The 44,579-nt window shown below is 70.6% G+C and carries 42 protein-coding genes and 1 pseudogene; 20 read left to right on the top strand and 23 right to left on the bottom strand.

Annotated elements, in window-relative coordinates; all coding sequences use genetic code 11:
• Positions 1-116 precede the first annotated feature (116 nt).
• The 4 genes from ACFW16_RS29790 to ACFW16_RS29775 are packed head-to-tail and all read right to left on the bottom strand — an operon-like array spanning position 117 to position 1,540.
• Positions 117-380, bottom strand: a complete 264-nt coding sequence (locus ACFW16_RS29790) for a flagellar biosynthetic protein FliQ (RefSeq protein WP_380312061.1) — start codon at positions 378-380, stop codon at positions 117-119.
• Positions 381-392: 12 nt separating this feature from the next.
• A complete protein-coding gene (locus tag ACFW16_RS29785) occupies positions 393-716 on the bottom strand; it encodes a flagellar hook-basal body complex protein FliE (RefSeq protein ID WP_380312059.1) in 324 nt (107 codons plus the stop codon).
• A 4-nt stretch (positions 717-720) separates the two neighbouring features.
• On the bottom strand, positions 721-1,134 hold the full coding sequence (gene flgC, locus ACFW16_RS29780) for a flagellar basal body rod protein FlgC (RefSeq protein WP_380312057.1): 414 nt from the start codon (positions 1,132-1,134) through the stop codon (positions 721-723).
• Between the two features lie 13 nt (positions 1,135-1,147).
• Positions 1,148-1,540, bottom strand: coding sequence for a flagellar biosynthesis protein FlgG (locus ACFW16_RS29775; protein ID WP_380312055.1), 393 nt, complete (start codon positions 1,538-1,540; stop codon positions 1,148-1,150).
• Between the two features lie 140 nt (positions 1,541-1,680).
• On the opposite strand from ACFW16_RS29775, the gene ACFW16_RS29770 reads away from it, so the two are divergent.
• Entirely contained in the window at positions 1,681-3,075 is a 1,395-nt protein-coding gene (locus ACFW16_RS29770; protein ID WP_380312053.1) for a FliI/YscN family ATPase, read from the top strand.
• Here the strand turns inward: ACFW16_RS29770 and ACFW16_RS29765 are convergent.
• Both ACFW16_RS29765 and ACFW16_RS29760 read right to left on the bottom strand, forming a co-directional pair.
• Positions 3,021-4,103 (bottom strand): C45 family autoproteolytic acyltransferase/hydolase, encoded by a 1,083-nt coding sequence (locus tag ACFW16_RS29765; RefSeq protein WP_380312052.1) that lies wholly within the window; start codon positions 4,101-4,103, stop codon positions 3,021-3,023. The genes ACFW16_RS29770 and ACFW16_RS29765 overlap by 55 nt on opposite strands.
• A gap of 65 nt (positions 4,104-4,168) precedes the next feature.
• Positions 4,169-4,585: a hypothetical protein gene (locus tag ACFW16_RS29760; RefSeq protein WP_380312050.1), complete on the bottom strand. Its 417-nt coding sequence runs from the start codon at positions 4,583-4,585 to the stop codon at positions 4,169-4,171.
• Positions 4,586-4,795: 210 nt separating this feature from the next.
• Here ACFW16_RS29760 and ACFW16_RS29755 point away from each other — a divergent pair.
• The 6 genes and pseudogenes from ACFW16_RS29755 to ACFW16_RS29730 form a co-directional block, all read left to right on the top strand.
• Positions 4,796-7,588 (top strand): annotated as a pseudogene (locus ACFW16_RS29755) (AAA family ATPase); the annotation flags it as partial.
• A 251-nt stretch (positions 7,589-7,839) separates the two neighbouring features.
• Positions 7,840-9,318 (top strand): glucose-6-phosphate dehydrogenase, encoded by a 1,479-nt coding sequence (gene zwf, locus ACFW16_RS29750; protein WP_380312048.1) that lies wholly within the window; start codon positions 7,840-7,842, stop codon positions 9,316-9,318.
• Positions 9,318-10,016, top strand: a complete 699-nt coding sequence (gene pgl, locus ACFW16_RS29745) for a 6-phosphogluconolactonase (protein ID WP_380312046.1) — start codon at positions 9,318-9,320, stop codon at positions 10,014-10,016. Before zwf ends, pgl begins: the two co-directional genes overlap by 1 nt.
• A 130-nt stretch (positions 10,017-10,146) precedes the next feature.
• Positions 10,147-11,958: a phosphogluconate dehydratase gene (gene edd, locus ACFW16_RS29740; protein WP_380312044.1), complete on the top strand. Its 1,812-nt coding sequence runs from the start codon at positions 10,147-10,149 to the stop codon at positions 11,956-11,958.
• Positions 11,959-11,982: 24 nt separating this feature from the next.
• Positions 11,983-12,318, top strand: coding sequence for an AbrB/MazE/SpoVT family DNA-binding domain-containing protein (locus ACFW16_RS29735; RefSeq protein ID WP_380312043.1), 336 nt, complete (start codon positions 11,983-11,985; stop codon positions 12,316-12,318).
• A complete protein-coding gene (locus ACFW16_RS29730) occupies positions 12,315-12,731 on the top strand; it encodes a type II toxin-antitoxin system VapC family toxin (protein ID WP_380312041.1) in 417 nt (138 codons plus the stop codon). Before ACFW16_RS29735 ends, ACFW16_RS29730 begins: the two co-directional genes overlap by 4 nt.
• 3 nt (positions 12,732-12,734) lie before the next feature.
• Here ACFW16_RS29730 and ACFW16_RS29725 read toward each other — a convergent pair whose 3' ends face one another.
• From ACFW16_RS29725 to ACFW16_RS29715, 3 genes are all read right to left on the bottom strand, one after another.
• Positions 12,735-13,814, bottom strand: coding sequence for a YeiH family protein (locus ACFW16_RS29725; protein ID WP_380312039.1), 1,080 nt, complete (start codon positions 13,812-13,814; stop codon positions 12,735-12,737).
• 230 nt (positions 13,815-14,044) lie between these two features.
• On the bottom strand, positions 14,045-15,637 hold the full coding sequence (locus ACFW16_RS29720) for a peptide chain release factor 3 (protein WP_380312037.1): 1,593 nt from the start codon (positions 15,635-15,637) through the stop codon (positions 14,045-14,047).
• A 139-nt stretch (positions 15,638-15,776) separates the two neighbouring features.
• Positions 15,777-17,843: a M3 family metallopeptidase gene (locus ACFW16_RS29715; protein ID WP_380312035.1), complete on the bottom strand. Its 2,067-nt coding sequence runs from the start codon at positions 17,841-17,843 to the stop codon at positions 15,777-15,779.
• A gap of 179 nt (positions 17,844-18,022) precedes the next feature.
• Between ACFW16_RS29715 and pstS the strand changes: the two genes are divergently transcribed.
• Both pstS and ACFW16_RS29705 read left to right on the top strand, forming a co-directional pair.
• Positions 18,023-19,117, top strand: a complete 1,095-nt coding sequence (pstS, locus tag ACFW16_RS29710) for a phosphate ABC transporter substrate-binding protein PstS (RefSeq protein WP_380312032.1) — start codon at positions 18,023-18,025, stop codon at positions 19,115-19,117.
• An 89-nt stretch (positions 19,118-19,206) separates the two neighbouring features.
• Positions 19,207-20,904 (top strand): Na/Pi cotransporter family protein, encoded by a 1,698-nt coding sequence (locus ACFW16_RS29705; RefSeq protein WP_380312030.1) that lies wholly within the window; start codon positions 19,207-19,209, stop codon positions 20,902-20,904.
• Positions 20,905-20,917: 13 nt separating this feature from the next.
• On the opposite strand, the gene ACFW16_RS29700 is transcribed toward ACFW16_RS29705, so the two are convergent.
• From ACFW16_RS29700 to ACFW16_RS29685, 4 genes are all read right to left on the bottom strand, one after another.
• Positions 20,918-21,259, bottom strand: coding sequence for a DUF1491 family protein (locus tag ACFW16_RS29700; RefSeq protein ID WP_380312028.1), 342 nt, complete (start codon positions 21,257-21,259; stop codon positions 20,918-20,920).
• Positions 21,260-21,449: 190 nt separating this feature from the next.
• Positions 21,450-22,670 carry an SGNH/GDSL hydrolase family protein gene (locus ACFW16_RS29695; RefSeq protein WP_380312025.1) on the bottom strand — a complete coding sequence of 407 codons (1,221 nt, stop codon included), beginning with the start codon at positions 22,668-22,670 and terminating at the stop codon, positions 21,450-21,452.
• A 168-nt stretch (positions 22,671-22,838) separates the two neighbouring features.
• A complete protein-coding gene (locus ACFW16_RS29690) occupies positions 22,839-23,138 on the bottom strand; it encodes a hypothetical protein (protein WP_380312023.1) in 300 nt (99 codons plus the stop codon).
• Between the two features lie 174 nt (positions 23,139-23,312).
• Positions 23,313-24,302 (bottom strand): zinc-dependent alcohol dehydrogenase family protein, encoded by a 990-nt coding sequence (locus tag ACFW16_RS29685; RefSeq protein ID WP_380312021.1) that lies wholly within the window; start codon positions 24,300-24,302, stop codon positions 23,313-23,315.
• 99 nt (positions 24,303-24,401) lie between these two features.
• On the opposite strand from ACFW16_RS29685, the gene ACFW16_RS29680 reads away from it, so the two are divergent.
• The gene (locus ACFW16_RS29680; protein WP_380312019.1) at positions 24,402-25,286 is read left to right on the top strand and encodes a LysR family transcriptional regulator; all 885 of its coding nucleotides are present in this window, start codon (positions 24,402-24,404) and stop codon (positions 25,284-25,286) included.
• A gap of 160 nt (positions 25,287-25,446) precedes the next feature.
• Here ACFW16_RS29680 and ACFW16_RS29675 read toward each other — a convergent pair whose 3' ends face one another.
• From ACFW16_RS29675 to manD, 5 genes are all read right to left on the bottom strand, one after another.
• Positions 25,447-26,580, bottom strand: coding sequence for a cytochrome P450 (locus ACFW16_RS29675; protein ID WP_380312017.1), 1,134 nt, complete (start codon positions 26,578-26,580; stop codon positions 25,447-25,449).
• A 93-nt stretch (positions 26,581-26,673) separates the two neighbouring features.
• A complete protein-coding gene (locus ACFW16_RS29670; RefSeq protein ID WP_380312014.1) occupies positions 26,674-27,963 on the bottom strand; it encodes an MFS transporter in 1,290 nt (429 codons plus the stop codon).
• A gap of 123 nt (positions 27,964-28,086) precedes the next feature.
• On the bottom strand, positions 28,087-29,124 hold the full coding sequence (locus ACFW16_RS29665; protein WP_380312012.1) for an L-idonate 5-dehydrogenase: 1,038 nt from the start codon (positions 29,122-29,124) through the stop codon (positions 28,087-28,089).
• 9 nt (positions 29,125-29,133) lie between these two features.
• On the bottom strand, positions 29,134-30,465 hold the full coding sequence (locus ACFW16_RS29660) for an MFS transporter (RefSeq protein ID WP_380312010.1): 1,332 nt from the start codon (positions 30,463-30,465) through the stop codon (positions 29,134-29,136).
• A 51-nt stretch (positions 30,466-30,516) separates the two neighbouring features.
• On the bottom strand, positions 30,517-31,725 hold the full coding sequence (manD, locus tag ACFW16_RS29655; protein ID WP_380312008.1) for a D-mannonate dehydratase ManD: 1,209 nt from the start codon (positions 31,723-31,725) through the stop codon (positions 30,517-30,519).
• A 175-nt stretch (positions 31,726-31,900) separates the two neighbouring features.
• Here manD and ACFW16_RS29650 point away from each other — a divergent pair, with 175 nt between their 5' ends.
• Complete coding sequence (locus tag ACFW16_RS29650; protein ID WP_380312007.1) at positions 31,901-32,626, top strand: GntR family transcriptional regulator; 726 nt, start codon at positions 31,901-31,903, stop codon at positions 32,624-32,626.
• 7 nt (positions 32,627-32,633) lie between these two features.
• Here ACFW16_RS29650 and ACFW16_RS29645 read toward each other — a convergent pair whose 3' ends face one another.
• On the bottom strand, positions 32,634-33,023 hold the full coding sequence (locus tag ACFW16_RS29645) for a hypothetical protein (RefSeq protein ID WP_380312005.1): 390 nt from the start codon (positions 33,021-33,023) through the stop codon (positions 32,634-32,636).
• A gap of 158 nt (positions 33,024-33,181) precedes the next feature.
• Here ACFW16_RS29645 and ACFW16_RS29640 point away from each other — a divergent pair, with 158 nt between their 5' ends.
• The gene (locus ACFW16_RS29640; protein WP_380312003.1) at positions 33,182-33,499 is read left to right on the top strand and encodes an antibiotic biosynthesis monooxygenase family protein; all 318 of its coding nucleotides are present in this window, start codon (positions 33,182-33,184) and stop codon (positions 33,497-33,499) included.
• A gap of 31 nt (positions 33,500-33,530) precedes the next feature.
• Complete coding sequence (locus tag ACFW16_RS29635) at positions 33,531-34,316, top strand: inositol monophosphatase family protein (RefSeq protein WP_380312001.1); 786 nt, start codon at positions 33,531-33,533, stop codon at positions 34,314-34,316.
• On the opposite strand, the gene ACFW16_RS29630 is transcribed toward ACFW16_RS29635, so the two are convergent.
• Positions 34,258-35,007: an HAD family hydrolase gene (locus ACFW16_RS29630; protein ID WP_380311998.1), complete on the bottom strand. Its 750-nt coding sequence runs from the start codon at positions 35,005-35,007 to the stop codon at positions 34,258-34,260. The genes ACFW16_RS29635 and ACFW16_RS29630 overlap by 59 nt on opposite strands.
• Positions 35,008-35,115: 108 nt before the next feature.
• On the opposite strand from ACFW16_RS29630, the gene ACFW16_RS29625 reads away from it, so the two are divergent.
• The 4 genes from ACFW16_RS29625 (at position 35,116) to rpmE (ending at position 37,272) form a co-directional block, all read left to right on the top strand.
• Positions 35,116-35,685: an AAA family ATPase gene (locus tag ACFW16_RS29625; RefSeq protein ID WP_380311995.1), complete on the top strand. Its 570-nt coding sequence runs from the start codon at positions 35,116-35,118 to the stop codon at positions 35,683-35,685.
• 45 nt (positions 35,686-35,730) lie between these two features.
• Positions 35,731-36,540: an SDR family NAD(P)-dependent oxidoreductase gene (locus tag ACFW16_RS29620; RefSeq protein WP_380311993.1), complete on the top strand. Its 810-nt coding sequence runs from the start codon at positions 35,731-35,733 to the stop codon at positions 36,538-36,540.
• Positions 36,537-36,968, top strand: a complete 432-nt coding sequence (locus tag ACFW16_RS29615; protein WP_380311991.1) for an HIT domain-containing protein — start codon at positions 36,537-36,539, stop codon at positions 36,966-36,968. Before ACFW16_RS29620 ends, ACFW16_RS29615 begins: the two co-directional genes overlap by 4 nt.
• A 76-nt stretch (positions 36,969-37,044) precedes the next feature.
• Complete coding sequence (rpmE, locus tag ACFW16_RS29610) at positions 37,045-37,272, top strand: 50S ribosomal protein L31 (RefSeq protein ID WP_380311989.1); 228 nt, start codon at positions 37,045-37,047, stop codon at positions 37,270-37,272.
• Between the two features lie 184 nt (positions 37,273-37,456).
• On the opposite strand, the gene ACFW16_RS29605 is transcribed toward rpmE, so the two are convergent.
• The 3 genes from ACFW16_RS29605 to ACFW16_RS29595 all read right to left on the bottom strand — a co-directional run bounded on the left by ACFW16_RS29605 (position 37,457) and on the right by ACFW16_RS29595 (position 40,135).
• Complete coding sequence (locus tag ACFW16_RS29605) at positions 37,457-38,497, bottom strand: C-terminal binding protein (RefSeq protein WP_380311987.1); 1,041 nt, start codon at positions 38,495-38,497, stop codon at positions 37,457-37,459.
• Positions 38,498-38,510: 13 nt separating this feature from the next.
• A complete protein-coding gene (locus ACFW16_RS29600) occupies positions 38,511-38,852 on the bottom strand; it encodes a hypothetical protein (protein ID WP_380311985.1) in 342 nt (113 codons plus the stop codon).
• Positions 38,853-38,944: 92 nt separating this feature from the next.
• Entirely contained in the window at positions 38,945-40,135 is a 1,191-nt protein-coding gene (locus ACFW16_RS29595; RefSeq protein WP_380311983.1) for a UbiH/UbiF family hydroxylase, read from the bottom strand.
• 119 nt (positions 40,136-40,254) lie between these two features.
• On the opposite strand from ACFW16_RS29595, the gene ettA reads away from it, so the two are divergent.
• The 3 genes from ettA to ACFW16_RS29580 all read left to right on the top strand — a co-directional run.
• Positions 40,255-41,928 (top strand): energy-dependent translational throttle protein EttA, encoded by a 1,674-nt coding sequence (gene ettA / locus ACFW16_RS29590; RefSeq protein ID WP_380311982.1) that lies wholly within the window; start codon positions 40,255-40,257, stop codon positions 41,926-41,928.
• Between the two features lie 412 nt (positions 41,929-42,340).
• Complete coding sequence (locus ACFW16_RS29585; protein ID WP_380311980.1) at positions 42,341-44,203, top strand: calcium-binding protein; 1,863 nt, start codon at positions 42,341-42,343, stop codon at positions 44,201-44,203.
• Positions 44,204-44,336: 133 nt separating this feature from the next.
• Positions 44,337-44,579 (top strand): hypothetical protein (locus ACFW16_RS29580; protein ID WP_380311977.1); only part of this gene is annotated, 243 nt, incomplete at its 3' end.

Below are 44,579 nucleotides of genomic sequence, written 5' to 3'. Positions count from 1 at the left end.
GTGAGTTCGGTGCCCTGCCCATTCGCGCGCGGACGCGCGCAGACCCCTCCCCCTCCCCCCCACCCGCAAGGGGAGGGGGGACTTCTTTTGACTGTGCCGGATTTCCTTCAGCCCCATCACAGCCGGACAATGATGTCGGTCATCCGCTCCATCAGCCCGGTCAGCAGTTGGAACATGAGCGGCAGGGCGACCATGACGGTGGCGATGATGGCGACGACCTTGGGCACGAAGGTCAGCGTCATCTCCTGCACCTGGGTCAGGGCCTGGAACAGGGCGATGCCGAGGCTGACCACCAGCGCCACCGCCAGCGCCGGGCCGGCCACCAGGATCGAGGTCCACAGCCCGTCGCGCAGCACCTGGATGATGTCGGTCTCGTTCATCGGGGCGCTGGGTCAGATGGCCATGCGCATGACTTCGTTGTACGCGGCGATCGCCCGGTCGCGGATGTTCACCACCGTGCGCAGCGTGGTCTCGGCCTCCAGCACCGCGTTCACCACCTGCTGCGCCGGGACATCGCCGCGCAGCCCGGCCAGCGACGCCCGCTCGGCGCCGCGCAGGCTGTCCATGGTCGAGGTCGCGGCGTCGCGCAGCACCTCGCCGAAGCTGGTCGCGGCCGGGCCGGCCGGGGCGCTGGTCGGCGCTGCGGCGGCGGGCAGGGGGGCGGCGGTGGCGCCGGCCGGGGCAACCGGCTGCAGCAGCAGGGGCGGCAGGGCCATGGCGTCAGCCGCGCAGCATGTCGACGGTGCGGGACAGCATCGCCCGCGCCTGCTCGATCACCGAGAGATTGGCCTCGTAGCTGCGCGAGGCCTCCCGCATGTCGGCCATCTCGATCACCGTGTTGACGTTGGGCCGCTTGACGTAGCCGGCGGTGTCCGCGGCCGGGTGGCCGGGGTCATAGGACAGCGGGAAGGCGCTCTGGTCGGTGCCGACGCGGCGGATCTCCACCACCTCCGCCCCGCTGGCGCGGTCGAGGGTCGAGGCGAAGGTCACGGTCTTGCGGCGATACGGGTCGCCGCCCGGCTGGGCCGCGGTGGTGTCGGCATTGGCGACGTTCTCGGCCACCACCCGCAGCCGCAGGCTCTGCGCCCGCAGGCCCGAGGCCCCGACCTTCATCGCCGCGCTCAGCGGATCCATGCCTCGGCTCCCGTCACGATTGTCCGGTGGCGATGCGGAAGAAGCCCATGCTGCGCTGGTACACGCCGGCGGCCAGGCCGTAGGCGTCCCGGATCTCGCCGGACAGCACCATCTGCTCCTCAAGATTGACCGAGTTGCCGTTCGGGTCGGCCGCCCAGGTCTCGACCGGCCGCGGCGCCAGCGGCCCGCCCGGCCGGGTGCCGGCCAGATGCGCCGGGCGGGTGGCGGCGAGGGCCAGGCGCGACTGCGCCCCGCTCAGCATCTCGGCGAAGGGCGGCAGGTCGCGGGCGCGATAGCCGGGCTGGTCGGCATTGGCGACGTTCTGCGCCACCGCCTTCTGCCGCTCGGCCAGCCAGGTCATCCGGCTGTCGGCCAGGCCGACCACCCCGATCGCCTTGATGTCCATGCCGCGATCCCCCGAATTTCCGGTAATTTTCGCTCGGACTTAAAAGGAATTGTGTCCGACAGGAATTCGAATAAAGGATTCAGCGGGCGGCTTCAACAAGGATTCAAGGCACTCATGCGATGACAGGACCGACTCGTGCGGTGGAATTGCTTCGGCAGGCGGCGGCCGAGATCGCGGCGCTGCCGGGGCCGGTGCTGCGCGGCCATGTCGCCGCCGCGGCCGGGATGACGATCGAGGCCGGCGGCCTCGGCCACCGCATCGCGCTCGGCGACCGCTGCACGGTGCTGGCCGGCGGCGGCGGGGCGCCGGCCCGCGGGATCCGCGGCGAGGTGATCGGCTTCCGCGACGGGCGGACGGTGCTGATGGCGCTGGACGACCCGGCCGGAATCGCCCCCGGCCAAGCGGTCGAGCTGCGCCAGGGCGATGCGCTGATCCGCCCGTCGGCCGCCTGGCTCGGCCGGGTGGTGAACGGCCTGGGCGAGCCGATCGACGGCTGCGGCCCGATCGCGGCGGGCGACGCGCCGCGGCCGCTGCGCGGCAGGCCGCCCCTGTCGACGATGCGGCGACGGCTCGGGCCGCTGGTTGAGACCGGAATCCGGACGATCGACGCCTTCACCCCTTTGTGCCGCGGCCAGCGCCTCGGCATCTTCGCCGCCGCCGGCGTCGGCAAGTCGACCCTGCTGTCGATGCTGGCGCGCGGCGCCGAGGCCGACGCCATCGTCATCGGGCTGGTCGGCGAGCGCGGCCGGGAGGTCAACGAGTTCATCGAGGACGGGCTGGGGCCCGAGGGGCTGGCGCGCTCGGTGGTCGTGGTCGCGACCTCCGACGAGAGCGCCCTCTTGCGCCGCGACGCCGCCCATCTGGCCATGGCGGTGGCCGAGGATCTGCGCGACCGCGGCCTGACCGTGCTGCTGCTGATGGATTCGCTGACCCGCTACGCCACGGCGCTGCGCGAGATCGGGCTGCTGGCCGGGGAGCCGCCGACCACGCGCGGCTATCCGCCCTCGGTCTTCGGCGAGCTGCCGCGCCTCCTGGAGCGCGCCGGCACCGGTGGCGGGGCACAGGGCGACATCACCGCGCTGTTCACCGTGCTGGTCGAGGGCGACGACCATGACGAGCCGGTCTCCGACACGGTGCGCGGCATCCTCGACGGCCATATCGTGCTGTCGCGCCGGATCGCCCAGGCCGGCCGCTTTCCGGCGATCGACGTGCTGCGCAGCCTGTCGCGCGCCGTCGACCGGGCGCTGGCGTCGCAGGCGCTGGCCGTCTCCGCCCGTGCCCGGCAGCTGCTGGCGGTGCATGAGGGGGTGGCGGAGATGATCCGCATCGGTGCCTACGCCGCCGGCTCCGACCCCGACGTCGACGCCGCGATCCGCGTGCTGCCGGCGCTGGAGCGCTTCCTGGCCCAGGACCGGCAGGAGCGCATGCCGGCCGCAGAGGGGCAGGAGCGGCTGGCTGCCGCCTTGGCGGAGGTTGGCGTTCAGCCCACCCGCAGCGTCGCCCAGTCGGTGGCGGAGGGGGCACCGCCCGTATAGTGCAGCATGGTCGAATCGCCGAACTCATAGATCACGGCGGTCAGCGTGCAGCCCTTGTCCGGTGACGCCGCCGGGTCGGGCAGGATCGAGACCGGCGAGGCCGGGTCGTCGCGCGAGGCCAGGGCGGCCTTCACCGCCGCCAGGTCGGCAGGGGCCGCGGGATCGGCCAGGCGACGCTCCAGCGCGGCGCAGCGCAGCACCGAATCCGTGCGCCAGTCGTCGCCGATGCCGCCCGACGCGAGGTCCTTGCTGGCCAGCGGATGGTTGGTGTGCCACAGCCGGTCGGCGCCGGGCCGGTGCTCGGACTTGGCCCCGGCCGAACATTCCAGCATGGCGACGCCGTGCCGGTCGCCGAGCACGTAGTTCTGGCCCGAGGCATGGTCGACCGCGGCCAGGAAGCGTGTCGCCGCCGCCCGGTCCGGCTGGGCCAGCGCGCCGCGGACGACGAAGGCGACCGGCAGCCCGGTGCGGCTGTGGCTCAGCTGGATCAGGGTGTTGACGCACAGGCCGAAGCCGCGGGCGGTCACGCCCATCAGCCCGATCATGCCGGCGCAGGTGAAGATGAAGGCCGGCCCGCCCTCCGCGTCGGTGACGCGCAGCATCGCCTGCAGCCCCTCGCGCCATTGCGGCAGGTCCAGCGTCTGCGCCACCCGGGCCGGCTGGCCGCCGCGCGGCGCCAGGGCCAGGCTGCTGCAATGGGCCGGCCATTCGGCGCCGCCATACCACCATTCCTCGTCCAGCAGCTGCAGGGCGAAGATGATCTCCTCCGGCTGGCCCGCGCCTTCGGCGATGCCCCGGATCTCGTCCTCCAGCTCCGGCGTCCAGCGGGCGATCGCCGGCCGGAAATCCGTCTCGGCCAGGAAGCGGCCGAGGAAGGCGCCGACCCCGCCGCCGGTCCGCGTCTCCACCCGGCGGCTCCAGCGTTCGACCATCTCGGCGATCTGCGGCTGCAGCGCCTCGCCATGCGCCCGGCCGCGCTCATGCGGCGTGCCGGCGATATCCACGATCGGCATGGCGTCCGTCCGCATCCGCCCCTCCTGTGCTTTTTAACTCTACGAAAGACGCAAGAGGGAAGCGCGGCTGGGGAGCGACGTCAAGAGGAGCGGCGGCGCAGGGCGAATCCGATCGTCGCCAGCTCGGCCATCGCGGTCCGTGCCTTGGCGTCGCGCTCGCGACGCTCCCGCTCGCGGCGGGCGGCGTCGACCGTCTCGAACTTCTCCGCCTCGCGGTGATGCAGCAGGATGCGCCGGCGCAGCGCCTCCAGCTCCGCCTGCAGCATGGCCCGTTCCGCCGCCCGGGCGGCCCGGCGGGCGCGCAGCCCGGCCAGATAGGCCGGCATCTGCCGCAGCCCGTGCGCGTCGGCGACCGCGAATTGCCGGCCGGTTTCGGCCACATCGTCCCGGTCCCGCCGCTCGAGCCCGGCCAGCCGCCGCTCGACCGCGACGGCGGCGCGCAGGACGTCGTCGAGGCGCTGCTTTTCGCGGCGGGCGAGGAGATGGGCGACTGGCATGGCGTTCGTTCCGACTTGACCAGGGGGATGCTGCCGGGGCGATGCTTAAATTCGCGTTTCGGCGGGGGCATCGGGCCTTGCGCCGGAACCGCCGCCGACGCCAGACGTTGGCGGGGAAAGGGGAGCAGCCCATCTTCCGACCCGGACGCACGCCCGGGCCGTCCCGCAACAGGCCGAAGGCCGACCCGGACCCGGAATGGAGACGTCACCATGCCCCAGAAGCTCTGCGACATCTGCCAGGAGCGGCCCGCCACCGTGCGCGTCACGGTGCTGCAGAACGGCCAGCGCCGGCAGCTCGATGTCTGCGATTACCACTACCAGCAGCTGGCGCGGCATCAGCGCTACGTCTCGCCGCTGGAGGCGCTGGTCCGCGGCTCCGGGCTGGAGGATTTCTTCGGCCAGACCGTGCCTGCCGGCGGGGTGCCGCGGCGTGGCCCGCCGGGGCCCGAGCGCGCGGCCCTGAACCTGCAGAGCCATTTCAGCGAGCAGTCGAAGGAGCTGCTGCAGCGCGCGGCGGAGCGGGCAGTGCAGTTCGGCAAGCGCGAGGTCGACACCGAGCACCTGCTCTACGAGCTGGCGGAGAGCGAGGTGGTCCAGGCGATCCTGCGGCGCTTCAAGATCTCGCCGGAGGAGCTGCGCGGCTACATCGACCAGAACGCCCTGCGCGGCACCGAGGAGGCGGGGCCGCGCACCGAGATCGGTGTCTCGCCGCGGATGAAAGCGGCGCTGGACCAGGCCTTCCTGATCTCGCGCCAGCTCGGCCACTCCTATGTCGGGCCGGAGCACATGCTGCTCGGCCTCGCCCAGGTGCCGGAGAGCTTCGCCGGCAACCTGCTGCGGAAATACGGGCTGACCCCGCAGGCGCTGCGGCAGCAGACGGTGCGCACCGTCGGCACGGGCGCGGAGGAAGGGCGGGTCGAAGGCCCGTCCAACACGCCGCAGCTCGACAAGTACAGCCGCGACCTGACCGCCCTGGCGCGCGAGGGCAAGCTCGACCCAGTGATCGGCCGGTCGAAGGAGGTCGAGACCACGATCGAGATCCTGGCCCGGCGCAAGAAGAACAACCCGGTGCTGATCGGCGAGCCGGGCGTCGGCAAGACCGCGATCGTCGAGGGGCTGGCGCAGCGCATCGTCAACAACGAGGTGCCGGACACGCTGCGCGACAAGCGGCTGGTCGAGCTCAGCGTCAACAGCCTGGTCGCCGGCTCCAAGTTCCGCGGCGAGTTCGAGGAGCGGGTCAAGCAGGTGATGGACGAGATCGCCGAGCACCGCGACGACCTGCTGCTGTTCATCGACGAGGTCCACACCATCGTCGGCGCGGGGCAGGGCGGCGGCGAGGGCGGGCTCGACGTCGCCAACGTGTTCAAGCCGGCGATGGCGCGCGGCGAGCTGAACCTGATCGGCGCCACCACGCTGAACGAGTACCAGAAGCACATCGAGAAGGACGCGGCGCTGGAGCGGCGTTTCCAGCCGGTCTTCGTCGCCGAGCCGACGGTGGAGCAGACGGTCAACATCCTGCGCGGCCTGCGCGACCGGCTGGAGGGCCACCACAAGGTGACGATCCAGGACCAGGCCTTCGTGGCCGCGGCCGAGCTGTCGGACCGCTACGTCTCCGGCCGCTTCCTGCCGGACAAGGCGATCGACCTGATCGACCAGGCGGCGGCCCGCGTGCATCTGTCGATCACCTCGCGCCCGGCCGAGATCCAGGAGCTGGAATCGGAGGTGGCGCAGCTGAAGCGCGAGCAGGCCTACGCCAATTCGCGCAAGCGCTTCGACCGCGCCAAGGCGTTCGAGGAGCAGGTCGCCGAGAAGGAGAAGACGCTGGCCGAGCTGACCGACGCGTGGAAGCACCGCATCGGGTCCAGCACCGCCGAGGTCACGGTCGAGCACATCGCCGAGATCGTGTCGAAGCTGACCGGCATCCCGGTCACCGAGCTGACGGCCGAGGAGAAGGCCAAGCTGCTGCAGATGGAGGAGCGGCTGCACCGCCGCGTGATCGGGCAGGAGGAGGCGATCCAGGCGGTCAGCGACGCCGTCCGCCTGTCCCGGGCCGGGCTGCAGCGCGGCCACCGGCCGATCGCCAACTTCCTGTTCCTGGGCCCGACCGGCGTCGGCAAGACCGAGCTGGCCAAGGCCCTGGCGGAGGTGGTGTTCGGCGACGAGGACGCGATCATCCGCGTCGACATGAGCGAGTACATGGAGCGGCACGCCGTGTCCCGGTTGATCGGCGCCCCGCCCGGCTATGTCGGCTATGACGAGGGCGGTCAGCTGACCGAGCGGGTGCGCCGCCGGCCCTACAGCGTGATCCTGCTCGACGAGATCGAGAAGGCGCACCCGGACGTCTACAACGTGCTGCTGCAGGTGTTCGACGACGGCCGCCTGACCGATGGCAAGGGGCGTGTGGTCGATTTCAGCAACACGCTGATCATCGCCACCTCGAACCTCGCCTCCGACATCATCATGGGGCGGCAGAACCGGATCGGCTTCAACGCCGGCGCCAGCGGCGTCCGGGACGACGTCATGGGCGTGCTGCGCCAGCACTTCCGGCCGGAGTTCCTGAACCGGATCGACGAGATCATCATCTTCCACGGCCTGACCGGCGACCAGATCAGGCAGATCGTCCGGCTGCAGCTGGACGGGGTGGTCGGCACAGCGCGCGGGCAGGACATCGAGCTGGTGATCGACGACACGCTGGTCGACCACCTCGCCGCCGAGGGCTACCAGCCCGAATACGGCGCCCGCGAGCTGCGGCGCCAGATCCGCCAGCTGGTGGAGACCCGGCTGGCCAAGGGGATGCTGAAGGGCGAGGTGAAGGAGGGCGACCGCGTCGTCTTCCGCTTCGACAAGGGCGAGGTCGCCTACACGGTCGGGGCCGCGAAGCCGGCGAAGGCTGAGAGGCCGGCCAAAGCCGCAAGGCCGCGCAAGACCGCGAAACCCGCCAAGGCCGCGAAGCCTGCCGCCAAGGGCGGAAACGGCAAGGCGGCACCGGCGAAGCGCGCCGCGCCGGCCAAGGGCAAGGCGTCGGGAACCGGCCGGGGCAGGGGGGCGGCCAGAAACGGGCCGTCGCCGCGCGCCCGGGGTTGATTCCTGGGCAATTGCCCAGCCTTTGGGCAGGCGCGGAGCGGCGACGGGCCGCACCCGCGCCTGACTCAACCGACGCATGCGCCGGGCCGGCCCTCGGCCCGCATTTCCCGCTGGCACTCGGCCGCCGAGCCGCCGATAACAGCGGCTCGATGTGATCGAGGGTTGGATACATGATCGCGCGCGTCATCGCCGTGGAGCCGTTCGACATCGTCGTGTTCGGCGCGACGGGAGACCTGTCCCAGCGCAAGCTGCTGCCGGCGCTCTATGAGCGCGACAAGGCCGGGCAGGTGCCGCCGGGGGCGAAGATCATCGGCACGTCGCGGCGGCCGATGTCGGATGCGGAGTTCCGTGACTTCGCCCGCAAGGCGATCCTGGAGCATGTGCCGTCGGCGGAGCAGGCCGGCACGGTGCTGGACGATTTCCTGGCGCGGCTGTCCTATGTCGCGGTCGATGCGACGGCCCAGAAGGGCTGGCCGGATCTGGCCGAGGCGCTGCAGGACAACACCGACCGCATCCGCATCTTCTATCTCGCCACCTCGCCCGACCTGTTCGAGGAGATCTGCAGCCAGCTCGGCCAGCACGGCCTCGTGACCGAGCGGGCCCGCGTCGTGGTCGAGAAGCCGATCGGCAAGGATCTGGACTCGGCCCGCGCGCTGAACGACGCCATCGGCCGTGTCTTCCCCGAGGAGTCGATCTACCGGATCGACCATTATCTCGGGAAGGAGACGGTGCAGAACCTGATGGCGCTGCGCTTCGCCAACGCCCTGTTCGAACCGCTGTGGAACGCCTCGCATATAGACCATGTCCAGATCACCGTGGCCGAGAGCCTCGGGGTCGAGGGCCGCGCCGGCTACTATGACGGCGCCGGCGCGCTGCGCGACATGGTGCAGAACCATATGCTGCAGCTGCTCTGCCTCGTCGCCATGGAGCCGCCGACCTCGATGGACGCGGATTCGCTGCGCGACGAGAAGCTGAAGGTGCTGAAGGCGCTGAAGCCGATCTCGGACGGCACCGTCAACAGTATCACCGTGCGCGGCCAGTACCGCGCCGGCGCGTCGGCCGGCGGCGCCGTGCCCGGCTATCTCGACGAGCTCGGCAACCCGTCCAGCCACACCGAGACCTTCGTCGCGCTGAAGGCCGAGATCGAGAACTGGCGCTGGGCCAACGTCCCGTTCTACCTGCGCACCGGCAAGCGTCTGGCGGCGCGGATGTCGGAGATCGTCGTCACCTTCCGCGCCATCCCGCATTCGGTGTTCGACAGCTCGGCCGGCACGATCTCGCAGAACCACCTCGTCATCCGGTTGCAGCCGGACGAGGGCGTGAAGCTGTGGCTGATGATCAAGGATCCGGGGCCGGGCGGCATGCGCCTCCAGCACGTGCCGCTGGACATGAGCTTCGCCGAGGCCTTCAACGTGCGGAACCCGGACGCCTATGAGCGGCTGGTGATGGACGTGGTCCGCGGCAACCAGAGCCTGTTCATGCGCCGCGACGAGGTCGAGCAGGCCTGGACCTGGGTCGACCCGATCATCGAGGCATGGCGCGCGTCGAAGGAGCCGCCGAAGCCCTACACCGCCGGCACCTGGGGCCCGTCCGCCGCGATCGCCCTGATCGAGCGCGACGGCCGCACCTGGCATGAGGACGAGGACTGATGGCCATCGCCCGCCACGACTTCCCGACCAACGAAGCGCTGGCGAACGCCCTGGCCGACCATGTCGCGGCGGCGCTGACGGCGCGGCTGTCCCGCTCCGACCGGGCCGCGCTCGCCGTCTCCGGCGGGCGCACCCCGACCCGGTTCTTCGAGGCGCTGTCGCGGCGGCCGGTCGAATGGTCGCGGGTCGACGTCACCCTGGTCGACGAGCGCTGGGTGGGCGAGGAGTCCGATCGCTCCAACGCTGCGCTGGTCCGCGCTCACCTGCTGCAGGGCTCAGCCGCGGCGGCACGCTTCGTGCCGCTGCATGTCGACGCGCCGACGCCCGAGGACGGGATGGCGCAGGTGACGGCGCGGATCGCCGCCCTGCCGCTACCCTTCGCCGCGGCGGTGCTGGGCATGGGCGACGACGGCCACACCGCCTCCTTCTTCCCGGGCGGCGACCGGCTGGCACAGGCGCTGGATCCGGCGGCCGGACAGCTGCTCGAGACCATGCGGGCACCGGCGGCGGGCGAGCCGCGCATCACCCTGACGCTTCCGGTCTTGCTCGCGGCCGACACGCTGTGCCTTCATATCGAAGGGGCAGGGAAGCAGCGCGTGCTGGAAGCGGCCCTGGTGTGCGGCCCGGCCGAGGCGATGCCGATCCGCGCCGTGCTGACCCGGTCCGAACGCCCGGTCGAGATCTTCTGGTGCCCGTAGAGGCACCGCCGGAAGGCTAAGAAAAAACTTCAACATAGTGTTCTAACGTATTGATCATGGTGCATGATCGGGTCGGAGGGTGCTGTCTGGCCCGGTCGGCGGCGAGACAGTGAGCCAAGGAGCCAGCCCGATGGTGCAAGCCCGCATTGCCGAGGTGACCGAGCGGATCGCGCGGCGCAGCCACGACGCCCGGTCCGCCTATCTCGACCGCATCACAGCGGCGGCTGAGGCCGGCCCGGCCCGCCGACGCCTGGGCTGCGCCAACTTCGCCCATGGCTTCGCCGCCTGCGGCATCGACAAAGGCGCGCTGCGCGAGGGCGAGGGACCGAACCTCGCCATCGTCACCTCCTACAACGACATGCTGTCGGCGCATCAGCCCTTCGAGCGCTATCCGGACCTGATCCGGCAGGCCGCGCGGGCGGTCGGCGGCACGGCGCAGGTCGCGGGCGGCGTGCCGGCGATGTGCGACGGCGTCACCCAGGGCGAGGCGGGGATGGAGCTGTCGCTGTTCTCGCGCGACGTCATCGCCCTCTCGACCGCGGTCGCCCTGTCGCACCAGATGTTCGACGCGGCCGTGTTCCTGGGCGTCTGCGACAAGATCGTGCCGGGGCTGGTGATCGGCGCGCTGTCCTTCGGCCATCTGCCGGCGGTGTTCATCCCGGCCGGGCCGATGCCCTCCGGCCTGCCGAACGACGAGAAGGCCAAGGCCCGGCAGCTCTACGCCGAGGGCAAGGTCGGGCGCGACGCGCTCCTGGAGGCCGAGGCCAAATCCTATCACGGGCCGGGCACCTGCACCTTCTACGGCACGGCCAACACCAACCAGATGCTGATGGAGATCATGGGCCTGCATTTGCCGGGCTCGTCCTTCGTCAACCCGAACACGCCGCTGCGCGACGCGCTGACGCTGGAGGCGGCGAAGCGGGCCCTGGCGATCACGGCGCTGGGCAACGAGTTCATCCCGGTCGGCCGGCTGATGGACGAGCGTGCCGTGGTCAACGGCGTGGTCGGGCTGCACGCCACCGGCGGGTCGACCAACCACACCATGCATCTGGTCGCGATGGCCGCGGCTGCCGGCATCAGCCTGACCTGGGACGATTTCTCGGATCTGGCCGAGATCGTGCCGCTGCTGTGCCGGGTCTATCCGAACGGCAAGGCGGACGTGAACCATTTCCACGCCGCCGGCGGCACCGGCTTCCTGATCCGCGAGCTGCTCGGCGCCGGCCTGCTGCACGGCGACGTCGCCACCATCTGGGGCGGCGGGCTGGGCCGCTACACGGTCGAGCCCGGCCTGGACGACAAGGGCGAGGTGGTGTGGCGCGACGCGGCGACGGCCAGCGGCGACATCGCGGTGCTGCGCGGCGCGGCCGAGCCGTTCCAGGCCACCGGGGGCCTGCGCGTGCTGGACGGCGACCTGGGCCGGGCGGTGATCAAGACCTCGGCGGTGGCGCCGGAACGGCACGTCATCGAGGCCCCGGCGAAGATCTTCCATTCGCAGGAGGAACTGCAGGCCGCCTTCCGCGCCGGGGCGCTGGACCACGACTTCATCGCCGTGGTGCGGTTCCAGGGCCCGAAGGCCAACGGCATGCCCGAGCTGCACAAGCTGATGCCGCCACTCGGCGCGCTGCAGGACCGCGGCCGCAAGGTGGCGCTGGTCACCGACGGCCGCCTGTCCGGCGCTTCGGGCAAGGTGCCGGCGGCGATCCATGTGACGCCGGAAGCGGCGGTCGGCGGCCCGATCGCCAAGCTGCGCGACGGCGACATCCTGCGCCTGGACGCGGTCAGCGGCCGGCTCGAGATCCGCGACATCGACGCCGAGGAATGGGCCGCGCGGGAGGATGCGACGGCGGACCTGGCGCCGTCGCATGTCGGGGTCGGCCGCGAGCTCTTCGCCGCCTTCCGCCACGCCGCCGGCCGGGCCGATGCGGGGGCGTCGATCTTCTGAGGCGACCCCTGGCGCCATCGGCGGATGCGCATGATATCTTCTGTCGGAGTGCAACGCCTTGCAGGCCGATCGTTCGATGGACGTCACATGAGCACAGCTGAGGCTACGGTGGGGCCTGGAGGCCGCGTCACCATTCCCAAGTCCGTGCGGGATCAGCTCCATATCCGGCCGGGGACGAAGATGGAGTTCGTTCGGACGCGCGACGGGAATTGGACGGTGCGGCTGAAAGATGCCCGAGGCCGTGTGATCGGGGTGGTCGAGGAGAGGCGCCCGAGACGTCGGTTCGCCGAGTTTCTCGGACATGCCGGGCCCGGCCCCACGACAGACGAGATCATGGCGCTCACGCGCGGCGATGAATGACGCTGGTCGATACCAACGTCCTGCTCGATATCGTGACCGGGGACCCGGCCTGGGCGAAATGGTCGCTTGAGCAACTCGAAGCTGCGGCCGAGCGTGGGCCGCTTCTGATCAATGACATCGTCTATGCCGAATTGAGTATCCGCTACCCCCGGATCGAGGAACTCGACACTTTTGTGGATGGGGCCGGCTTGGAGGTCTTGCCGATGACCCGCCCGGCGCTGTTTCGCGCTGGGAAGGCATTCGCGGAATATCGCAAGGCCGGCGGAAGGCGGGATCGGCTTTTGCCCGATTTCTTCATCGGCAGCCAAGCAGAGGTCAGTGGGCTGTCGATCCTCACACGCGATGTCGAGCGCTACCGGACCTACTTTCCGACGGTGACTCTGATCTCGCCGGATGCAGCGGCCGGGACCTGAACGTCAGACGATCCCGAGCAGCCGGATCAGCCCGAAGCTGATCGCGCCCAGCACCAGCAGCGACAGGGTCACCGCCGCCGTGACCCGGCCGCCGGCCTTGGCGACGCTGCCGAGGTCGGTGCTGAGGCCGAGCGCGGCCATCGACAGCACGGTCAGCCAGGTCGCCGCCGCCGGGGCCAGCACCGCCTCGGGCAGCAGCCCGAAGGAGCGCAGCACGGCCAGCAGCAGGAAGCCGTCGATGAACCAGGGCACCAGCTTGTGCCACGGCATCCGGCCTGCGGTGGGCGCCGCTCCGTCGGTCCGGCGGCGCGTCACCAGCGTCAGCACCAGGATCATCGGCCCCAGCATCAGCACGCGCACCAGCTTGACCAGGGTGCCGAGCTGCAGCGCGATCGCCCCGATCGGCGCGGTGGCGGCCAGCACCTGCGGCACGGCGTAGACGGTCAGCCCCGCCAGCACGCCGTACTGCACCTCGCTGATGTGCATCAGCGCCGGCAGGAAGGGCAGGCCCAGCACCACCAGCACGCCGAGCACGGCGGTGAAGGCGATCGAGGCCGCCACCTCCTTGCCGTCGGCGCCGATCACCGGGGCCACCGCGGCGATGGCGGAGTTGCCGCAGATCGAGTTGCCGCAGGCGACCAGCACCGCCATGCGGTGGGGCAGGCCCAGCAGGCGGCCCATGCCGTAGCTGGCGGCGATGGCGATCACCACCACGGCGGCGATGCCGACCAGCAGCAGCGGGCCCGCGGAGACGATCGCGCCGATGCTGACCGAGGCGCCGAGCAGGACGACGGCGATCTCCAGCAGCGTCTTGGCGCTGAAGGCGATGCCGGGCGTCCAGCGCTGGCTCGGGGTCCACAGCGTGCGCACCAGGGCGCCGACCAGGATCGCCAGCACCAGCGCCTCCAGCCAGGCATGGCCGAACAGCCCGGCCTCGATCCGCTCCAGCCCCAGCGCGGCCAGGGTTACCGCGCCGCACAGCAGCAGGCCGGGCACCAGCCGGGCGCCCGGGATCGACCCGAGGGCGGCCGTCGGGCGGTTCGTGGCAGGAAGGGAGGGCCGGGCTGGATCGACGATCGCCATGACAGTCTCGTTGCAGAATTGTCACGAAGATGACCTTCGGCGTTCAACCGATCCAACGCATTCATTTTCTGGAACCGATCGATTTTGTCGATTGGTTTGTATTTTGCGGATCGCGGGATACCGTTTCAGAGACGGTCATACCGCGTAGGTTGGGTTCGCGCATGCGAACCCAACATGCCTGTAGCTGGGTGTTGGGTTCGCGATGCGAACCCAACCTACGGACTATCGTCTTACGCCGTCTGCTCCTTGGTCTTCAGGAAGCGCAGCGCCGGATTCTCCTTGGTCACGGTGTCCAGGTGCCAGGCATTGCGCGCCAAAAAGACCGGGGCGCCGTCATGGTCCTCGGCCATGGCGCTGCGCACGCCGTCCTGGAACGACTTCAGGGCGATCGGGTCGTCCGACTCGACCCAGCGCGCGGTGTAGTAGGGCGCCGGCTCGAAATGCACCGGGATGCCGTACTCCGTGCGGATGCGGTCGGCCAGCACCTCGAACTGCAGCGCGCCGACCACGCCGACGATCCAGTTGGCGTCGAGCAGCGGCTTGAACACCCGGGCGGCGCCCTCTTCGGCCAGCTGCTCCAGCGCCCGGCCGAGATGCTTGGCCTTCATCGGGTCGTCCGGCCGCACCCGCTGCAAGAGCTCCGGCGCGAAGCTGGGGATGCCGGTGAAGCGCAGATCCTCGCCCTCGGTCAGCGCGTCGCCGATGCGCAGGTTGCCGTGGTTCGGGATGCCGACGATGTCGCCGGCCCAGGCTTCCTCCGCCAGCTCGCGGTCCTGGGCCAGGAACAGCACCGGGTTGTGCATGTTCATCAGCTTGCCGGAGCGGACATGCTTCAGCTTCATGCCGCGCTTGAAATGGCCGGAGGCGAGGCGGACGAAGGCGATGCGGTCGCGGTGCTTCGGATCCATGTTGGCCTGGATCTTGAACACGAAGGCCGAGACGTTGTCCTCGGCCGGGTCCACCGTGCGGTCCGCCGTCGGCTGCGGCCGGGGCGAGGGGGCGAGGGCGCCGATGCCGTCCAGGAGCTCGCGCACGCCGAAATTGTTGACCGCGGAGCCGAAGAACACCGGCGTCAGATGGCCTTCACGGAACATCTCCAGGTCGAATTCCGGGCACAGGCCGCGCGCCATCTCCACCTGCTCGCGCAGCGTCGCCACGGCGTCGGCCGGCAGCAGCGCATCGAGCTTCGGGTCGTCCAGGCCGGTGCAGGTCTCACCGAGCTCCGGCAGGGCGCCCTTGGCGCCCTTGGCCATCAGCACCAGCCGGTCGTGGAACAGGTCGTAGCAGCCCAGGAAGCCGCGGCCGCTGCCGATCGGCCAGGTCGCCGGGGTGACGTGCAGCTGCAGCTCCTGCTCGATCTGGTCGAGCAGGTCGAAGGGATCGCGGCTCTCGCGGTCCATCTTGTTGATGAAGGTCGTGATCGGCACATTCCGCATGCGGCAGACCTCGAACAGCTTCCGGGTCTGCTCCTCGATGCCCTTGGCCGCGTCGATCACCATCACCGCGCTGTCGACCGCCGTCAGGGTGCGGTAGGTGTCCTCCGAGAAATCCTCGTGGCCCGGCGTGTCCAGGAGGTTGAAGGTGTGGCCGTCATAGTCGTAGGTCATCACCGAGGCGGTGACCGAGATGCCGCGCTCGCGCTCCACCTTCATCCAGTCCGACCGGGCGCGGCGCTGCTCGCCGCGGGCCTTGACCGCGCCGGCCAGCTGGATGGCGCCGCCGAACAGCAGCAGCTTCTCGGTCAGCGTGGTCTTGCCGGCGTCCGGATGGGCGATGATCGCGAAGGTGCGGCGGCGGTCGATCGGGTCGATGTTCGAAGGCATGGTCGTGACAGTGACATTCAAAAGTGTCATTGCCGGGCTCGGCCCGGCAATCCAGAGGATGTCGACAGCTTCTGGATGCCCGGGTCAAGCCCGGCATGACAGGGAGGGAGAAAGGGCGAACCGCTCTGTCGGCGAACCGCTACATCAGCCCGTCCCGCCGCAAGAGCGCATCCGGGTCTGGCTCGCGGCCGCGGAAGCGCTTGTACAGCTCCATCGGGTGCTCGGTGCCGCCGCGCTCCAGGACGTTCTCCTTGAAGCTGCGGGCGGTCTCCGCGTCGAACAGGCCCTTTTCGCGGAACAGCTCGAAGGCGTCGGCGTCCAGCACCTCGGCCCATTTGTAGCTGTAGTAGCCGGCCGAGTAGCCGCCGCCGAAGATGTGGCTGAAGCCGGAGGAGGTGTTGGCCTCCGGGATCGGCGGCAGCACCTGGGCGCGGGCGGTGGCGCTGCGCTCGAACTCCGGCACCGAGGCGATCACGGTCGGGTCGCCGTCGTGCCACGCCATGTCCAGCAGGCCGAAGGCGGTCTGGCGCAGCGACTGCCAGCCGGCCATGAAGCGGGCGCTGTCGCGGATCTTCTGCACCAGCTCGGCCGGCATCTTCTCGCCGGTACGATAGTGCCTGGCGAACAGGTCCAGCCCGTCCTTCTCCTGCACCCAGTTCTCGAAGATCTGCGACGGCAGCTCGACGAAGTCCCAGTAGACGTTGGTGCCGCCGAGCGACCGGTAGGTGCAGCGCGACAACAGGCCGTGCAGGGCGTGGCCCATCTCGTGGAAGAAGGTCCGCACCTCGTCGTAGGACAAGAGCGAGGGCCGGTCCGCCGTCGGCTTGGTGAAGTTGCAGACGATGGCGACATGCGGCCGCTTGATGCCGTCGCGATACAGGCCCTGGTCGCGATAGGTGGTCATCCAGGCGCCGTTGCGCTTGGACGCGCGCGGGAAGAAGTCGGCATAGAACAGGCCGACATAGCGATCCTCGGCCTCGTCATAGACCTCGTAGGCCTTCACGTCCGGATGCCAGACCGGATAGGCGTCGGACGGGCGGAACACCAGGCCGTACAGCCGCCGGCAGTGCTCGAACACGCCGTCGATGACCTGCTGCAGCGGGAAATAGGGGCGGAGATCCTCCTCGTCGAAGGTGAAGCGGTGCTGCTTCAGCTTCTCGGAATAGTAGCCGACGTCCCAGGGCTGCAGCGGCTCGGGACCGCCGAGGCTCGCGGCATGGGCCTGGATGTCGGCCAGGTCGCGCTCCGCCGCCGGCTTCGAGGCGTTCAGCAGCCGGTCCAGGAAGGCGTGCACCGCGGCCGGCGTCTCCGCCATCCGCTTCTCCAGCACGAAGGCGGCGTGGGTCGGATAGCCCAGCAGCTTCGCGCGCTGGAAGCGCAGCGCCGCGATCTCCTTGATCAGCGGCTGGTTGTCGAACTCGCCGCCGAAGGCGCGGGAGTTGAAGGCGCGCCACAGCTGCTCGCGCAGCTCGCGGCGGTCGGCATAGGTCATGAACGGGACGTAGCTCGGCGCGTCCAGCGTGATCACCCAGGCCTCGGCCCGGCCGCGCTCCTCCGCCGCCAGCTTCGCCGCCTTGACCGCGCCCTCCGGCAGGCCGGCCAGATCGGCTTCCTCCTCGATCCACAGGGTGAAGGCGTTGGTGGCCCTCAGCACGTTGTGCTGGAAATCGGGGGTCAGCTTGGCCAGCCGCTCGTCGACCGACCGCAGCTCGCCCTTCTCGTTGTCGGAGAGCAGGGCGCCGTTGCGGACGAAGCCGGTGTAGGTGTCGTCCAGCAGCCGCGCCTTCTCGCCGGACAGGGTCAAGGTCTCCCGCTTGTCCCACACCGCCTTGACCCGGGCGAAGACGCGCGGGTCGAGCGAGACGTCGGAGGAGAAGTTGGCGCTCTTGCCACCGAAATCGGCGGCCAGCGCCTGCAGCTCGTCCGAGGTCTTGGCCGAGAGCTGGTTGTAGAAGACCGAGGAGACGCGGTCGACCTCCTGGCCCGCCTGCTCCAGCGCCACGATGGTGTTCTCGAAATCCGGCGCCGCCGGGCTGGCCAGGATCTCCTCGATCCGGGCCTTCGCCTCGCCGATCGCATGGTCCAGCGCCGGCAGGTAATGCGCGACCTCGATGCGGTCGAACGGCACCGCCTGGTCCTGCAGCGGCGAGGGCGCGATCAGCGGGTTGGCGCCGGTGTCGAGGGTATCGTTGGCTTGCGAGTCCATGCGGCCGGGGGTGTCCAGATATCGGGGCGGAAGATCGGGCGGTGCAAAGGCAATATAGGGATGGGCCCCCACCTCTGCCAGCGGAACGCCACCCGCGACGGCGGCGTCTTAACGGAACGGTCATCTCCGTCGTTTAGACTGCGTTTCTAGTAAAAATGTATCCAACCGACGAGGCGATTTTGGTCTCGACATTCCTTCGTCTCCGGCCTGGCGCGGCGCCCTGCCGGCTTGCGGCGGCCGCGGTCTTCGCGCTGGTCGCGGCGGCGCTGGTGACGCCGGCCCGGGCGGAGCCGATCCGCGGTTCCGGATCGACCTTCGCCTTTCCCATCATCGCCGCCTGGTCGGACGGGTTCCTGCGCGACCGCGCCGGCGATGGCGACTTCGTGAACAACGACGCCGGGGTGGACTACGAGCCGGTCGGGTCGCTCGGCGGGATCATGCGGCTCGGCCAGCCCGAGATCGACTTCGCCGCCTCGGATGCGCCCCTGCCGCCCGCGGAGACGGGCAAGCGCGGGCTGGCCCAGTTCCCGATCGTCCTCGGCGGCATCGCGCCGGTGGCCAATCTCGACGGCATCGCGCCGGGACGGCTGAAGCTGACGGGCGGCGTCATCGCCGACATCTATCTCGGCAGGATCGAGCGCTGGAACCATCCGGCCATCGGCGCGCTCAACCCGGACCTGGCGCTGCCCGACCTGCAGATCGGCGTGGTCCACCGGTCGGACGGATCGGGATCGACCCTCACCTGGACCCGGTTCCTGTCGCGCACGAGCCCCGAATGGCGGCAGCAGGTCGGCGCCGACACCCTGGTCGCCTGGCCCCGCGGGGCCGGCGCCAGGGGCAGCTCCGGCATGATCGAGGCCGTGCAGCGGACCAAGGGCGCGATCGGCTATGCCGAGTTCGGGCAGGTCCAGCGCAGCGGGCTCGCCTTCGCCCAGGTCCAGAACCACGCCGGCGCCTTCGTGACCCCGGGCCCGGAGGCCTTCGCGGCCACCGCCCGGGCCGTGCGCTGGGATCCCGACCAGGACTTCCATGCCGATCTGGGCGAGGTCGACGCGGCCGGCGCCTATCCGCTCACGGCGGCGACCTTCATCCTCATGCACAAGCGCGACCGGTCCGAAGGGCGCACGCTGCGGGCGCTCTACTTCCTGACCTACGCGCTGGACAAGGGATCGAAGGAGGCGGCGGCGCTCGGCTATGTGCCGCTGCCCGAAGATCTGGTCGGGATGGTGAAGGACTACTGGCGCGCCTCGCTTCCCGGCGGCGCAGGCCTCTAGCAAACGGGGCGAAGCGCCGGCGACAGGCGCGGCCCGTCCGATTTCGACATCCTGAGGGGGATACCGTGCAGGTGGATTATTTCCGGGACATGATCGTCCCCATCATCGGCGGCCTGGGCGTCTTCCTGCTCGGCCTCGAATTCATGTCGAACGGGATCCAGGCGCTGGCGGTGAACCGCATGCGCGACCTCCTGGCGAGGTTCGCGGGCACGCCGTCCAAGGGCGTCGTGGCGGGAACCGTGATCACCGGTCTCCTGCAGTCCTCCACCGCGATGACGGTGATGGTGGTGGGCCTGGTCAATGCCGGGGTGGTGGCGCTGCGGCCTGCGATCAGCGTGATCATGGGCGCCAATATCGGCACCACCCTGGGGAACGGCCTGATCGCGCTGCCGCTCGGCCCGCTCGGCCTGCTCGGCGCCGGCGTCGCGGCCCTGTTCTACGTGTTCGGGAAGAGCGAGAAGACCCGCAACATCGCGCTGTCCTGCATGGGCTTCGCGCTGATCTTCTACGGCCTCAACCTGATGACCGGCGGCCTCAAGCCGCTGCGCGGCATGCCCGAGATCATGGAGGTGATCTCGAGCCTGTCGGCCGACAGCTTCGGCGGCCTGATCGCCTGCGTGCTGATCGCGGCCGCCATCACCGCCCTGATCCATTCCTCCTCGGCAACCATCGGCATCGTCATGGGGCTGGGCGCGTCCGGCATCCTCGACTGGCAGACCGCGGTCGCGTTCTCGCTCGGCGCCGATCTCGGCACCACGATCACCTCCTGGATGGCCTCGCTCAATCTCTCGAGGAACGCCAAGCGGGCCGCCTATGCCCACATCTCCTTCAACTTCATCGGCGTGGCGGTGATGCTGCCGCTGTTCTTCCTGTCGATGCCGCTGCTGGAATACGTGATGGGCTGGTTCGGCGGCAATCCGGGCACGCCGGTCCTGGTCGACGGCAAGGAGACCTATCCCCTGGTGCCGGTGGCGATCGGCCTCTATTCGACCGGCTTCAACATCTTCAACACCCTGCTGCTGTTTCCCTTCGTCGGCGTGTTCGAGCGGTTCCTGGTCCGGATCGGCCGCACCGATGCCGAGGACATCGAGGACTACTCGACCCCGAAATATCTCGACCGGTCGATCGCGGGCGACCTGATCCGCGCCGTCCCGGCGGTGCAGAACGAGACGCTGCGGGACCTCCAGGCCGGGGCGGTCTTCCTCGACATCGCCCGCGGCAGGAAAGGCGTGCCCGAGGACCCCGGCGAGCATTACGTCGCGGTCGACATCCTGAACCGGGACATCCGGTCCTATACCGCGTCGCTGTTCCGGCAGGACATGTCCTATGACCAGCTCGATCTGGTCGCGAGCCTGATCGAGGAGGCGGATTTCACCGCGAGCCTGGCCGAAGCGCTGCATCAGGTCGCCCGCCGGACCAGGCGGCAGGCCTTCGGGGCCGAGGCCCAGGCCATCGTCACGGCGGCGCTCGACAGGCTCGACCTGGCGCTGCGTCCGATCCTGCCGACGGGGCCGCTGGAGCCCACGCTGCCGGCCGGCCATGTCCAGAGCCTGCCGGTGGAGGAGCTGCGCCTGCGGACCCTGAAGGCCGGCGGCATCACCCCGGCCGAACGAGGCGCGATCCTCGCGATCCTCGGCAGCGTCGAGCGGGCGGAGCTGCTGATCGCGCGCATCGATGCGGAGCGCCGCTCGGTGGATCGGGCTGCGGTCCTGGAACGGGTGCAGAAGCTGTCCGGCGCCGGCGGGCGGCCCGCTGCCGGGGAACCGGGCCTGGTTCCGGCGCAATGACGGGTTCGACCGGCTAGGTCAGGATGCGACCCTCGAACGGGTGCCGGCCCTCGCGGTCCTCGATCTCGACCACCCACAGGTCGGGATCGCGCTGGACCGCGCGGGCGATATAGGCATCCGCATCGGCTTCCGGCAGCAGCTCGCCGCCCTTGGCGGGCAGCCAGGCCAGGGCGCCGTCCAGGTCGCGCGACTGGCTCAGCACCCGGCAGCCCGGCAGGCCCAGGTTGAGCTTCAGGATCAAGAGGCCGGCCCGCGGGTCGCCCTTGCGGACGACATAGGCGGGGATGGCCTGCTGCCCCAGCTGCCGCAGATGGGCCTGGACCCACAGCTCGGTCGGAAGACGGTCGGTCGACATGGGGCAGGGTATAGCAGAGACGGGCGGCGATGGGGCGTGGGACCGGCCCCCGATACCTCTCAACTGTCATTGCCGGGCTTGACCCAGCAATCCAGGGGCCACCCAGAGCGGCATCGACATTCCTGGATGCCCGGGTCAAGCCCGGGCATGACAGTGAGAGGGAATGGTGAAGGTCAGGCGACGCCACGCCTTATTTGAACAGCCCCGGATCCACCGCGTTCGCCATCGCTTCGTAGCCGGCGGCGTTCGGGTGCAGGTGGTCGCCTTCGTCGAACTCCGCCCTCAGCGTCGAGGGCTTGGCCGGGTCGCGCACCGCTGCGTCGAAGTCGATCACCGCGTCGCAGCCCTGGCCGGTGCGGATCCACTGGTTCACCGCCTGGCGCTTGGTCTCGCCCTCGGCGCTGTAGTAGTTGGCGAAGACCGTGCCCTCATAGGGCGTCAGCGTGGCGCAGTAGGCCTTGAGGCCGGCGCCATGGGCGCGGGCGACCAGCTGGCGCAGCCCGCCGATGATCTCCTCGGCCGACACCGCCTGCTCGGGCAGCCCGGCGGAACCGGAATGGCCGATGTCGTTGATGCCCTCCATGATCACCACCCAGCGCACGCCGGGCACCGACAGCACGTCGCGGTCGAAGCGCGACAGGGCGCTGGGGCCGAACATCTGCTCCGGCAGGTCATGCAGGATGCGGTTGCCGCTGATGCCGGAATTGACCACGCCGACCGCGGGCCCGCCGCCTTTCGCCAGCCGCTCCGCCAGGATGTCCGGCCAGCGCCGGTTGGCATCGGTGCCCGAGCCGTAGCCGTCCGTGATCGAATCGCCGAGGGTCACCACGGTGCCGCCCTCCGCCGCCACCTCGACCCGCGACAGCAGGAAGCGCATGGTCGATTCGGCCGCATCCGGCAGGGTGGGCGCCGTGGTGCTGTCGCCGGCGAGCGAGATCCAGGCGGTCTGCACCCCGAGCGGATGCACCACCGACGGGCCGGTCCAGCGCGGCACGAACAGGCTGATCGAGAGGCTGTCGAGCGGCGAGACGGCGAGGTCGATCGGATCGGAGATCGCGGGCGCACCGGGCGGCACGGTGATCGAGGTCGCGCCGCCGAAGGTCAAGGGCTTGCTGCTGGCCGGGTCGATCGAGCCCGGGGCGTTGCCGGGCCGGGCGATGGTGGCGGCGCCGATCACCAGCGGCTGGGTGCCGGTCTCGTTGGTGAAGCGCACCCGGACCTTGCTGCCGCCGGCGCTGATCCGCACCAGCTGGCGGATGGTGGCGTTGTTCAGCTCCGGCCCCACCGGAAAGGCCGGGCTGGCGCCCCAGCTGCCAATCCAGCTGTCCTGCGCCGAGGCGGGCCCTGCCAGTCCTGCCAGCAGCACGGCGGCGGCCAGCCAGGACCGCCCGATGGCGTTGCGTCGGATCATTCCGCTTTTCCTCCCGCTCCGGCCGCCGACGGATTCGGCGCCCCGCCGGACCAGCGCCGGCGATCGAAGTATGAGGAAGGAATGCCTGCCGGGGCAACGCCGGGCGGACATGAGCGCGGGCGTGGAGAGGCTCCACGCCCGGCGATCAGTCCCCCGGATCTTCTGGCGTCAGCGGAAGCGTCGCAGCGCCGCCACCTGGTGCGAGGCGTCCTCGCCGTCGGCCAGCTTCTCCAGGAGGCCGTACAGGCGGTCCATCTCCTGCCGGGTCAGGGGCGTCATGCCCATCGGCCCCATATAGGTCTCGCGCCGGCGGTCGACCGGCAGGTTCATCGACTTCCAGCAGGCGATCGCACCGGTGGCCGAATCGCGGGCCAGGAAGTTGCAGCCGCTGCGGAAATAGTCCGCCTCCCAGGGATCGAGCGGCTGGTCCAGACGCTGCAGGTAGCGACGGGCCCATTCGGCGGTCATCCGGGCAGGCGGAGGTTGTTCGATACAGCGCATGATCAGTCCCCGAATTGATCGATGGTTCCGGTCGATATCGGAAGGACGGTAGATCCTTGCGCGTGAATTCACCGTGATTGGATCGATCACGGTCAGGTCAGATTGTTGCTCCGATTAGGATGAAACTCATTCGGATGTGCGTCAGACCGTGACCACGATCTTGCCGATCTGCTGGTTGGATTCGAGGTAACGGGTCGCCTCGACGATCCGGTCGAGCGGGAAGACCCGGTCGATCACCGGCTTCAGGGACCCGTCGGCCAACCCCTCCACGATGAAGCGCTTGGCGCGGTCCAGCCGGGCCGGGTCGGACACGATCTCCTTGTACTGATAGCCCCGGACGGTCAGGCCCTTGACCAGAGCGGGGAACAGCGGGAAGGGTGTCGGCTCGGGGCTCAGCGCGCCGTATTCGACCAGGATGCCGCCCTGGCCCAGCGCCTCGGCCAGCGCGTTCACGCCCGGGCCGGCGACCGGGTCGAACACCGCGCGGACGCCGGCGCCGCCGGTGATGGCCTTGGCTCTTGCCGCCAGATCCTCCTCCTCGGTGACGATGACATGGGCGGCGCCGGCGTCACGCAGCGCCGCGGCCTTGGCGGCGGTGCGGGTGGCCGCGATCGACGTCGCGCCGACCCGGTTGGCGATCTGGATCGCGGCCAGGCCGACGCTGCTGGAGGCGGCGGTGATCAGCACCGAATCGCCGCGGCCGAGCCCGGCGACCTCGACCAGCGCGCCATAAGCGGTGACGTACTGCATCCAGACCGCGGCGGCCTCGGTCCAGGACAGGTTGGCCGGATGCTTCACCGTCACCTCGGCCGGGACATTGGCGACCTCGCCATAGGTGCCCCAGCGGGTGATCGACAGCGGTGGCACGATGCTGACGGCATCGCCGGCGGCGAAGCCGGTGACGCCGGGGCCCAGCGCCTCGACCGTCCCGGCGGCCTCGTAGCCCAGCCGGGCGGGGAAATCCGGCGATTCCGGATAATAGCCGGTGCGGAACATCGATTCGGCGCGGTTGAGGCCCAGCGCCTTGACCCGCAGGCGGATCTCGCCGGGGCCGGGCGGCGGCACCTCGACCTCCTCGATGCGAAGGACCTCGGGGCCGCCGAGTTCGTGGATGCGGACGATGCGGGCCATGTCGGGCTCCTGTGGATGGACGCCCTTCGATATGATTGCGTCGTGGAATGAGATAAGTATCGGATCTGTCGCTACAGCCGAAACCAGCGGTTTCCAATCATGGACCGTCTCACCAGCATGGCGGTGTTCGTCCGCGCGGTCGAAACCGGCTCCTTCGCCGCCGCGGCCGAGGCGCTCGGCCTGTCGGCGCCGATGGTCGGCAAGCATGTCCGGTTCCTGGAGGACCGCCTGGGCGCCCGGCTCTTGGCCCGCACCACCCGGCGGCAGAGCCTGACCGAGGTCGGCCGCGCCTTCTACGAGCGCTGCCGGAACGTGCTGGCCGAGGCCGAGGCGGCGGAGGCGCTGGCCGAGGACCTGCGCGCCGTGCCGCGCGGCCGGCTGCGGGTCAACGCGCCGGTCACCTTCGGCGCGCATGAGCTGATGCCGATGGTGGCGCGCTATCTGCGGGCGAATCCCGAGGTCAGCATCGAGGTGACGCTGAGCGACCGCATCGTCGACCTGGTGGAGGAGGGGTACGAGGCGGTGATCCGGATCGCGCCGCTGCCAGATTCCAGCCTGGTCGCCCGCCGGCTGCGGCCCTACCGCCTGGTCGCCTGCGCCGCGCCCGCCTATCTCGCCGAACGCGGCGCGCCGCAACGGCCGGAGGACCTGGGGAGCCACGAATGCCTCGGCTTCGCCCATTGGGAGCCGCGCGACCTGCTGCAGTTCACCGGTCCGGACGGCACCCTGCATTCGGTTCAGGTCCGCGGCCGCTTCTCGGTCAACAGCGGCCAGGCGCTGCGCAGCGCCGCGCTGGAGGGGCTGGGCATCATCCTGCAGCCGGAGGGTCTGCTGCGCGACGACATCGCCGCCGGCCGGCTGGTGCGGGTGCTGCCGGGCTACGACCCGCCGTCGCGGCCGATGCACATCCTGTTCGCCCCCGACCGCCGCCCGACCCCGAAGCTGCGCAGCTTCATCGACGCGGTTGTCGAGGCGTTCGGGTAGGGTTGCCGAAGGGACGGCTGGTCGTATGCATTCTTAAACTGTCATGCCCGGGCTTGACCCGGGCATCCAGAGATGTCGATGCCGCTCTGGGTGGCCCCTGGATTGCCGGGTCAAGCCCGGCAATGACAGGAAAGGGATCGGCGGGCGCAGCGAGCCAGGATCATGCAAACCGAGGAACCCGGACGTTCGGCGAGGGCCGGTAGCCGGCCGGCCGCTCCGGCCAGTCCGGAAGCCGGTCGAGCAGGGCGTCGAGTCCGGCCACGGCGATGGCGGCGGCGATGGCGTCGCCCGGACAGGCGTGGCGGCCATGGCCGAAGGTCAGCAGGCGCCGGTCGGGCCGGGCGGGGTCGAAGCGGTCCGGGTCGGGGTTCAGCGCCGGGTCGCGGTTGGCGGCGGCGATGACGACCAGCACCGCGTCGCCCGCCCGCAGTGGCCGGCCGGCGATCACGGTGTCCTCGGCGACGAAGCGGCGGGTGTTCTGGGCCGGCGGGTCGCAGCGCAGCACCTCCTGCACCAGGCCCGGCAGCAATCCGCGATCCGCCGCCACCGCGCGGCGCAGCTCCGGCCGGGTGCCGAGGGCGACGACGGTGTTGCCGAGCAGCCCCGCCCCGGCATCATGGGCCTGGAACAGGAAGCCGACCGCGTTGGCGGTGACCGCGGCGGGATCGACGCCGCCCTCGCGCTCCGCCGCGTCGCGCAGGCGCTGGGCCAAGCCTCCCGTGGAAGATCTCAGCAGCGCCTCGGTCATGTCGACCATTCCGGCCGTTGCCTCGTGGCCGCGCCCGATGGCCTCGGCCGTGGCGCCGGGGGTGATGGCGGCGACCACATCGCGCATCCGGCCGGCAACCTCTGACAGGCGGTCCGGGGCGAAGCCCAGCAGCGCGCCGACGACATGCATCGGCAGGGCAAAGAGGAAGGCGTCGAGCCCGGCGCGATCGGGGGCCAGGGCGACCGACCAGCGCCGCGCCTCGGCCATGACGGTCTCCGCAGGAATGTCCAGCGCCGCCGCCACCGCCCGCTTGGCCCGGGCCTGGGCGTCGCCGTCGGTCATCCGCACCCACCGGCCGAACAGCTCGCCGACGGCGCCGCCCAGCAGCGGCGGCGGCACCGGCTCGGCCGGCGGGCGGACCCGGCAGGCCGGGCTGGCCAGCACCGCCGTGGCGGCCTCGGCGCTGGCCGCGACCCAGAGGCCGAGCGGCTCATCCCGGTCGAACGGCCGCTGCAGCAGCGTCGCGTAGTAAGGATACGGATCGGGATGGGTCACGGCGGCGACGGGATCGCACGGCGGCTGCATGATCGGCCTCGACTGGAGTGGCCGCCATCATAGCCGTTCGATCCCGTCTGCAGGCCGAAGACGCTTCGGCCTCCGTCGAAGGATGGCGGAAGCCTACTCGGCCCCCTCCACCGCGATCCCGCCGGTGCGGCCGCGCGGCTCGCGGATGAAGACCAGCGACGCCACGGCGCCGAGCACGGCCAGGCCGCCGGCCAGCACGAAGGCGCTGGTGTAGACGCCGCCGGTCGCCTGGATGATGAAGCCGGTCACCGCCGGCCCGATGATGCCGGCGAGGTTGGCCAGGAAGTGGATGAAGCCGCCGACGCCGCCGACATTCTCGCCGCGCACCGCGTCCTGGATCACTGCCCAGTAGATCGATCCGGTGAGGTACAGGCCGAAGATCGACACCGACATCAGCGCCACCGCGCTGCTGACATCGGCGACGTCGCCGGCCAGGGCGACGCCCACGGCCGCGACGCCGAGCCCGCCGATCAGCACCAGCTTGCGCGACAGCAGCGCCCGGCCGGTCAGCCGGAAGATGCGGTCGGACACGAAGCCGCCCAGCGCCAGGCCCAGGAAGCCCAGCACCCAGGGGATCACCGTGGCCAGGCTCATGTCCTTGATGCTGAGCTTGTGCACCTCGGTCAGGTAGCTCGGGAACCAGGTCAGGAAGAAGAACAGCACGTAGTTGTAGGTGAAGAAGGCGAAGGCGGTGGCCAGCACGATCGGCTGCCGCAGATAGTAGCCCAGGCCCTGGGCCGGCAGCCGGGCCGCGGTGTCGATGTTCGCCTGGCCCTCCGCGATCAGCCGGCGCTCGGCGTCGCTGATCCGCGGATGCTGGTCGGGCCGGTCGGTCGACATCCGCAGCCAGAACACCAGCCAGACGAAGCCGAGCAGCATGATGATGACGAAGGCCAGCCGCCAGCCGAAGGCCAGCGCCAGGTAGCCGACGATCGGGCCGGCCACGGCGCCGCCCAGGGGCGTGCCGGAATTGACGATGCCGATCGCTGTCGCCGCCTCGCGCCGCGGGAACCAGTTGCTGACCGTCTTGCTCATGGTCGAGCTCAAGGGGCCTTCGCCGACGCCGAACAGCACGCGCAGCACGATCATCGAGACGAAGCCGGTGGCGGCCGCGGTCAGGCCGCAGAACAGCGACCACAGCCCCATGGCGCCGCTGAACACGGCCTTCGGCCCGATCCGGTCCGACAGCCAGCCGCCGATGAAGTTGAACACGGCATAGCCGGCGAAGAAGCTGCTGAAGATCACGCCCATCTGGGCGTGGTCCAGGCCGAGATCCTGCTGGATCAGCGGCGCCGCGATCGACAGCGCCGAGCGGTCGAGATAGTTGATCATGCCGGCGATGAACAGCAGGCCGACGATCAGCCAGCGAACGCTTCTGAACATGGGTTTCCTTCCGCTTGCGGGGGCGGTGCGGAGGCCTCCTTCGTAGGTTGGGTTCGCGACAGCGAACCCAACAGGATCGGAGGCCGGCGTCGGGACGTTGGGTTCGCCGTCAGCGAACCCAACCTACAGATCGAGCAGGTGGACCTTCATCGACTGGTTGCGGTCAAGGGCGACCTGGAAGGCCTGGTCGGCGTCGCGGACCGGGAAACGGTGGGTCATCAGCGGCGTCAGGTCGATCCGCCGGCCGGCGATCATCTCGACCGCCAGGGCGTATTCCTCGGCGAAGCGGAAGGAGCCGCGATACTCCAGCTCCTTCGACATCACGAGGTTGGCCGAGACCGGCGACTGGCCGCTGGGCAGGTTGCCGAGCTGGACCACCCGGCCGCGGGCGCGGGCGGCGCGCAGGGCGGTGTCCAGCCCGGCCGGGGCGCCCGAGGCCTCGATCGCCACGCCGAAGCGGCCGCGGTTGCGGCTCCAGGCCGCGATCCGGTCCTCGTCCCGGCCGTCGACCGCCTCGTCGGCGCCCAGGCCCAGTGCCGTCTCGCGCGCCTTCTCGGCCAGGTCGACCACGGTGATGCGGCGGGCGCCGGCCTGGCGCGCCACCAGCAGCACCAGGGCGCCGATCGGGCCGCAGCCGACGATCAGCACCTCCTCGCCCAGCAGCGGCCCGGCGCGGCGCACGGCGTGCAGCGACACCGCCAGCGGCTCGGCCATCGAGGCCTCGGCGAAGCTGACATGCTCCGGCACCGGCACGCATTGCCGCGCCGGCACGACAAGGTATTCGCGGAAGGCGCCCTGCATGTGCGGGAAGATCGAGGCGCTGCCCAGGAACCGCATGTTCAGGCACTGGTTCTCCAGCCCCGCCATGCAGTAGTCGCAGCGGCCGCAGGCCCGGCTGGGATTGACCGCGACCGGCTGGCCGACCGGCAGGCCCTCGACATCGGGCGCCACCTCGGCGACCTCGCCGGCCATCTCATGGCCCAGGATCAGCGGCTCGCGCAGGTGGAAGTCGCCGGTCTTGCCCTTGGAATAGTAGGCCAGGTCGGAGCCGCAGATGCCGCCGGCGCGGAACCGCACCTTGACCTCGCCGGGGGCGAGATTCGGCGGCTCGCGGTCCTCGATCCGCAGATCCTTGGCCTGGTGCAGCACGGCGGCGAACATGGGCTTCTCCTAGGGATGGGCGGCGGCAGGGCCGCCGATCAGGTCCTCGGTACGCGACAGGCGCGGCGCCGTCTCGGGCAGCGCCCGGGCGCAGAGCAGGGTGACGACGCAGCCCAGCGCGATATAGGCGCACAGATACCACGGCGTGCCGTCGCCGATCTCCAGCAGCCAGCCCGCCGCCAGCGTGCCGGCCGACCCGATCAGGGCGCCGATCTGCTGCACGAAGGACACGCCGCTGGCCCGCACCTTGGTCGGGAACAGCTCGGAATAGAAGGCGGCCTGCGGCCCGTACATGGCGCTGTGGCCGATGGCGAGCGCCATGGCCAGGCCGAGCCAGACCAGCCCGTCCATCCGGGCATAGACCAGGCCGAAGACCGGAAAGGTCGCGGCCAGCACGCAGGCGGCGCCGAACAGGTAGACCGGCTTGCGGCCGATCCGGTCCGACAGCGCGCCGAACAGCGGCAGGGTCACCAGCTCCAGCAGGATGGCGATCAGCATCGCCGTGGTCATGGTCGGCCGGTCGATGCCGCGGCTGGTGGCGTAGGCGGCGATCAGCACGGCGAAGCTGGTGAAGGCGATGCTCTCGGCCAGCTTGCTGCCGCAGCCTAAGACCAGCGACCGGCGGTGGCTGCGCAGCACCTCGACCAGCGGGTGCGCATCCTCCGCCCGGCGCTTCCGCATCTCCAGGAACAGCGGCGATTCGGTCAGCTGCAGGCGGATGTAGAGGCCGATGCCGACCAGGAGGATGCTGAGCAGGAAGGGGATGCGCCAGCCCCAGCTCAGGAACGCCTCCTCCGACAGGGTCGAGGTCAAGAGCGCGAAGATGCCGAGCGGCAGCACGAAGCCGGCCGGGGCGCCGATCTGCACCCAGGACCCGAAGAAGCCGCGACGCGGCGACGGCGCGTGCTCGCACATGATCAGGATGGCGTTGCCCTGCTCGCCGCCGATGCCGAAGCCGTGCAGCAGCCGGATGAACAGCAGGGCCAGCGGCGCCCAGATGCCGATCTCGTTGTAGGTCGGCATCAGCCCGATGACGAAGGTGGCGATGCCGACGATCAGGAGGGTGATGACCAGCGCCTGCTTGCGGCCGTAGCGGTCGCCGATGGCGCCGAACAAGAGGCCGCCCAGCGGCCGGGCGAAGAAGCCGGCGGCATAGGTGCCGAGCGCCACCAGCGACCCCACCAGCGGGTCGTCGGTGGGGAAGAACAGCTTGTTGAACACCAGCGCCGAGGCGGTGGCGTAGATGAAGAAGTCGTACCACTCGACCGTGGTGCCGATGCAGGACGCGATCGCGATCCGCCGCATCATCGCCGGCGACGTGGTGTTCTGCTGCCCTTCCATCCTCTCCTCCCGTCCGGGCCGTCCTCGGCCTCTTCGATCGCGGTTGCGGCGTTACCAGCTGGTCAGCGTGCCGTCCTCGAGCCGCGCCACCGGCAGATAGGCCGGCTCATAGGGAAAGCGGGCGGCCAGCTTTTCGTCGATGTCGACGCCGTGGCCGGGCGCCTCGCCGGGATGCATGTACCCGTCCTTGAAGGACCAGGCGTGGGGGAAGACCTCCAGCGCCGGCTCCGGATAGCCCATGTACTCCTGGACGCCGAAATTCGGCACCCACAGGTCGAAATGCAGGGCCGCGCCCATGCACACCGGCGACAGGTCGGACGGGCCGTGGCAGCCGGTGCGGACATGGTGCAGGGCGGCGAAATCGGCGATCCGGCGCAGATGGGTGATGCCGCCGGCATGGGTCAGCGTCGTGCGGATGTAGTCGATCAGCTGCTCCTCGATCAGCAGCTTGCAGTCCCAGATGCTGTTCAGCACCTCGCCGACCGCGATCGGGGTGGTGGTGTGCTGCCGGATCAGCCGGAAGCCCTCCTGGTTCTCGGCCGGGGTCGGGTCCTCCAGCCAGAACAGGGCGTAGGGCTCCACCGCCTTGCCCAGCCGTGCCGCCTCGATCGGCGTCAGCCGGTGGTGGATGTCGTGCAGCAGATGGGTGTCGAAGCCGAAGGTCGCGCGCACCGCCTCGAACAGCTCGGGCACGAAGTTCAGGTACTTCTCGGTCGACCAGGGCTGCTCCTCGGGCCAGCCCTTGGTCGCCGGCTCATAGGCGTCGCCGCCCTTGCTGACGCCGTAGACCGAGGCCATGCCGGGCACGCCGCACTGCACGCGGATCGCCTTGTAGCCCTTCTCCTGATAGGCGGCGAAGCGGTCCAGCGCCTCCGGGATGTCGCGGCCGGTGGCGTGGCTGTAGACCATCACGCCCTCGCGCGAGGCGCCGCCCAGCAGCTGGTACAGCGGCAGCCCGGCGACCTTGGCCTTGATGTCCCACAGCGCCATGTCGACCGCGGCGATCGCGCTCATCGTCACCGGGCCGCGGCGCCAATAGGCGCCCTTGTACAGATACTGCCAGATGTCCTCGATGCGGTGCGCGTCGCGCCCCACCAGCAGCGGGCAGACATGGTCGCGGAGATAGCTGGCCACCGCCAGCTCGCGCCCGTTCAGCGTGGCGTCGCCGATGCCGTGGACGCCTTCGTCGGTGACCAGCTTCAGCGTGACGAAGTTGCGCCCGGGGCAGGTGACGATGACATCGGCGCGGACGATCTTCATGGCGCGTTCTCTCCCGGCTGGCTTGTCCGTCGCCGCTTTTGCGCGGCGGGACGCGACGCGATCCATAGCGCAACTTGAATCACCATACAAGTATGGCGAAGATAGGCGGCCATGCGCTGGCGAGCCCGGCGATCCCCTGTATGCTGGGGGACAACGAACCGGAACGGGAGGAACGATGGCCGGACGACGAAGGGCGCAGGAGGCCGAGACCCTGCCGCAAAGCATCCCGCTGAGCGGCGAGGGGCCGATCGGCCGGCAGGTCTATGAAGGGCTGCGCCAGGCGATCATCACCGGCCTGCTGCCGCCCGGCACCGCGCTGTCCGAGAAGGACGGGTCGGAGATGTTCGGCGTGTCGCGCCAGCCGGTGCGCGAGGCCTTCATCAAGCTGGTCGAGGCCGGGCTGCTGCAGGTGCTGCCGCAGCGCGGCACCCGGGTGCGCAAGATCTCGCGCCGCCAGGTCGAGCAGGGCCGCTTCATCCGCGAGGCGGTGGAGGCGGCGGTGGTGCGCCTCGCCGCCGAGAGCATCGACGACCGTGCCCTGCAGCGGCTCGACCGCAGCCTGGAGGCCCAGCGCGACGCGGCCCGGCGGCACGACCATGCCGGCTTCCTGGCGCTGGACGAGGGTTTCCACCGCCTGATCATCGAGGCGATCGACTGCCTGCCGGCCTGGAGCACGATCGAGAACATGAAGGCGCAGATGGACCGGGTGCGCTATCTCAGCCTGCCCGACGTCTCGCCGCTGGAGATGCTGATTTCGCAGCATGAGGAGATCGTCGCCGGTCTGCGGGCGCACGACCCCGACGCCGCCGAGGCGGCGATGCGCCGGCACCTGCGCGAGATCCTGTCGTCGCTCGGGCCGATCGCGCAGCGGCGGCCGGAGCTGTTCGAGCTGGAGGGCTGAAAGACTGTCAGTGCGTCTCGAATTCGGGCCGCAGCGCGACCAGGGTCTCGGCTACGCTTCTGGCGTCTTCCTTACCCTGGGTGCTGTGTCCCAGTCCCATATATTCGACAGCAATTCCATAGAGATACGAGGCAATGCTCTCGGCTGTCGCTCTCTCATCCATGAGCATGACATAGGCTCTGTCGGCGTATCTGTCGTACTCATCGCTCGCCTCGGCGATGTCTCGGACGCCGATCGGATCCCAATCCTGCAGCAGGATCTGGCGGACGCGGGCGCGGTTCTCCCGGGATTGATACTTGTTCCGGCCATGTGACATGTCATTCCCGAGCGGCTTGGACGGGGCGGAGAGGCCACGTTCTCTATTTCCAAGGTAGTGCCTCAAGAGCAAGCCGATCAATTTTAAGCTGTCATGCCCGGGCTTGACCGGGGCATCCAGAGAGCGTCGACATCTTTCTGGATTGCCGGGTCAAGCCCGGCAATGACAATAAAATTTAGCCCCACCTCTTGATGCACAATCCGGAAATTCAACCGGACAGCCATGGAAGGAGGCTGGAGATGATCGTCCGCGTCTGGCGCGGCTATGCCGCCCGATCCAACCCGTCGGCCTATCCCGAGCATTTCCGCGGCGCGGTGCTGCCGGCGCTGCGCGGCATCGCCGGATTCCGGGGCGCCTCGCTGCTGCGCCGGGACCGGGCGGACGAGATCGAGTTCATGGTGCTGACCCGCTGGGAGTCGATGGACGCCATCCGCGCCTTCGCCGGCGAGGATCCGGAGCAGGCGGTGGTCGAGCCGGCCGCGGTCGCCGCGCTGATCCGGTTCGATGGCAGGGTCCACCACTACACGGTTGTCGAGGAGGGGGCGGGTCCCGGATGATCGCGCGCTTCCGAAGAAACAGGAGTTGCCGGTGAGCGACCCTCAGACTCTCGCCCTGATGCGGATCGTGGCCGAGGCGCTGGCCCGGGCCGGCGGCCGGCTGGCCCTGGCCCATCTGGCCGAGCACCGCGACCTTGCGATCGAGGCCAAGGGGCCGCAGGATTTCGTCACCGCGGTCGACAAGGCGGTCGAGACCCTGATCCGCGGCCGGCTGAACGAGACCTTCCCCGACCACGCCGTGCTGGGCGAGGAGTTCGGGCTGGACCGGCAGGGCGCCCGCGTGGTGTGGGGGCTCGACCCGATCGACGGCACCGCGAACTTCCTGCGCGACCGGCCGGTCTGGTGCGTCTCGATCGGCGCCACCGTCGACGGCAGGCCGGCGCTCGGCGTGATCTACGACCCGGTGCGGGACGAGCTGTACAGCGCCGCGGCGGGGCAGGGCGCCACCCGCAACGGCGCGCCGATCGCGGTCAACGCCGCCGCCCGGCCGGAGACGGCGATGATCGGCGTCGGCTATTCGCCGGGCCGCAAGGTGCCGGAGCATGTCCGGCAGATCGATCACATCCTGTCGCACGGCGCGGAGTACCGGCGGCTCGGCTCCTCGGCGCTGCTCCTGGCCTATGTCGCCGACGGCCGGGTCGACGGCTACGCCGCGGCCCACACCAACGCCTGGGACGTGCTGGCCGGGCTGGTGCTGGTGCGCGAGGCCGGCGGCGTCACCGACGATTTCATCGAGAGCGGGGCGCAGAGCGGCCCGGTCACCGCCGCGGCGCCGGGCGTCGCGGACCTGGTGCGCCAGCTCCGGGCGCTGGCCTGAGCACCTCGCCCAGGTTGTAGGTCGGCGGCGGCGTCCCGGCCGCCAGCCAGGCCGCGATCTCCGCCATCGTCGCGAAGCTGCGGCCGGCGCCGGCGGCCCGGAGGCGCTGCCCCAGCTCGGCATCGGCATGGCCGCCGCCGGTGAAGCCGACCACCTTCATCCCGGCCCGGCGGGCGGCGGTGACGCCGGGGATCGAATCCTCGATCACCAGGCAGTCCGCCGGGTCGGCGCCCATCTGCGAGGCGGCGTAGAGGAAGACGTCCGGCGCCGGCTTGCCGCGCTTCACCTGGCTGGCCGAGAACACATGCGGGTCGACCAGCGGCAGCAGCCCGGCCGTCTCCAGGTTGCGGCGCAGGTTCGGCAGGCCGGTGGAGGAGGCGACGCAGGCCGGGTGGCCCAGGCCGCCGGCGGCCGCGATCGCCTCGGCGGCGCCGGGGATGGCGTGCAGCTCGGTGATGAAGCGTCGGGCGCTCTCCGCCCGGATCTCCTCGATGATCCGCTCCTCGACGGTGAAGCCCAGCTCCGCCGCCAGCGTGCTCCAGGCGACATGGTGCGGCGTGCCGCAGAATCGCCGGGCGATCTCGCCGGGCGCCACCGTGTGGCCCAGCCGGGCCAGCGCCTCGGAATCGACGGCGCAGAAGATCACCTCCGAATCGATCAGCACGCCGTCGCAGTCGAAGATCACCAGCATGGCAGGCCCAGAGTGAGAAAGATCGGCAGGAAAGGCATGGAAAGGCGGGGCGACAACACCATGCCGCTGCGCTATGTGCAAGGCGAAGACTCGGCGACAGGAATGGCCATGGCGCCCAGGCGTATCCACATCACCGGCGCGTCCGGCTCCGGCACCACGACGCTGGGCCGGGTGCTGGCGGTCGAGACCGGTGCGCTGCACCTGGACACCGACGATTTCTACTGGCTGCCGACGGATCCGCCGTTCCGGGAGAAGCGGCCGGTTCCCGACCGGCTGGCCCTGCTGGAGGCGGCGCTCGGCCGGGCCGATCGCTGGGTGCTGACCGGTTCGCTGATCGGCTGGGGCGACCCGCTGATCCCGCGATTCGACCTGGCCGTCTTCCTCCACATCCCGCCGGAGCTGCGGCTGGAACGGCTGCAGGCCCGCGAGGTCGAGCGCTACGGCGCCGAGGCGCTGGCTCCCGGCGGGGCGATGCACGTGACCTACCACGCCTTCCTCGACTGGGCCGAGGCCTACGACGTCGGCACCCGGGTCGGCCGCAACCTCGAGGCGCACAATGCCTGGCTGGCGCGGCTGCCATGCCCGGTGCTGCGCATCGAGGGCGACACCACGGTCGAGGAGCGGGTGCGGCGGGTGCTGTCGTTCCGGATCCTCGAAGGCCGGGCGTGGCGGGGCTGAACGCCCGGGATAGACTGTGCGAGACGAAGAAGGGGATGCACGACCATGACCGAAGCTGACGCGTTCCGCCTGGACGGGCCCCGCCTGGACGGAGAGGTGGCCCTGGTCACCGGGGCCAGCCGCGGCATCGGCGCCGCGGCGGCGCGGGCGCTGGCCGCCCGGGGCGCGGCGGTGGCGCTGACCGCCCGCTCGGCCGGGGAGATCGACGGCCTCGCCCGCGAGCTGCGCGACGCCGGCGGCCGGGCCGTCGCCATCGCCGGCGACATCGGCGACGTCGCCTGGGCCGGCACGCTGGTTGGGCAGGTGGCCGAGGCGCTGGGCGCTCCCACCATCCTGGTCAACAACGCCGGCATGGTCGGGCCGATCGGCCGTCTTCTCGACTGCGACCCGGCCGACTGGGCCCGCAACGTCACGGTCAACCTGCTGGGCGCCTATGCCGTGCTGCGCGCGGCGCTGCCGGGCATGGTCGCGCGGGGTGGCGGGATCGTGATCAACGTCAGCTCCGGCGCCGCGGAGAACGCCTATGAGGGCTGGAGCGCGTACTGCGCCGGCAAGGCCGGGCTGGCGATGCTGACCCGGTCGCTGCACCTGGAATACGGCGAGCAGGGCATCCGCGCCTTCGGCTTCCGCCCGGGCACCGTCGACACCGGGATGCAGGGCGAGATCCGCGCCTCCGGCATCAACCCGGTCAGCCAGATGCCGCGCGAGGCGCACGCCCCGCCGGAGCATCCGGCCCGGGTCATCGCCTGGCTGTGCGGGCCCGAGGCGCAGGACCTGGTCGGGCGCGAGCTCAGCATCCGCGACCCGGAGCTGCGCCGGCGGGTCGGTTTGCCATCGGGGGGGCTGCCGTCATGAGCGCCGCGAAGGACTCGGGCTTTATCCTCGATCCGCGGATCGCGGCTTCGACCCTGCCGTGGCGCGACTGGTCGCTGTCGCAGGTCCGGCTGATGAACGACCGCCGCTTCCCCTGGCTGCTCCTGGTGCCGCGCCGGGCCCGGGCGGTGGAGTGGCACGCCCTGGCGCCGGAGGACCAGGCGGCGCTGCACCAGGAGACGATGCTGGCCGCCTGCGCCCTGGCTGCGGTGTTCCCGGCGATGAAGATCAACATCGGCGCGCTCGGCAACGTCGTGCCGCAGCTGCACGTCCATGTCCTGGCGCGGCAGCCGGGCGATGCCGCCTGGCCGGGGCCGGTCTGGGGCGCCGGCACGGCCGAGCCCTACGGCCCCGGCGAGGCCGAGGCGCTTCTCGCCCGGCTGGGGACGGTTCTCGACGAGGCGACATGAGCCATGCGCGGCGGCGACCTTGCATTTCGCCGCCGGTTTGGCTATACGGCCCCCTCGTTTGTGCGGAGCCCCGGCCATGAAGTCCGATATTCATCCTGAGTACCATGAGATCACCGTCGTGATGACCGACGGGACCGAGTTCAAGACTCGCAGCACCTATGGCAAGGCGGGCGATACCCTCCGTCTCGACATCGACCCGAAGTCGCACCCGGCCTGGACCGGCGTGCAGAAGCTGGTGGACCGCGGCGGCCAGGTCGCCAAGTTCAACAGGCGCTTCGAGGCGTTCGGCCTGAAGAAGTCCTGATCGCGCGGCGCCCTGCGGGGCGCCTGCCGATGCTGGTCCGCGAGCCGGCCCCCGCGAGGGAGGCCGGTTTTTCGCATGTCTGCCCTCGGCGCGTAGGTTGGGTTCGCGAACACGAACCCAACATGGCTCCGGCGGCACGATGTCGGGTTCGCAGAGGCGAACCCAACCTGCGACTCACGCCCCGTTACCGGCGCAGCTTCTTGCGGTCCAGGAACGCCTCGTTGACGCAGTTGCGCAGGGCGCCGCTGCGCAGATAGGCGACCGTGGTCTCGGCCGACAGGCGGCGGGCGTCGGCCTGGCTCTCCGGGCTCGACCAGGCGGCGTGCGGGGTCAGGATCAGCCGGCCGCGCAGCCATTCCGGCTGCTCGCGATAGGCCGCCAGCAGCGCCGGCAGCGGCTCCGGCGGCGGCTCCTCCGGCAGCACGTCCAGCGCGGCGCCGGCCAGCCGTCCGGCCTGCAGTGCGCCGTGCAGCGCGTCGAGGTCGACGATGGCACCGCGGGCGGTGTTGATCAGCACCGCATGCGGCCGCATCACCGAGAAGGCGGCGTCGCCGAACAGCCGGTGCGTCTCCGGCGTCAGCGGCGCGTGGATCGACACGATGTCGCTGGCGGCGAGCAGGTCGGACAGGATCTCGACCCGGGTGATGCCCAGCGCGATCTCCTGGCCGCGCGGGATGTAGGGGTCGTAGGCCAGGATCTCCAGCCCGAAGGCCCTGGCCCGCATCGCCATGGCGGTGCCGATCCGGCCCAGCCCGACAATGCCCAGGCGGGTGCCGCGGATCCGCCGGGTCAGGCGCGCGGCCTCCAGCGTGTAGTGGCCGGCCGGGTCGGCCTGCAGCGCCCGGTCATAGGCCGGGATGCCGCGCAGCAGCGCCAGCATCAGCCCGACCGCATGGTCGGCCACCTCGCTGGTGCCGTAGTCCGGCGTGTTCGCCACCGGGATGCCGGCAGCGCCCGCCGCGGCCAGGTCGATATGGTCGAAGCCGACCCCGGCGCGGACGATGATGCGACAGCGGGGCATCTTGTCGATCACCGACTGGCCGACCTTGAGCTCGTGCCAGGTCAGCAGCGCGTCGGCGCGGGCATAGACCTCGTCCGGGATCTTCTTCCGGTCGCGCTCGCGCCGGATCACGAATTCGACATCGTCGCCGCCGACCTGCCGTTCGATCACGGCGTCGTCGGCATATTGCGCGTCGGGCGTCAGGATGGTGAAGCGGGGCGCCATCGGGGACCGGCCGTCAGTGGTCGGCGCGGCGCAGGATCGCGTCCGCCAGCCCGGTGTCGTAGGCCAGGCCGTCGGCGGTGACGATGGCGGCGCCGGGGAAGCCGGAGCGGATCAGCCCCTTGCGCTCGAGCGCCGAGAACACCGCGATGTTGTGCAGCCCGGTCATGTCCCGGCCCATCACCACCGCGTCGCCGACATGGTAGTGGTCGCCATGCGGCGGCGGGAAGCTGGAGACCAGCACCGTGCCGTCCTCCTGCTGCGTGGCGAAGCGGGGCGTCTGCGCCATCTGCTGCAGCACGGTCAGCGTCTTGAGCTGCAGCGGATTGAGGCCGAGCGGGTTCTTCTTGGCGGGCATCGGATGTCGTCGGTTGTGGAACGCGGCGGACCGCGGGCGGCCCGTCATGGAACGGTAGCAGCGCCCGCCGCCGGCCGCCACCGTCCTGCCTGTCAGATCCCACCCGGGGCGATGCCCTCCCGCATCAGCAGGCGGCGCAGCGGCGCCACCCGCTTCACCGCCTGCAGCGCCAAAGCGCGCAAGGCGAGGGCAGGGGTCGCGTCGGTCAAGAGCGACCGGTTCAGCAGGTCGACCCCGGCGCTGCGGCTGGCGACGTCGCCGCGCCGCCGCGCCTCGTAGCGCGCCATCGCCGCGGCGGCGCCGGGATCGGTGCCGGCGCGGACGGCCGCTGCCGCGACCTCGGCGACGGCATCGGCGTCGCGAAAGCCGAGATTGAGGCCCTGGGCCCCGATCGGCGGCAGCGCATGGGCGGCCTCGCCGACCAGCGCCGCCCGCGGCACCGCCAGGCGCCGCGCGGCCAGGCCGGACAGCGGGAAGAGCTGGCGCGGACCGTCCACCGTCACCGCGCCCAGGATCGGCTCGGCCCGCCGCCCGATCGCCCGGGCCAGGGCGGCGTCGTCGAGCGCCGCCAGCGCCTTGGCCTCGGCCGGCCGGGTCACCCAGACCAGGCTCGACCGCCGGTCGCCCAGCGGCACCAGGGTGAAGGGGCCGGCCGCGGTGTGGATCTCGGTCGAGATGTCGTCATGGAAGCGGGCGTGGCGCAGCGTGGTCACCAGCGCCGCCTGGTCATAGCCCCAGCGCCGCACCCCGATGCCGGCGGCGGCGCGGACGGCGGAGGCGCGGCCGTCGGCGCCGACCACCAGCCGTCCGCGCAGCATCTCGCCGCCGCCGGTCCGGACCGTCGCGCCGCCGGCGCCGATCCGGATCTCCGCCGCGATGTCGGCCACCCGGCGCAGCTGCGGCGTGGCGGCGACGGCCTCGGCCAGGGCGGCGACCAGGTCGCGGTTGGCGACGTTGTGACCGAAGGCGTCGAGGCCGATCTCGGCGGCGCGGAACACCAGCTCCGGCCCGCTGATCCGCCGGCCGCCGTCGTCGATCAGCCGGATCGCCCGCATCGGCGCCGCCGCCGGCCGCAGCGCCGGCCAGATCCCGGCCCGCTCCAGGATCGCGACCGACCCGGCCAGCAGTCCGGTGGTGCGGTGGTCCTCCGGCGCCGGCGGCGCGACCAGCACGGTGTCGACGCCGCCCCGGGCCAGCAGCAGCGCGGCCAGCAGCCCGGCCGGGCCGCCGCCGACCACGATCGCATCGGCCTCGGCGGCCTGTGTCCTGGTGGTGCGAGTCATGCGCCACCATAGCAGGCGCCGCCGTCCCGCGGCCTGCGGCCGAAGCGGCCCTGGCCTTCGGTGTCCCCATGGGCTAGAACCGGGGCCTCCCCAGACCGGTATACGCGGAGCGGCTTCCGATGGCCTCCTACCAGTACGTCTTCGTGATGAAGGACATGACCAAGGCCTATCCGGGCGGCAAGGTCGTGCTGGAGAAGATCTGGCTGTCCTTCCTGCCGGGCGTGAAGATCGGCGTGCTGGGCCCGAACGGCTCCGGCAAGTCGACCCTGATGCGGGTCATGGCCGGCATGGACAAGGAGTTCACCGGCGAGGCCTGGGTCGCCCAGGGCGCGACGGTCGGCTACCTGTCGCAGGAGCCGGAGCTGGATCCGGCCAAGACCGTGGCCGAGAACGTGATGGAGGGTCTGGCCCCGATCAAGGCGCTGGTCGACCGCTTCAACGCCGTCAGCGAGGCGATGGGCGAGCCCGACGCCGATTTCGACGCGCTGATCGCCGAGCAGTCCGAGCTGCAGGAGAAGATCGACGCCGCCGATGCCTGGGACCTCGACCGCACCGTCGAGATCGCCATGGACGCGCTGCGCTGCCCGCCCGGCGACAGCGCCGTGACCAACCTGTCCGGCGGCGAGCGGCGCCGCGTGGCGCTGGCCAAGCTGCTCCTGGCCAAGCCGGACCTGCTGCTGCTCGACGAGCCGACCAACCATCTCGACGCCGAATCCGTGGCCTGGCTGGAGCACCATCTCGAGGACTACAAGGGCACTGTGGTCATGGTCACCCACGACCGCTACTTCCTCGACAACGTCACCGGCTGGATCCTCGAGCTCGACCGCGGCCGCGGCATCCCCTACGAGGGCAACTACTCGGCCTATCTCGAGGCCAAGGAGAAGCGCCTGGCCCAGGAGGCCAAGGAGGAGTCGGGCCGGCAGAAGACGCTGGCCAGCGAGCTGGAGTGGATCCGGCAGGGCGCCCGCGGCCGCCAGGCCAAGCAGAAGGCGCGCATCCACGCCTATGAGGAGCTGCTGGCGCAGAGCCGCGACCAGGCGCCGGGCCAGGCCCAGATCCTGATCCCGACGCCGGAGCGGCTGGGCGACAACGTGATCGACGCCCAGGGCCTGTCCAAGGGCTTCGGCGACCGGCTCTTGATCGACAATCTCAGCTTCCGGCTGCCGCGCGGCGGCATCGTCGGCGTGATCGGGCCGAACGGCGCCGGCAAGTCGACCCTGTTCAAGATGATCACCGGGCAGGAGGCGCCGGACGGCGGCGCGCTCAAGGTCGGCGAGACGGTGAAGCTCGGCTATGTCGACCAGAGCCGCGACGACCTCTCGCCGAACAAGACGGTGTGGGAGGAGATCTCCGGCGGGCTCGACGAGATCGACCTCGGCAAGCGCAAGATGCCCAGCCGCGCCTATGTCGGCGCCTTCAACTTCAAGGGCGGCGACCAGCAGAAGAAGGTCGGCCAGCTGTCGGGCGGCGAGCGCAACCGCGTCCACCTGGCGAAGATGCTGAAGTCGGGCGCCAACGTCCTCTTGCTCGACGAGCCGACCAACGACCTCGACGTCGAGACGCTGCGGGCGCTGGAGGAATCGCTGCTGACCTTCCCGGGCTGCGCCATCGTGATCAGCCACGACCGCTTCTTCCTCGACCGGCTGGCCACCCACATGCTGGCCTTCGAGGGCGACAGCGAGGTTGTGTGGTTCGAGGGCAATTACGAGGATTACGAGAAGGACCGCCATCGCCGCCTGGGCACCGAGGCGGACCAGCCGCACCGCATCAAGTACAAGCCGCTGACGCGCTGAGGCGGCGGCGGGCGAGCCCCGCCGGTCCTCACCGTCATCGCGAGGCGCCAAGCGTCATGGCGATCCAGTCCAGCCCTCTCGTGGCCGGACCGGATCGCTTCGCTGCGCCTGCAATCACGATTCCGGGGGATCGAAGAAATTCCCCCGACAGTTCCGCAGGTCACACCGGATCACGGAACGTCCTGTCAGAACGAAGCCTGCGGGGTCAACCGAGGCGCATCCGCACCAGCTAGTCACAGCCACTCGGAAAGGGAGGGGGCCGGTGCTCATCGACAGGACAGCGAACCGAGACGGCATCACGTCGTCTGACGAGCTTTCCGCGACGACCGTCGCGGAGGCGCCGGCGGGATTTCAGGCGGCGCCGGGCGGGGACACCCCGCCGATCATCCCGATCGCGGATGAGCCCGGACCTGTGCCGGCAACCGTCTCGCCGGTGTTCCATCCGGCCTCCGGCACGCTCACGGTCGTCGGCGATGCTCCCGACGACGCCGTGATCGTCGGCCGCGACGCCCGCGGATTCATTCTCGTCAATGACGCGATCCTCCACGCGGGCAGCGTGAAGGGCGCCGTTCCGACGGTCTTCAACACCAAGCTGATCTCGCTGTTCGGGCTCGGCGGCAACGACACCCTGGAACTGGATGAGGCGAACGGCCCGCTGCCGGCCGCACAGCTCTTCGGCGGCTCGGGCAACGATACGCTGACCGGTGGTTCCGGCGCCGATCTGCTGTTCGGCCAGGACGGCAACGACACGTTGAAAGGGGGAGGCGGCGACGATCAGCTCTTCGGCGGCGCCGGCGACGACCTTGTCATCGGGGGCCGTGATGCCGACCGGATCGTTCTCGGCGACGGAAACGACACGGCCCTATGGGGGCCGGGGGACGGCTCCGACCGCATCGAGGGTGAGGCGGGCTTCGACACGCTCGCTTTCAACACCTCGGGCGCCGACGAGGCGATCGCCGTCTCGGCCAACGGCCCGCGAGCGGTGCTGACCCGCGATGTCGGCGGCATCGCGATGGATATCAACGGCGTCGAGCGGATCGACCTGCAGCCGCTGGGCGGCGCCGACTCGATCGTCGTCGGCGACATGACCGGAACGGGCGTCCAGGAGGTGAGGATCGACCTCGAAGGCGTCGACAACGGCGGCGTCGGCGACGGCAAGGTCGACAGCGTCACCCTCGACGGCACCGGCCTCGGCGACATCGTCAGCGTGCTCGGTCAGCCCTCCGGCCTCTTCGTCCTCGGCCTGCCGAGCTTCGTGGCCGTGCAGCGTGCCGAGGGCGCCGACAGGGTCGCGATCAACACCGGGGCCGGCAACGACCGCATCGACGCGGGCTCGATCGCGGCCGGTGCCGGCACCTTCGCGTTCGATGGCGGCGACGGCAACGATGCCGTCTTCGGCACCCGGGGCCATGACCTGCTGGTGGGCGGCGCCGGCAACGATTTCCTCGACGGCGGGCAAGGCAGCGACGTCGCGCTGCTCGGCGCCGGCGACGACACGTTCGTCTGGGAGGCCGGCGACGGCAGCGACATCGTCGAAGGCGGGGCCGGCTTCGACGGGATCCGCCTCTCCGGCAGCGCCGCCAACGAGGTGTTCTCGGTGTCGGCCTCCGGCGCGCGGGTCGGGATTTCGCGCGACGTCGACGGCGCCAGGGTGGATGCCGACGATGCCGAGCAGATCAGCCTGCTGTCTTTCGGCGGCTCGGACCGGTTCGAGATCCATGACCTCGGCGGGATCGGCGTCCAGGCCGTCGACATCAGCCTGTTCGATTTCGCGGTCCCCGGCGGCGCCGGCGACGTGGTCGTCATCGACGGCACCGCCGGCGACGACACCATCAGGATCGTCGAAGACGCCGGCGTGATCACGGTGCTCGGCCTGGCCGCGACGATCCGGATCACCGGCACGGATGCGGCGGGTGACCGGATCGAGATCCGTGGGCTGGGCGGCAACGACTCCATCGATGCATCGGACCTCGGGACGTCGGAGATCCGGCTCCTGGCCGACGGCGGCGCCGGCAGCGATACGATCCTCGGCGGCGCGGGCGACGACGTGCTGGTCGGGGGAGAGGGCGCCGACGTGCTGTTCGCCGGATCCGGCGACAACATCGCCTTCGGCGGCGGTGGCGACGATGTCCTCCGTGGCGAGGATGGCGACGATGTCCTCGACGGCGGCGCGGGGAGCGACATCCTGATCGGCAATGCGGGCGATGACGTGCTGCTCAACGGCGAGGTCGTGTTCGACCAGCGCGGGGTCCCGGCGTCCGAGTTCCTGTTCTAAAGCGGCACGGCGCCCGGGAGGCATCGCACCCTCATCGGCGCCGCGCCTGCGTTCGCCCCCTGCATCGGCCCAGGCGGATGGTTGACGCAATGTCTATTGCCTTAACCCGCGCATCTCGTTCATGATACGTTCTATGGACACAGGCGCGGACTCCGATCTCGACATCCAGGCCTACTGCCGCGGCCTCGCGCTGCAGCAGGTCCGGATGCTCACGCGCTTGGCCGAGATCGCCATGCAGCTGGCCGAGGCCGAAGGGACCCGCGCCATTGAAGCGCAGGCCAAGGCCGCCCGGCCCGAGGCCGGCGAGGCCGCGGTGCAGGCGGCCAGGGCCGAGGCGCAGGAGGCCGGGATGGCCTTCGGCCGCTTCTCCCGTTCG

The sequence above is a fragment of the Inquilinus sp. NPDC058860 genome (assembly GCF_042743185.1).
Taxonomy (GTDB): Bacteria; Pseudomonadota; Alphaproteobacteria; order DSM-16000; family Inquilinaceae; genus Inquilinus.
Note: the sequence above shows the minus strand (reverse complement) of the source record. Positions and strands in the feature narration are given on the sequence as shown.

Excerpts from the sequence above, each read along its gene's own strand:
- ACFW16_RS29790 (WP_380312061.1), bottom strand. The coding sequence starts at position 380 with ATGAACGAGACCGACATCATCCAGGTGCTGCGCGACGGGCTGTGGACC.
- ACFW16_RS29685 (WP_380312021.1), bottom strand. The coding sequence starts at position 24,302 with ATGGCCCGCATCGTCCGCATCCACGAACTCGGCGGCCCCGAGGTCCTT.
- ACFW16_RS29765 (WP_380312052.1), bottom strand. The coding sequence starts at position 4,103 with ATGCGGACGGACGCCATGCCGATCGTGGATATCGCCGGCACGCCGCAT.
- ACFW16_RS29785 (WP_380312059.1), bottom strand. The coding sequence starts at position 716 with ATGGCCCTGCCGCCCCTGCTGCTGCAGCCGGTTGCCCCGGCCGGCGCC.
- ACFW16_RS29675 (WP_380312017.1), bottom strand. The coding sequence starts at position 26,580 with ATGCAGCCGCCGTGCGATCCCGTCGCCGCCGTGACCCATCCCGATCCG.
- ACFW16_RS29735 (WP_380312043.1), top strand. The coding sequence starts at position 11,983 with ATGCGCATGATATCTTCTGTCGGAGTGCAACGCCTTGCAGGCCGATCG.
- ACFW16_RS29775 (WP_380312055.1), bottom strand. The coding sequence starts at position 1,540 with ATGGACATCAAGGCGATCGGGGTGGTCGGCCTGGCCGACAGCCGGATG.
- ACFW16_RS29725 (WP_380312039.1), bottom strand. The coding sequence starts at position 13,814 with ATGGCGATCGTCGATCCAGCCCGGCCCTCCCTTCCTGCCACGAACCGC.
- ACFW16_RS29625 (WP_380311995.1), top strand. The coding sequence starts at position 35,116 with ATGGCGCCCAGGCGTATCCACATCACCGGCGCGTCCGGCTCCGGCACC.
- edd (WP_380312044.1), top strand. The coding sequence starts at position 10,147 with ATGGTGCAAGCCCGCATTGCCGAGGTGACCGAGCGGATCGCGCGGCGC.
- ACFW16_RS29730 (WP_380312041.1), top strand. The coding sequence starts at position 12,315 with ATGACGCTGGTCGATACCAACGTCCTGCTCGATATCGTGACCGGGGAC.
- ACFW16_RS29600 (WP_380311985.1), bottom strand. The coding sequence starts at position 38,852 with ATGCCCGCCAAGAAGAACCCGCTCGGCCTCAATCCGCTGCAGCTCAAG.
- pgl (WP_380312046.1), top strand. The coding sequence starts at position 9,318 with ATGGCCATCGCCCGCCACGACTTCCCGACCAACGAAGCGCTGGCGAAC.
- ACFW16_RS29620 (WP_380311993.1), top strand. The coding sequence starts at position 35,731 with ATGACCGAAGCTGACGCGTTCCGCCTGGACGGGCCCCGCCTGGACGGA.
- ACFW16_RS29720 (WP_380312037.1), bottom strand. The coding sequence starts at position 15,637 with ATGCCTTCGAACATCGACCCGATCGACCGCCGCCGCACCTTCGCGATC.
- ACFW16_RS29660 (WP_380312010.1), bottom strand. The coding sequence starts at position 30,465 with ATGGAAGGGCAGCAGAACACCACGTCGCCGGCGATGATGCGGCGGATC.
- ACFW16_RS29650 (WP_380312007.1), top strand. The coding sequence starts at position 31,901 with ATGGCCGGACGACGAAGGGCGCAGGAGGCCGAGACCCTGCCGCAAAGC.
- ACFW16_RS29595 (WP_380311983.1), bottom strand. The coding sequence starts at position 40,135 with ATGACTCGCACCACCAGGACACAGGCCGCCGAGGCCGATGCGATCGTG.
- ACFW16_RS29680 (WP_380312019.1), top strand. The coding sequence starts at position 24,402 with ATGGACCGTCTCACCAGCATGGCGGTGTTCGTCCGCGCGGTCGAAACC.
- ACFW16_RS29615 (WP_380311991.1), top strand. The coding sequence starts at position 36,537 with ATGAGCGCCGCGAAGGACTCGGGCTTTATCCTCGATCCGCGGATCGCG.
- ACFW16_RS29760 (WP_380312050.1), bottom strand. The coding sequence starts at position 4,585 with ATGCCAGTCGCCCATCTCCTCGCCCGCCGCGAAAAGCAGCGCCTCGAC.
- ACFW16_RS29700 (WP_380312028.1), bottom strand. The coding sequence starts at position 21,259 with ATGTCGACCGACCGTCTTCCGACCGAGCTGTGGGTCCAGGCCCATCTG.
- ACFW16_RS29705 (WP_380312030.1), top strand. The coding sequence starts at position 19,207 with ATGATCGTCCCCATCATCGGCGGCCTGGGCGTCTTCCTGCTCGGCCTC.
- ACFW16_RS29715 (WP_380312035.1), bottom strand. The coding sequence starts at position 17,843 with ATGGACTCGCAAGCCAACGATACCCTCGACACCGGCGCCAACCCGCTG.
- flgC (WP_380312057.1), bottom strand. The coding sequence starts at position 1,134 with ATGGATCCGCTGAGCGCGGCGATGAAGGTCGGGGCCTCGGGCCTGCGG.
- ACFW16_RS29605 (WP_380311987.1), bottom strand. The coding sequence starts at position 38,497 with ATGGCGCCCCGCTTCACCATCCTGACGCCCGACGCGCAATATGCCGAC.
- ettA (WP_380311982.1), top strand. The coding sequence starts at position 40,255 with ATGGCCTCCTACCAGTACGTCTTCGTGATGAAGGACATGACCAAGGCC.
- rpmE (WP_380311989.1), top strand. The coding sequence starts at position 37,045 with ATGAAGTCCGATATTCATCCTGAGTACCATGAGATCACCGTCGTGATG.
- zwf (WP_380312048.1), top strand. The coding sequence starts at position 7,840 with ATGATCGCGCGCGTCATCGCCGTGGAGCCGTTCGACATCGTCGTGTTC.
- ACFW16_RS29670 (WP_380312014.1), bottom strand. The coding sequence starts at position 27,963 with ATGTTCAGAAGCGTTCGCTGGCTGATCGTCGGCCTGCTGTTCATCGCC.
- ACFW16_RS29690 (WP_380312023.1), bottom strand. The coding sequence starts at position 23,138 with ATGACCGCCGAATGGGCCCGTCGCTACCTGCAGCGTCTGGACCAGCCG.
- ACFW16_RS29630 (WP_380311998.1), bottom strand. The coding sequence starts at position 35,007 with ATGCTGGTGATCTTCGACTGCGACGGCGTGCTGATCGATTCGGAGGTG.
- ACFW16_RS29695 (WP_380312025.1), bottom strand. The coding sequence starts at position 22,670 with ATGATCCGACGCAACGCCATCGGGCGGTCCTGGCTGGCCGCCGCCGTG.
- ACFW16_RS29640 (WP_380312003.1), top strand. The coding sequence starts at position 33,182 with ATGATCGTCCGCGTCTGGCGCGGCTATGCCGCCCGATCCAACCCGTCG.
- ACFW16_RS29665 (WP_380312012.1), bottom strand. The coding sequence starts at position 29,124 with ATGTTCGCCGCCGTGCTGCACCAGGCCAAGGATCTGCGGATCGAGGAC.
- manD (WP_380312008.1), bottom strand. The coding sequence starts at position 31,725 with ATGAAGATCGTCCGCGCCGATGTCATCGTCACCTGCCCCGGGCGCAAC.